At 63.2% G+C, this 55345-nt stretch carries 54 protein-coding genes (2 of these 54 running past the window's edge); 30 read left to right on the top strand and 24 right to left on the bottom strand.

Annotated elements, in window-relative coordinates; all coding sequences use genetic code 11:
* The 3 genes from ACPWR9_RS17870 to ACPWR9_RS17860 form a co-directional block, all read left to right on the top strand.
* A protein-coding gene (locus ACPWR9_RS17870) for a hypothetical protein (RefSeq protein ID WP_426299803.1) crosses the window boundary here: on the top strand, positions 1–177 show its 3' portion. The gene continues 171 nt to the left of window position 1, outside the view; only the last 177 of its 348 coding nucleotides appear in the window; the start codon falls outside the window, past its left edge; the stop codon is at positions 175–177.
* A 134-nt stretch (positions 178–311) separates the two neighbouring features.
* Positions 312–1613 carry an O-antigen ligase family protein gene (locus tag ACPWR9_RS17865; RefSeq protein WP_426312085.1) on the top strand — a complete coding sequence of 434 codons (1302 nt, stop codon included), beginning with the start codon at positions 312–314 and terminating at the stop codon, positions 1611–1613.
* 25 nt (positions 1614–1638) lie between these two features.
* Entirely contained in the window at positions 1639–2538 is a 900-nt protein-coding gene (locus tag ACPWR9_RS17860; protein WP_426299799.1) for a glycosyltransferase family 2 protein, read from the top strand.
* Between the two features lie 151 nt (positions 2539–2689).
* On the opposite strand, the gene ACPWR9_RS17855 is transcribed toward ACPWR9_RS17860, so the two are convergent.
* Positions 2690–2863: a hypothetical protein gene (locus tag ACPWR9_RS17855; RefSeq protein ID WP_174988177.1), complete on the bottom strand. Its 174-nt coding sequence runs from the start codon at positions 2861–2863 to the stop codon at positions 2690–2692.
* A 119-nt stretch (positions 2864–2982) separates the two neighbouring features.
* Positions 2983–4035 (bottom strand): YeiH family protein, encoded by a 1053-nt coding sequence (locus ACPWR9_RS17850; protein WP_426299797.1) that lies wholly within the window; start codon positions 4033–4035, stop codon positions 2983–2985.
* Positions 4036–4286: 251 nt separating this feature from the next.
* Here ACPWR9_RS17850 and ACPWR9_RS17845 point away from each other — a divergent pair, with 251 nt between their 5' ends.
* The gene (locus ACPWR9_RS17845) at positions 4287–4949 is read left to right on the top strand and encodes a 2-hydroxychromene-2-carboxylate isomerase (RefSeq protein ID WP_426299795.1); all 663 of its coding nucleotides are present in this window, start codon (positions 4287–4289) and stop codon (positions 4947–4949) included.
* Between the two features lie 27 nt (positions 4950–4976).
* On the opposite strand, the gene ACPWR9_RS17840 is transcribed toward ACPWR9_RS17845, so the two are convergent.
* The 4 genes from ACPWR9_RS17840 to ACPWR9_RS17825 form a co-directional block, all read right to left on the bottom strand.
* Positions 4977–6224 carry an SGNH/GDSL hydrolase family protein gene (locus ACPWR9_RS17840; RefSeq protein ID WP_426299793.1) on the bottom strand — a complete coding sequence of 416 codons (1248 nt, stop codon included), beginning with the start codon at positions 6222–6224 and terminating at the stop codon, positions 4977–4979.
* Positions 6225–6439: 215 nt separating this feature from the next.
* On the bottom strand, positions 6440–7036 hold the full coding sequence (locus tag ACPWR9_RS17835) for an OmpA family protein (RefSeq protein WP_426299791.1): 597 nt from the start codon (positions 7034–7036) through the stop codon (positions 6440–6442).
* Positions 7037–7166: 130 nt separating this feature from the next.
* Complete coding sequence (locus ACPWR9_RS17830; protein ID WP_426299957.1) at positions 7167–8456, bottom strand: diguanylate cyclase domain-containing protein; 1290 nt, start codon at positions 8454–8456, stop codon at positions 7167–7169.
* A gap of 143 nt (positions 8457–8599) precedes the next feature.
* A complete protein-coding gene (locus ACPWR9_RS17825; RefSeq protein ID WP_426312083.1) occupies positions 8600–9151 on the bottom strand; it encodes a YfiR family protein in 552 nt (183 codons plus the stop codon).
* 539 nt (positions 9152–9690) lie between these two features.
* On the opposite strand from ACPWR9_RS17825, the gene ACPWR9_RS17820 reads away from it, so the two are divergent.
* Together ACPWR9_RS17820 and ACPWR9_RS17815 are read left to right on the top strand one after the other, a co-directional pair.
* Entirely contained in the window at positions 9691–11412 is a 1722-nt protein-coding gene (locus ACPWR9_RS17820) for a putative bifunctional diguanylate cyclase/phosphodiesterase (protein ID WP_426299787.1), read from the top strand.
* Between the two features lie 94 nt (positions 11413–11506).
* Positions 11507–12127, top strand: coding sequence for a cupin domain-containing protein (locus ACPWR9_RS17815; protein ID WP_426299785.1), 621 nt, complete (start codon positions 11507–11509; stop codon positions 12125–12127).
* Positions 12128–12150: 23 nt separating this feature from the next.
* On the opposite strand, the gene ACPWR9_RS17810 is transcribed toward ACPWR9_RS17815, so the two are convergent.
* Complete coding sequence (locus tag ACPWR9_RS17810; protein ID WP_426299783.1) at positions 12151–13311, bottom strand: multidrug effflux MFS transporter; 1161 nt, start codon at positions 13309–13311, stop codon at positions 12151–12153.
* Positions 13312–13423: 112 nt separating this feature from the next.
* Between ACPWR9_RS17810 and ACPWR9_RS17805 the strand changes: the two genes are divergently transcribed.
* The 6 genes from ACPWR9_RS17805 to ACPWR9_RS17780 all read left to right on the top strand — a co-directional run bounded on the left by ACPWR9_RS17805 (position 13424) and on the right by ACPWR9_RS17780 (position 20790).
* Positions 13424–14212, top strand: a complete 789-nt coding sequence (locus tag ACPWR9_RS17805) for an AraC family transcriptional regulator (RefSeq protein WP_426299781.1) — start codon at positions 13424–13426, stop codon at positions 14210–14212.
* A gap of 125 nt (positions 14213–14337) precedes the next feature.
* Positions 14338–15444, top strand: coding sequence for an S-(hydroxymethyl)glutathione dehydrogenase/class III alcohol dehydrogenase (locus ACPWR9_RS17800; RefSeq protein WP_150680855.1), 1107 nt, complete (start codon positions 14338–14340; stop codon positions 15442–15444).
* Positions 15445–15550: 106 nt separating this feature from the next.
* Positions 15551–17185: an inorganic phosphate transporter gene (locus ACPWR9_RS17795; RefSeq protein ID WP_426299955.1), complete on the top strand. Its 1635-nt coding sequence runs from the start codon at positions 15551–15553 to the stop codon at positions 17183–17185.
* A gap of 215 nt (positions 17186–17400) precedes the next feature.
* Entirely contained in the window at positions 17401–18174 is a 774-nt protein-coding gene (locus tag ACPWR9_RS17790) for an SH3 domain-containing protein (RefSeq protein WP_426299779.1), read from the top strand.
* 516 nt (positions 18175–18690) lie between these two features.
* Positions 18691–20103, top strand: coding sequence for an amino acid permease (locus tag ACPWR9_RS17785; RefSeq protein ID WP_426299777.1), 1413 nt, complete (start codon positions 18691–18693; stop codon positions 20101–20103).
* A gap of 219 nt (positions 20104–20322) precedes the next feature.
* Entirely contained in the window at positions 20323–20790 is a 468-nt protein-coding gene (locus ACPWR9_RS17780; protein WP_426299775.1) for a cupin domain-containing protein, read from the top strand.
* A gap of 8 nt (positions 20791–20798) precedes the next feature.
* Here the strand turns inward: ACPWR9_RS17780 and ACPWR9_RS17775 are convergent, their stop codons facing one another.
* Positions 20799–21248: a hypothetical protein gene (locus ACPWR9_RS17775; RefSeq protein ID WP_426299773.1), complete on the bottom strand. Its 450-nt coding sequence runs from the start codon at positions 21246–21248 to the stop codon at positions 20799–20801.
* Between the two features lie 169 nt (positions 21249–21417).
* Here ACPWR9_RS17775 and ACPWR9_RS17770 point away from each other — a divergent pair, with 169 nt between their 5' ends.
* Positions 21418–22203 carry a helix-turn-helix domain-containing protein gene (locus ACPWR9_RS17770; RefSeq protein ID WP_426299771.1) on the top strand — a complete coding sequence of 262 codons (786 nt, stop codon included), beginning with the start codon at positions 21418–21420 and terminating at the stop codon, positions 22201–22203.
* 22 nt (positions 22204–22225) lie between these two features.
* Here the strand turns inward: ACPWR9_RS17770 and ACPWR9_RS17765 are convergent, their stop codons facing one another.
* Entirely contained in the window at positions 22226–22519 is a 294-nt protein-coding gene (locus ACPWR9_RS17765; RefSeq protein ID WP_426299769.1) for a hypothetical protein, read from the bottom strand.
* Between the two features lie 288 nt (positions 22520–22807).
* Between ACPWR9_RS17765 and ACPWR9_RS17760 the strand changes: the two genes are divergently transcribed.
* On the top strand, positions 22808–23563 hold the full coding sequence (locus tag ACPWR9_RS17760) for an NAD(P)H-dependent oxidoreductase (protein WP_426299767.1): 756 nt from the start codon (positions 22808–22810) through the stop codon (positions 23561–23563).
* On the top strand, positions 23563–25461 hold the full coding sequence (gene kefC, locus ACPWR9_RS17755) for a glutathione-regulated potassium-efflux system protein KefC (protein ID WP_426299765.1): 1899 nt from the start codon (positions 23563–23565) through the stop codon (positions 25459–25461). The genes ACPWR9_RS17760 and kefC overlap by 1 nt, the downstream gene beginning before the upstream one ends.
* Positions 25462–25507: 46 nt before the next feature.
* Here kefC and ACPWR9_RS17750 read toward each other — a convergent pair whose 3' ends face one another.
* Positions 25508–25933, bottom strand: coding sequence for a hypothetical protein (locus ACPWR9_RS17750; RefSeq protein ID WP_150680863.1), 426 nt, complete (start codon positions 25931–25933; stop codon positions 25508–25510).
* Positions 25934–26248: 315 nt separating this feature from the next.
* Here ACPWR9_RS17750 and ACPWR9_RS17745 point away from each other — a divergent pair, with 315 nt between their 5' ends.
* Both ACPWR9_RS17745 and ACPWR9_RS17740 read left to right on the top strand, forming a co-directional pair.
* Complete coding sequence (locus tag ACPWR9_RS17745; protein ID WP_426299763.1) at positions 26249–27571, top strand: TIGR00366 family protein; 1323 nt, start codon at positions 26249–26251, stop codon at positions 27569–27571.
* Between the two features lie 124 nt (positions 27572–27695).
* Entirely contained in the window at positions 27696–28598 is a 903-nt protein-coding gene (locus ACPWR9_RS17740) for a ferritin-like domain-containing protein (RefSeq protein WP_426299953.1), read from the top strand.
* Positions 28599–28695: 97 nt separating this feature from the next.
* On the opposite strand, the gene ACPWR9_RS17735 is transcribed toward ACPWR9_RS17740, so the two are convergent.
* The 4 genes from ACPWR9_RS17735 to ACPWR9_RS17720 form a co-directional block, all read right to left on the bottom strand.
* Positions 28696–29103 carry a DUF4148 domain-containing protein gene (locus tag ACPWR9_RS17735; protein WP_426299761.1) on the bottom strand — a complete coding sequence of 136 codons (408 nt, stop codon included), beginning with the start codon at positions 29101–29103 and terminating at the stop codon, positions 28696–28698.
* Positions 29104–29305: 202 nt separating this feature from the next.
* Positions 29306–30256, bottom strand: coding sequence for an SRPBCC family protein (locus ACPWR9_RS17730; protein WP_426299759.1), 951 nt, complete (start codon positions 30254–30256; stop codon positions 29306–29308).
* Positions 30240–30596, bottom strand: coding sequence for an ArsR/SmtB family transcription factor (locus tag ACPWR9_RS17725; protein WP_426299757.1), 357 nt, complete (start codon positions 30594–30596; stop codon positions 30240–30242). The genes ACPWR9_RS17730 and ACPWR9_RS17725 overlap by 17 nt, the downstream gene beginning before the upstream one ends.
* A gap of 83 nt (positions 30597–30679) precedes the next feature.
* Positions 30680–31594, bottom strand: a complete 915-nt coding sequence (locus tag ACPWR9_RS17720) for a bestrophin family protein (RefSeq protein WP_426299755.1) — start codon at positions 31592–31594, stop codon at positions 30680–30682.
* Positions 31595–31839: 245 nt separating this feature from the next.
* On the opposite strand from ACPWR9_RS17720, the gene ACPWR9_RS17715 reads away from it, so the two are divergent.
* Positions 31840–32241, top strand: coding sequence for a hypothetical protein (locus ACPWR9_RS17715; RefSeq protein WP_426299753.1), 402 nt, complete (start codon positions 31840–31842; stop codon positions 32239–32241).
* 88 nt (positions 32242–32329) lie between these two features.
* Here ACPWR9_RS17715 and mmsB read toward each other — a convergent pair whose 3' ends face one another.
* The 3 genes from mmsB to ACPWR9_RS17700 form a co-directional block, all read right to left on the bottom strand.
* On the bottom strand, positions 32330–33262 hold the full coding sequence (gene mmsB / locus ACPWR9_RS17710; RefSeq protein ID WP_426299751.1) for a 3-hydroxyisobutyrate dehydrogenase: 933 nt from the start codon (positions 33260–33262) through the stop codon (positions 32330–32332).
* Between the two features lie 30 nt (positions 33263–33292).
* Positions 33293–34792, bottom strand: a complete 1500-nt coding sequence (locus ACPWR9_RS17705; protein ID WP_426299749.1) for a CoA-acylating methylmalonate-semialdehyde dehydrogenase — start codon at positions 34790–34792, stop codon at positions 33293–33295.
* A gap of 121 nt (positions 34793–34913) precedes the next feature.
* The gene (locus ACPWR9_RS17700; protein WP_426299747.1) at positions 34914–36152 is read right to left on the bottom strand and encodes an ABC transporter substrate-binding protein; all 1239 of its coding nucleotides are present in this window, start codon (positions 36150–36152) and stop codon (positions 34914–34916) included.
* Positions 36153–36289: 137 nt separating this feature from the next.
* Between ACPWR9_RS17700 and ACPWR9_RS17695 the strand changes: the two genes are divergently transcribed.
* Positions 36290–37258 (top strand): LysR family transcriptional regulator, encoded by a 969-nt coding sequence (locus ACPWR9_RS17695; protein ID WP_426299745.1) that lies wholly within the window; start codon positions 36290–36292, stop codon positions 37256–37258.
* 2 nt (positions 37259–37260) lie between these two features.
* Here the strand turns inward: ACPWR9_RS17695 and ACPWR9_RS17690 are convergent, their stop codons facing one another.
* On the bottom strand, positions 37261–38214 hold the full coding sequence (locus ACPWR9_RS17690; RefSeq protein ID WP_426299743.1) for a LysR family transcriptional regulator: 954 nt from the start codon (positions 38212–38214) through the stop codon (positions 37261–37263).
* Between the two features lie 142 nt (positions 38215–38356).
* Here ACPWR9_RS17690 and ACPWR9_RS17685 point away from each other — a divergent pair, with 142 nt between their 5' ends.
* Complete coding sequence (locus tag ACPWR9_RS17685; protein WP_426299741.1) at positions 38357–39586, top strand: MFS transporter; 1230 nt, start codon at positions 38357–38359, stop codon at positions 39584–39586.
* 101 nt (positions 39587–39687) lie between these two features.
* Here the strand turns inward: ACPWR9_RS17685 and ACPWR9_RS17680 are convergent, their stop codons facing one another.
* Positions 39688–40527, bottom strand: a complete 840-nt coding sequence (locus tag ACPWR9_RS17680) for an arylamine N-acetyltransferase family protein (RefSeq protein ID WP_426299951.1) — start codon at positions 40525–40527, stop codon at positions 39688–39690.
* A 239-nt stretch (positions 40528–40766) separates the two neighbouring features.
* Here ACPWR9_RS17680 and ACPWR9_RS17675 point away from each other — a divergent pair, with 239 nt between their 5' ends.
* Positions 40767–41201, top strand: a complete 435-nt coding sequence (locus ACPWR9_RS17675) for a GFA family protein (RefSeq protein ID WP_426299739.1) — start codon at positions 40767–40769, stop codon at positions 41199–41201.
* Positions 41202–41238: 37 nt separating this feature from the next.
* Here ACPWR9_RS17675 and ACPWR9_RS17670 read toward each other — a convergent pair whose 3' ends face one another.
* Entirely contained in the window at positions 41239–41772 is a 534-nt protein-coding gene (locus tag ACPWR9_RS17670; RefSeq protein WP_426299737.1) for a glyoxalase superfamily protein, read from the bottom strand.
* Between the two features lie 334 nt (positions 41773–42106).
* On the opposite strand from ACPWR9_RS17670, the gene zapE reads away from it, so the two are divergent.
* On the top strand, positions 42107–43153 hold the full coding sequence (gene zapE / locus ACPWR9_RS17665; RefSeq protein ID WP_426299735.1) for a cell division protein ZapE: 1047 nt from the start codon (positions 42107–42109) through the stop codon (positions 43151–43153).
* 18 nt (positions 43154–43171) lie between these two features.
* On the opposite strand, the gene ACPWR9_RS17660 is transcribed toward zapE, so the two are convergent.
* A complete protein-coding gene (locus tag ACPWR9_RS17660) occupies positions 43172–44062 on the bottom strand; it encodes a LysR family transcriptional regulator (RefSeq protein ID WP_426299733.1) in 891 nt (296 codons plus the stop codon).
* 104 nt (positions 44063–44166) lie between these two features.
* On the opposite strand from ACPWR9_RS17660, the gene ACPWR9_RS17655 reads away from it, so the two are divergent.
* The 4 genes from ACPWR9_RS17655 to ACPWR9_RS17640 all read left to right on the top strand — a co-directional run bounded on the left by ACPWR9_RS17655 (position 44167) and on the right by ACPWR9_RS17640 (position 47304).
* A complete protein-coding gene (locus ACPWR9_RS17655; protein ID WP_426299731.1) occupies positions 44167–44943 on the top strand; it encodes an NAD(P)H-dependent oxidoreductase in 777 nt (258 codons plus the stop codon).
* Positions 44944–45035: 92 nt separating this feature from the next.
* Positions 45036–45662, top strand: coding sequence for a LysE family translocator (locus ACPWR9_RS17650; RefSeq protein WP_426299729.1), 627 nt, complete (start codon positions 45036–45038; stop codon positions 45660–45662).
* Between the two features lie 203 nt (positions 45663–45865).
* Positions 45866–46510, top strand: a complete 645-nt coding sequence (locus tag ACPWR9_RS17645; protein ID WP_426299727.1) for a hypothetical protein — start codon at positions 45866–45868, stop codon at positions 46508–46510.
* Positions 46511–46548: 38 nt separating this feature from the next.
* Positions 46549–47304 carry a 3D domain-containing protein gene (locus tag ACPWR9_RS17640; RefSeq protein WP_426299725.1) on the top strand — a complete coding sequence of 252 codons (756 nt, stop codon included), beginning with the start codon at positions 46549–46551 and terminating at the stop codon, positions 47302–47304.
* A gap of 43 nt (positions 47305–47347) precedes the next feature.
* On the opposite strand, the gene ACPWR9_RS17635 is transcribed toward ACPWR9_RS17640, so the two are convergent.
* The gene (locus tag ACPWR9_RS17635) at positions 47348–48832 is read right to left on the bottom strand and encodes an MmgE/PrpD family protein (protein ID WP_426299723.1); all 1485 of its coding nucleotides are present in this window, start codon (positions 48830–48832) and stop codon (positions 47348–47350) included.
* Positions 48833–48950: 118 nt separating this feature from the next.
* Here ACPWR9_RS17635 and ACPWR9_RS17630 point away from each other — a divergent pair, with 118 nt between their 5' ends.
* Positions 48951–49856 carry a LysR family transcriptional regulator gene (locus ACPWR9_RS17630; protein ID WP_426299721.1) on the top strand — a complete coding sequence of 302 codons (906 nt, stop codon included), beginning with the start codon at positions 48951–48953 and terminating at the stop codon, positions 49854–49856.
* Here ACPWR9_RS17630 and ACPWR9_RS17625 read toward each other — a convergent pair.
* Together ACPWR9_RS17625 and ACPWR9_RS17620 are read right to left on the bottom strand one after the other, a co-directional pair.
* On the bottom strand, positions 49853–51481 hold the full coding sequence (locus tag ACPWR9_RS17625; RefSeq protein WP_426299719.1) for a metallophosphoesterase: 1629 nt from the start codon (positions 51479–51481) through the stop codon (positions 49853–49855). The genes ACPWR9_RS17630 and ACPWR9_RS17625 overlap by 4 nt on opposite strands.
* 310 nt (positions 51482–51791) lie before the next feature.
* Positions 51792–52241: a cupin domain-containing protein gene (locus ACPWR9_RS17620; protein WP_426299717.1), complete on the bottom strand. Its 450-nt coding sequence runs from the start codon at positions 52239–52241 to the stop codon at positions 51792–51794.
* 273 nt (positions 52242–52514) lie between these two features.
* Here ACPWR9_RS17620 and ACPWR9_RS17615 point away from each other — a divergent pair, with 273 nt between their 5' ends.
* The 3 genes from ACPWR9_RS17615 to ACPWR9_RS17605 all read left to right on the top strand — a co-directional run.
* Positions 52515–53924: a sensor histidine kinase gene (locus ACPWR9_RS17615; protein WP_426299949.1), complete on the top strand. Its 1410-nt coding sequence runs from the start codon at positions 52515–52517 to the stop codon at positions 53922–53924.
* Positions 53921–54613, top strand: a complete 693-nt coding sequence (locus tag ACPWR9_RS17610; protein WP_426299715.1) for a response regulator — start codon at positions 53921–53923, stop codon at positions 54611–54613. Before ACPWR9_RS17615 ends, ACPWR9_RS17610 begins: the two co-directional genes overlap by 4 nt.
* 242 nt (positions 54614–54855) lie before the next feature.
* On the top strand, positions 54856–55345 hold the start of the coding sequence (locus ACPWR9_RS17605) for a porin (protein WP_426299713.1). It continues 638 nt past the right edge of the window; only the first 490 of its 1128 coding nucleotides appear in the window; its start codon is at positions 54856–54858; the stop codon falls past the right edge of the window.

The raw sequence follows: 55345 nt of genomic DNA, 5'->3' as shown, positions 1-55345 counted from the left end.
GAAGCGCTACAACGCCAATACCAACTGGCCGGCGGCACCCCGTCGAGCGCCGCCGCCATGTGGCGCGTGTTTCATGCAGCGCAACGACAAGCACGCGAAGGCGAGGCTTACGACGAAGCCGCATGGACACACGTCGCGTTGCACCTGTGCGCCGTGCTGGGGGCGATGAACCTCTGAGTCAAGGCGCAGCGGGCTCTCGCGCCGCGCACTTGTTGTGCCGCAACACACCGCAGACGTGTAAAGGGCGGTTCCGAACGCTATTTCTGGCATACTTCGTGCAGTTTTAATTGACGAAGTCTGCCAGGTATCCAATGAGCAAGACCCTTGCGCCGACCTGCAATCCCGGCCGGCATCTGTTTGCCACGATTGTAGGCATCCTCATTCTGCTGTTTCCTGCTGCTGCGCTCGTCGTTCCGCGCGGCGGAAACACCGTAATGTTCCTGATTACGGCCTGTGGTGCGATTGCGCTCTTCCGATCGCGAAAGTGTGGCAAGTCGCATACCGGCGTCGGACATACCCCGTATTTCAAACTGTTTATCGCTTCGCTGGCACTCCCAGTGATCGCTGTATTTGTCGTCGAATTGCTGCACGGCAACGTGGTTGCCAATACGCTCGATTCACCGGTCCGGTTTCTGTTGGCCGTGTTGGTATTCGTCGGACTGCGTCATATCGCCAGCGCGATTCCCAAATGGATCGACCTGACCTTCGGGTTGGGTGCCATCTCGGCGGCATTCATGGCGCTCTACTCGACCTCCGAGACGCTTTCTCCGCGGGCGGAAAGCACGTTTCTCAACCCGATTCACTTTGGCGATATCGCGCTTCTGCTCGGCGTGCTCTCGATCATGTCGATTCACTGGCTCAAACGCGACCGGTTCTGGATCGTCGCGTTCAAACTGCTAGGTGGCGCTGCCGGGTGCTATGCATCGTGGGCCAGTCAATCCCGTGGTGGCTGGGTTGCCTTACCTGTTCTGATTGCCGCTTGGTTGCTTTGCAAACCTTACGCGGGGAACATGAAACGCCGAGCGGCAATCGCAGGCGTCGCCGTTGTGCTCGTCGCTAGCACCTTCCTGTCGAGCACCGTCAGAGAACGCTTCGACGCCATCTACTCGGACCTCACGCTGCTGCACGCCGGACAGGCGGACACGTCGGTGGGCATTCGTCTTGAATTGTGGAAAGCGGCCGTGAAGCTCATTCGGGAAAATCCGCTGACGGGGCTAGGCGCGCATGGTTACCGGGATGCTATGCCGACGATGGCGGCATCGGGCGATCTCACACCGCTCGCCGCCGATTACGGCAAGGGTGAAGTTCATAATCAGGTCCTCGCGTATTTCGCCGATTACGGCCTGCTCGGATTGCTTGCCATCCTTGGCGTCTATGTCGGCCCCGCCTACTTCTTCGTTCGCGTCGCCGCAACGCAAACCAACCGGCGAGAACAACGCGCCGCGTTCATGGGCCTGATGACGGCGCTCTCATTCGCGGTATTCGGTTTGACCGTCGAAACGTTCAATCTGAAGGTCACCGTGGCTTTCTATGCGACGCTTCTGGCGCTTTTGGCCGCGCTTGCCTATCCTGACAACCCGACCGACACCGCCGTTGCGGCCGAGCGTTCCTAACTCGTAGCGAGGCCGTAGTCCTGACATGCTAAGCATTCTGATCCCGACGTGGAACAACCTGCCGTTTCTCAAGCTGTGTATCGACAGCGTGCGACGGCACTCGGGCGAAGCGCACGAGATTCTGATTCACGTAAACGACGGCAGCGACGGCACGCTCGACTGGGTGCGTGAGCAAGGGCTGCGCCACACCCACAGCACCGGCAATGTTGGCGTGTGTCTCGCGCTCAACCAACTGGCACCGCTCGCCTCGCACGAACAGTTGTTGTTCCTGAACGACGACATGTTCGTTACCCCCGGATGGGACACCGCCCTCATCGACGCGGCTCGCGCGCTCGACACGCCGGTCTATTACCTGTCTTCGGTGATGATCGAGCCCAATGCGGGCGTGAGCAAACAAGTGGTCTCGCAAGACTTCGGCACCACCACCGAAACGTTCGACGAAGCCGCTCTGCTGGCTTTCGCCAAGTCGCTGGGCCGTGCGGACGTCAACGGCGTGCCGACACAACCGACGCTGGTCAGCCGCAGTCTCTGGCATCTCGTCGGGGGCTACAGCATCGAATTCGGGCCGGGCATGAGCAGCGACGACGACTTCCTGATGAAGCTCTGGCTCGTTGGCTGCCGCACGTTCCGTATCGTCGGCAAGAGCGTGGTTTATCACTTCGGTTGCCGCTCGACGGGGCGCGTGATCAAGAACCGCGGCAGCCGCGAGTTTTTGATGAAGTGGGGCATGACGCAGGCAGAGTTCAAGCGCGATTATCTCGACCATGCCGGTACGCCCGCAGGCGACGCGCTGCCCAACGTGCCGCAGCCCAGCGGCAAGAGCCGCATCAAACGCGCGTTGCACGGCGGCAAGCCCTACCCACTCGAAGATTTGGCGCGCTGGGACAAGAACGTCCCACGCCATTTGAAGTTCGGTCAGTCGTGAAGCCAATTGCCGTCTGACCGGCCACCGACGCCGCCAGACCAGACACACTTGCCCAAGCGGCCGGCCCAAAACGCCGGCCGTTGTCGTTTCTGGCAGCCCGGTCCTGAAGCGCGCGGCCGTTGCGGCGCGGCGCCGGTGCTGCCAGGTGCCGTCAATGGTGCCGTGGATGCCGGATACGGGCCCAGGCATGCTCCATACGTCGCACAGCGGGGCTATCGGGGTGACGCGTCCACCACACCCCAAGCTCCCACACCATGCCCGCGAGCAGCGCAATGATGACCAACGCGCCGATCGTGTACCAGATCTCTCCGAACGAGGTTGCCATGTTCGTCTCCCGAAAATGCATCACGCACAGCCAGCGACTGTGCGTGATTGCATTCTAGGCGAAGCGTTCCGGCTTGCCCGCCGGGTCTGCCCTAGGGTCCGTTCCCCCTGATTCAGGGATTAGAGCTGGCCCATCGCGAGTTGTACGGCCAGACTGCTCACCGACACGGCCGCCCACACACCGAGCCCCAGCAGAATCGGACGCACCCCCGTCGATGCCATGCGGCGCAGGTTCGACGACAAGCCAATGGCGGTCAGTGCCACGATGATCAGGAATTCGGCCGCTTCGTGAATCCACGGTTGCAGCGTCGTCGGCACCAAACCAGCCGTGCGGATGCCCGATGCAATCAGGAAGCCCAGGATGAACCACGGGAAGATGCGGGCGAGGCTGAAGTTACCGGCACCGGATTTTTTGGCGCGATACGCCACGATTGCGGCCAGCGTCAGACAAATCGGGATGATCAGCGTGGCACGGGTCAGCTTGACGATGGTCGCGTAGTCACCGGCTTCCTTGCTGTAGCTGTAACCGGCGGCCACCACCGACGACGTATCGTTGATCGCCGTGCCCGCCCACATGCCGAAGCCCAGATCCGAGAGATGGAGCATGTGGCCGAGCATCGGGAAGAGCACCACGGCGGCGATGTTGAACAGGAAGATGGTCGAGATGGCGAACGCGGTTTCGTGGTCGTCCGGCTTCACGATCGGCGTGACGGCAGCAATGGCCGACCCGCCGCAAATGGCCGTGCCCACGCCGATGAGCAACTTGAGCTTGCCGCCGACGCCCAGCATACGGCCGAGGCCCCACGCCGACAGCCCGGCTGCGGTAATGGTCACGGCCGTCACGGCGAGCGACTCGAGGCCGGTATGTGCCACTTGCGACAGGCTCAGACCGAAGCCCAGCGCGATGATCGACCACTGCAACACGTACTTCGAGGCGAACTTGATCCCGGCTTCGTAGCGAGCGCCGGGGGCAAAGATGTTGCGAACGAGAATGCCGAGCAGAATGCCGAACACCGGACCGCCGACGAGCGGCATCTGACGCCCGAGCAAGAACGCCACAAGCGCAATGACCGTCGAAAGCACCAGGCCAGCCCACGGGTTGTGCTGATCCGGCACCAGCGTGTCGGGGCGGGATGCCGTGGCGGGGCGGGCGTCGTGGGTTTTCGTTGTCATGGCAGGCACTCCTGTTGAATGCTTGCCAGTCTAAGAAAAGCGCTTCAATAATAAAAATCGTTATATCGAATACGATATATAAATATTCCCGATATTTATGGGGTGACGCGCTAAACCACTGAATTCGTTGCGCTTTCTGGCGGCGAACGCGGGCCGACGCGAGAGAAGGTCACACCGAGTGGCCTGAGATACACTCTTTCGAGCCTGCTTTACGTGACAACCAGAACCCTAAAATCCGGAGACCGTTCCTCATGTCGCAAGCTGCCGACACCCGGGCGCACCGCGCCGAGTGGTATTTCGACTTCGCCTCCCCCTTCGCTTATCTCCAGTTCGAGCGCTTCGATTCGCTGCCTGCGTCGCTCGTCGTCGAACTCAAGCCGATCGTGCTCGGGGCGATTCTCGTGCATTTGCAGACGCAGGGCCCGGCCGAGATTCCGGCCAAGCGCATCTTCACGTATCGCATGGCGCACTTCCGCGCGGAGCAAGACGGCATCGCCTTTCGCATGCCCCCGGTGCACCCGTTTCACCCGATTCGCGTCCTGCGTCTGGCCGTCGCGCTCGGGGCCACGCACGACGTGGTGCGCACGATCTTTCGTTTTATCTGGGCAGAAGGACGCGACGTCACCGACGAGGCAGGCTGGCGCGATCTGAGTGCGCGCTTGGGACTGTCGCCAGAGGAAGCGGCAGCACGCACCGAGGCCCCCGAAGTGAAAGCCGGGTTGCGCGAGAACACCGAGGCCGCCATTGCCGCTGGGGTGTTCGGCGTGCCGACGTTCGCTTGCGAGGGAGAGTTGTACTGGGGGGACGATGCGACCGCCCTGCTAAAGCACTGCCTGGCGCATCCGGAATGGCTGCGCTCGCCGGACGTCGAGCGTCTGCAACACATCACCGTCGGCGTTCGGCGCGAACGCTAAGCGCAGGTGCCCGCCCGCGCGGGGAGCTTATCGGCTGGCGCCCAGCACGAGCGGCAGCGGCACGGCGTCGGCCATAGCGGCGTAGCCCGCGTCGCTCGGGTGCGTGCCGTCGCCGCTGTCGAGCCGCGGCAACATGCGTGTCGGTTGGCCCGGGTCGCGCAGCGCGGCGTCGAAATCGATCACGCCATCGAAAGCCCCGGCCGTGCGTACCCATGTGTTCACCGCTTCGCGCACCGCTTCACGCTCGGGTGGCAGTTTGCCCGGAGGGATCGTGGTGCCGATAATTCGAACCCCTTTGGCACGTGCCGCGGCAATCAGCGTCTGATAGCCCGCGATCATCTCGGGAGCGGTCACGATCACGTGCGGTACGTCGCAATCGAGTCCCGAATGCGGCGGCACATAGCCGAAGTTGATGTCGTTGATACCGATCTGCACGACCACCGTGCGCACGCCCGGTTGCTCCAGCGCGTCGCGCCGGAAACGCGCCACGAGCCGCTCGCCGTAACACGCGGAATCGTGCAGCAGGCGATTGCCGCTGATCCCCAGATTGAGCACCGAAATATCGCGCCGCCCCGCCGCTTCCAGACGTTCTGCGAGCCGATCCGGCCAACGACGGTTGGCGTTGATCGAACTGCGCATGCCGTCGGTAATCGAGTCGCCGATCGTGACGATGGCATGTGCGGGTGCCGCCGGGACCACACTCACACCGGCAAGCCACAGCGTGTTGGTGAACTTCGTGCGAAACGGCGTGGGGAGCTCGCTGTCGACAAAATCGCCCGCACCGCTCAAGAACGCGGTTTGCTGGGCGATCTTGTGCCACGTGGTAGGCGTTTGTGCCTCACGGGTGAACAGGCTGATGGCGAGCGGCACGCCCGCACGAGCGGACAGGGCAACCGGGTCGCTTTCCAGCGAAGCCCCCGGGGCGATCTTCGCGACCGGCTGGCCGCCGAACGTCAGCGGGCGCAGCGTCGAGGCGTCGATGGCGGCCCCTCGCACGGCGCTCGCCACACTTGCACGCTCGATCACGAGTGGCTGGGTGCCATAAGCGTTGGTGAAGCGCACACGCACTTCACCGCCCGACAGGCTGGGATAGACGATTTGCCGCACCGTGCGTCCGCCGACCGCCGGGGCGCGATTGAACGACGGGGCGGCAGGATGTTGTGCCACCGCCTGCGGGGCCGTGGCCCACGTGCCCACGCGGGCATTCTGGGCGTTTTGTGCCAGGGCAGACGATCCAAGAAGGATCAGACCGGCAGCGAATAAAAAACGGAGCATCGGCGGTGTTGGGGACATCGGGGGCATCGGGTACAGCGAAGCAACGGCGCTCGAATCTTTGCCGAGGCGGCCCGGCAACAGCCGCCATTGTGCCTGAATGTGGCCGTTGGCAAGGACTTACATTACCTTACGGCCGCGCCGGAGCAAGCCAGCGCGGCCTGAGAGACTTAGCAACCTAGCGACTAAGTTGCTTAGCGGCTAAGCGGACTAGCGGCTTAGCGTGTCGAAATGACGATAGCGACGCGTCGGTTCTGCGCGCGCCCGGCAGCCGTGCTGTTGTCGGCCACCGGATTGCGCTTGCCTGCGCCGACGGTCTGAATGCCGCTACGTTGCATGCCGGCATCGACCAATACACCGGCGACGGCGTCGGCGCGACGGGCCGAGAGTTGCTCGTTGTAGGTGTCGCTACCCACCGAGTCGGTGTAGCCGTACACACGCACCTCCGACAGCCCAACCTTCACGAGCGTCTGACCGATACGAGCGACGGTCTGCCGTGCGGCATCGCGGACCACGAACTTGTCGGTGTCGAAGAGCACGGTGTCGGACAAGCCGAACTCCCAGCCTTCATCGGTCTGCACGAAGCCCTCGGATTTGAGCGCGGCGATCTGTGCCGCGGTGAGGCCATGCACGGGCGCCGTCTGGCAACCGGCGAGGACGCCCACGCCCATCAGACAAGTCAGGATGGCCAAGCGGCGGCTGAGGGTGCTCAGGCGCGAGAGATGGCTCAACACGAGGCTCGTAGCCCGGTGGATAAAGGCATGAACCGGCGAAGTGCCCGGGCGCGATTGTGTGGTGTCAACTGCGAAGTTCAAGGTGATTCCCCATTGCGGTGTGTAATCCGGTCGTCTTTATCTTTATGGTGCTGCTTATGTACTGCTGGTGTGCTGCTTAGGCGCGACTAGTTGAGACTAGTTCTACTCATGTTAGGTGCTGCGTGATCCCCTAACCCTTGGGGGTTTCCGCAACATGCCAGGTGCCGACACCGGCACGCTTGGCTTGATACATCGCCGCGTCGGCCATGCGCAGCAGCGCAGGGGCATCCGGGGCGTGCGTCGGATATAGCGCGACGCCGATACTCATGGACGTGACGATTTCGCCGCCCCCCGGCAGCGCAATCGGCTTTTCCATGGACACGAGCAAGCTCTGCGCGAGCCGCACGGCGTTGGACGTCTGACGCACCCCCGGAAGCATCACGGCAAATTCGTCGCCCCCCAAACGCGCCACCAGATCGCCCTCGCGCAACGGCTGGCGCAAGCGCTCGGCAATCGCGACGAGCACGGCATCGCCCGCGTCATGCCCCAAATGGTCGTTGATGTCTTTGAAGCGATCGCTGTCGAGGTACAGCAGCGCGACGTGCGTGCCCAACTCGTGTGCGTCGGCGAGCGCCTGCGCGAGGCGAGTCTCGAAGTACGCGCGATTGGGCAAACCAGTCAGCGGATCGTGATTCGCCTGATGGGCCAGCGTCGCGTTCTGTGCCCGCAAGTGGTTCTGCCAGCCTTCGAATTCGTCGAGCAACGCGTTGAAGTCGTCACCCAGTTCTTTGAGTTCGGCCAGCGGCGTGGCAGCCACGCGCTGGTGAAACGCACGCTCGCGGCGCACGGCGTGGGCCACTTCAGCCAACGCCCGCAGCGGCTTGACGATATCGCGGTGCATGCGTTTGGCCAGCACGTTCGCCACCGCGAACGTCACGAGCAGGCACGCCAGCACACCGCCCACACCACTCAATAGGAATACGAAGAATTGATGACCCTGCCCCTGCACTTCGATATGACCGACGACATCGCCGTCGTGACGAATCGGCAGCGTGACCGGCCCGGGCAACGCCACGTCGGCCACAGCACGCTCGAGCGTTGCCAGCGCGCCACCGTCGGGCCGCCGCCACAACGCAAACTGGGCACCGTGCGCGTCGAGCACGCGCACTTGCACCACATCTTCTTCATGCGCGATCAGGGCGATCGCTTCCTGCGCCGCCACACGATCGCCGAACACGACGGCCGCCTCGACGGTGTAGGCCAGCGAGCGGCCCAGCAACAGCAGATTGTTCTCCGCGTACACACGCAAGGCGATCCATGCCACCAGCGTCAGCGAAACCGCCGCCAGCACTACAGCGGAGACGGCGAGCCGCAAATGCGTGCGCCGCAACACGCCTTGTAGCGAGGGCCTGCGGCGGCGCCTGACCGGCTCATTGGCGGCACCCGCTAAGGCAACGCCTGCCAACGGTATGTCATGCATGGCGCCGTTGGCGTGAACCGTCTGTGCGCCTTGGGAATCGGCGGACGCGCCGCCGGGCATCTCGACCGGCGCGAGTCCGGCGAGGGGGGCGTGCCCAGACATCGGCGCGCCGGGTGGTGGGGGGATGGGGGGGCGTGGGATCGTCATGGTGTCCCCGGCTTGCGTGCCAGCTTCAGCACGTTGGGGTGAACGCGAACGCCGCTGCGCGCGACGGTATCGAGGTTGATGTCGAAGGTCACACGATCGGCATCGACGTTCAGACAGAACATCGCACCGAGCGTGCACGAGTCGTTACGCTCGCTGATCGTGAGCATCGGATGACCGGCGATATGACTGAGCAATTGCCGGCGTTCGGTATCGCTCACGGCACCGAGATAGAGCGCGTCGCACGATGTGGCAACGGAGGGGTCGCCGACCGCTATGCGCTGCGCTTCGACCGGCACACCCGCGCTCGGCAACGGGCCGGTGAGCAAATCGCGCGCGTAGTCGGTATTGCCGCTCACACACAGCCGCACCTTGGGCGGCGTTGCGGGCCAGCGCGTGAAACTGATGATGCCCAGCACGACCTGCCGCACGTTGGCCTCGCGCGTACCTGTCGTCACGGCACCACCCGCACTTGCGGCGGACGACGGCGCGCCGGCAGGGGCCACGCTGCCGGAGGCTGCGCCCGGCACCTGCGCAGTCGCGTTGCCCATGGCGAGCCACCACAGACAGAGAAAAATAAGGGCGACGCGCACGCGCGCCAACCGAGGTGTCTGGCGCTGATGCCAGGCCCCCGATGCCGTGCTGCCCGTCAACGTCCAGACGCAATACAACGCTGTAGTCCTTAATAATTTGCAGTCGTCACCGAATTTCGACACGGCGGCAAACCGCATGCCCCAATTTGGGTCAGGCCGCATCATACCGAAGCCCCGTGTACGAGGCCATATGAAGACGTGGCCCGGTAATCGGCTCGGCGACCAGACACGCAGGCCCCAACCCCTCCCATTTTCGATAGGCCACCAGCAGCGGCCGACTTCACACAGCATGCACGCGCGAACCGGTTTTCGAAAGCCCTGTCACGTCCGCATTTTCCCTTGCACGCGCGCGCCTTTACCGTGGCAGAATAAAGCGCATAACCTTTTGAAAATCAAGGTAAAACGAGCGACGAAGATCGCTCGAAAATCAAGAGATCCGCGACGCCAGGGAGGTGTTGCATGTTGCTGCTCAGTGCTGCCGTTCGACGCGCGCGACCATGAACGACCTGGTGCCGCGTCCCGTACCCGATATTCAAGCCGAGTTGAGCCGTGCCGCGCTCGACAGCGCCCCGTATGCCATGTTCGTCTGCAACGACGACGGCATGCTAGAGCGCATGAACGCTGCCTTCACCCGGCTCACGGGCTATCTGCCCGAGCATCTCGTCGGCCTGCGCAGCGTGCTGTCGTTGCTCGACCCGTCGGAACTGGCACGCCGCCGTCTACCGGCACTGGCGAGTCTCTCCCCTAACGAAGCGGTGCCTTACGACGACGAGTGGCATCTGCTCACCCACGTGCGCAGTTGGCTGCCCATCCGCCTCGCGCTGTCCTGCGTGGAACACGCCCCCGGCGAGCGCCGCTGGGTCGGCATCGTACTCGATCTGTCGCAGCAGGTTCAGGTGGCGTCCCGGCTCTGGTACGTCACCCATCACGATCCGGTCACCCAACTGCCGAACCAAACCCTGCTCAACGAACGGCTCGAACTCGCCATCCATCGCTGCGCCCGTCAGCAGGTCGGGCTCACCGTGATGCTGGTCGAACTCGATCACCTTCGCAAATTGCGCAGCACCTTTGGGCCACCCACGGCCGAGTTGGCGCTGCGCATCGCCGCCGAGCGGCTGCGCGAAGCGAGCGGGCCCGAAGACGCACTGGCGTGTCTCGGCAGTAGCCAGTTCGTCATCGTGACGAACGACACCGGCGACGCCGCGCGCTTGCTCGCATCGCGACTTCAGGCACGTCTGGCGCAATGGGCCGACGTCGACCAGAACCCGGTCGCGCTCGACGCGAGCATTGGTGCCGTGAGCTATCCCGAGCATGGCAACACGCCCGAGACGCTCCTCAGGCGCGCCCACGTCGCGCTCGCCGAGGCGAGTGCCAGCGGCGGTGGCATGCGTTTTTTCAGCAGCGAAATGGACGCGCAGGCACGCCGGCGTAACGAGCTGGAAGGCCTGCTGCGCGTGGCGGTGAACGAGCAAGCGCATTCGCAGTTGCATCTGGTTTATCAGCCGCAGGTCAGTCTGGCGGATGGCGAAATCCGCAGCGCCGAGACGCTACTGCGCTGGCGTCATCCAGTACGCGGCAACATCGGACCGGCTGAATTCATCCCCATCGCCGAGACCTCGGGGCTAATGCTGACGCTGGGTGAATGGGTCATGCAGACCGCCTGCCGCGAAGCCAGCCGGCTGCTGCGACGCTGTGGCCATTTGCCGCGCATCTCCGTGAACGTCTCCGCGCAGCAATTCGCGCGACAAGATGTCGTGGGCATGGTCGAGCGAGCGCTGCTCGCGCACGCGCTAGAGCCGCGGCATTTGGAGATTGAAATTACGGAGACTGTGTTGCTGGGCGACTCGAGCGCCGCCGTGAGCACGTTGCGATCGCTGCACGATATGGGGGTGGAGATTGCGGTCGACGATTTCGGCACGGGTTACGCGAGTCTCGCGTATCTCACGCGGTTTCCCGTCAATCGGCTGAAGATCGATCAAACCTTCGTGCGCGATATGCTCGCGCACCCGCCAAGTCTGTCCATCGTGAACGCGGTGATCGCCATGGCGCACTCGCTGGGGTTGCGCGTGACGGCCGAGGGGGTCGAGACGCAGGCACAAGCCCAGCGCCTCAAGGAGCTGGGCTGCGACGAAGCCCAAGGCTTTTGGTTTGCACGGCCCATCGATATGCACGGGCTGTATCACATCGTGGCGCCGTTAGGCAGCGGGGCTCGCCGCTAAGTCGCACTCGCATGGCATAGTGCATTCGACGTTTTTTGGCACTTCCTGACAGGACATCGGCTCCCTAATCTGAGTCCTTTCCGGAGGATTCGCCATGGTCGATTTACTGAAGCTCTCGCGTGCGCCGTGGATCGCGCATCGTACTACCGCCGTCGTTGCCGCATTGGGTATCGCCGCCGTCGGACTCGCCTTAACGCCTCCGGCGCAACGCGCCCTTCCCGGCTGGCTCGACGCGTTTTGCACGCTGGCCACGCGGGCCAACGATGCGCTCTCGGCCCACGCGTCACCGGTGCCGTCGGGCGCGGCACAATCACAGGCCATCGCCGCGATGACGGGTGCATCCGCGAACAGTGGCGCCGCTGCACGCCCGTCCACCAAGCTCACACCGCTGTCGTGCGAACCGCTCGCCAACGCGCCCGGTAAATCGGTAACCACGGCCATCGTGGAATTTCCGCCGCTGGCCTTCTCGCCGCCGCATCGGCATCCGGGTGCGGTGACCGCCGTGGTGATCGAAGGCACGATCCGGTCGCAGCTCGATGCCGGCCCACTCATCACCTACAAGACGAATCAAACGTGGTTCGAGCCGCCGGGTACGCTGCACACCCTGTCAGAAAACCCGGACCCGACGCACTCGGCCCGCTTGCTCGCGTTCTTTGTGACCGACGAGAACTGCGGCCCGCTCACGATCTACGAGCCCGCCGCGCAGCCCTCTTGAACTGGCGCGGCCCACCACACAGATCAGCGGCTCGCGCTGCGCTGACGCGGCGCGTCGAGCATGCGTGTCGCGCACAGCATGACCGCAGCGAGACCACACAGGAAGTACGTGCCGCCCAACGTTTGTGCGATGCCCGAGAGCGTGAGCCCAGCGCCGATCAGCAAGTAGTAATACAGCCCGAGTACCGCGCCGCCGGTTCCCAAGCGGTCGCGGTAACGCTCCAGTGCGTTGCTCAGAATGTTGGGAATCGCCAGCCCGAACGCTACGACCAGCAACATGACAGGCACGAGAAACCAGACGGTTTCCGAGAGAAGCAGAACGGCGGCACCGCTGAGTGTCGCCAACACGCTCGCGCTCATCACGATGCGTTGGGGCGACACGTCGCGCGCGAGCAGCCGCTTGTTGAGACTCGCGCCGACGCCCGAGCCGAGCGCTAGCGCGAGCCCCGAGTAGCCGAACATCGCCGTGCTGATCCCTAGCCGCTCGAACATGAACGGCGCGAGACTGTAGTACGAAAAGAGGCAGGTGTTGAATAGCGCGACGAGTGCCGCCGAACGCCAGATATCGAGGTCGCGCAGCATCACCCACAGCGTGGCGAAGAGCGGCACTTTCGTGACATGAAGCGGACGCGTCTCGGGCAAGCGCTTCGCGCTCCAACCGAGCAGCACGACAGCCAGCGCCGCCAGCCCGCCGAAGACGCCGACGTAACCGTGCCAGCTCGCGAGCAACGCACCCGAAAACATGCCGATCGCCGGACTCACGGCGAGCGCCATCCCCACCATCGAGAACACCTGCCCGAGTGCGGCGCCCTGGTACCGGTCGCGCAGCATCGTCTGCGTCGCCACCGATCCGACAGCCGCCCCGAATGCCGAGACCACGCGCGCGACGAGCAACGCGCCGAACGTGTCGACGAACAATGCCGCCACGCACGCGAGCGCATAGATCGTCAGACCGCACAGCATGGTCGGACGGCGGCCGATCACATCGCACATGCGCCCCCAGACCACCACACCCACGGCAAAAGCGAAGAAGTACACGGATAGCGTGCTGGCCGCAGCAGCCGGCCCCACGCCGAAGACCTCGCCGATATCGACCAGCGCCGGGCTGTAGATCGTCTCGGCAATTTGCGGAAACATCAGTAGCGCGATGGGTAGTGCCATCTCACGCCGGTTAAGCACTTGCATTGCAAACTCCTGAAAAGTGAAGGCCGCATCTTCCGGCAACACCCCCTGACGTATTATTGGTATTCCGTCTATTTATCGATCAAATCGGACATTCCATTCCGAGACGCCCGCCATGGCATGGCTTGACGCTCACGCAACGTTCGATCCCGATGCACAGCAACGCAGCGCGATCGGCATTGCCTCCACCCTCGGCAACCACGACTCCGGCGCGCATCGGCACCGCATGGGGCAGTGGCTGTTCACGCAGCACGGTTGCATTCGGATCACGCTGGCGAACCAGTTGTGTTTGTTGCCGCCCACGCGCGCCGCATGGATTCCGCCGGGTGTTTCGCATCGCGCCGTTGCCGGTACGCCGGTGGAGTACCGCTCGATTTTTCTTGGGGAACCGTGGCTCGGCAGCCTGCCCGGACAAATCGAGGTAATCGAAGTCGGTGCGCTGTTGCGCGAAGTGTTCGAACGTATCGCTTTCGCTGCGTGGGAGACCGACTGGTCGACGGGGGTCGCGAGTCATTTGCTCGCGTTGTGTCTGGCGGAGACTGCCGCCGCACAGCGTCAACCGTTGCTGCTGCCGCTGCCCAGCGATCGCCGACTCGCCCCATTGTTCGACCATCCCGAACAATTGCCGCCACCACTCGGCGATTTGGAGCGCACGGTCGGCGCCAGCGCCAGAACCATCGGCCGCATCTTTCAGCGTGAAACCGGCATGAGTTACCAGCAGTGGCGTCAGCAATGGCGCCTGATACGTGCAGTGGAGGGACTGTCGAGCGGCAAACCGCTTGCGTGGGTTGCCGATGCGCTCGGCTTCGCGAGCGAGAGCGCATTCATCGCGTTCTTCAAAGGGATGACCGGCAAGACACCGGGTCAACTGCGCCAGCAAGTTGCACGGCGTGGGCCTTGCTAATTGCGCATCCGGCCCTGCTTTTTTCGCGTCACACGCGTGTCAAGACTCGCGTGCAAGTTTAGAACGCGGTAAGGTACGTCGCGAAGGGAATCACCCCAAACGTCGTTGCAACGAGGAATCTCTCAATGAAAACCAAAGCCGCCATTGCCTGGGAAGCCGGCAAGCCCCTGACCATCGAGGAAGTCGATCTGGAAGGGCCGCGCGCTGGCGAGGTGCTGATCGAGGTCAAGGCCACCGGCATCTGCCATACGGACTACTACACGCTCTCGGGTGCCGACCCGGAAGGCATTTTCCCCGCGATTCTCGGCCATGAAGGCGCGGGCGTCGTGGTCGATGTCGGCCCCGGCGTGACCACGCTCAAGAAAGACGATCACGTCATTCCGCTGTACACGCCCGAGTGCCGCCAGTGCAAGTTCTGCCTCTCGCGCAAGACCAATCTGTGCCAGGCGATCCGTAGCACGCAAGGTCGCGGCCTGATGCCCGACGCCACGTCGCGCTTCTCGCTCGACGGCAAGCCCATCTTCCACTACATGGGCACGTCCACCTTCTCGAACTACATCGTCGTGCCGGAAATCGCCGTGGCGAAAGTGCGCTCCGACGCGCCGTTCGACAAGGTCTGCTACATCGGCTGCGGTGTGACCACCGGCGTGGGCGCCGTGGTGTATTCGGCCAAGGTTGAAGCCGGTGCGAACGTCGTCGTGTTCGGCTTGGGCGGTATCGGCCTGAACGTGATCCAGGGCGCGAAGATGGTCGGCGCCGACAAGATCATCGGCGTCGACATCAACCCGGGCCGTGTGGAACTGGCGAAGAAGTTCGGCATGACGCACTTCATCAACCCGAACGAAGTCGAGAACGTCGTCGACCACATCGTGCAACTGACCGACGGCGGCGCCGACTACTCGTTCGAGTGCATCGGCAACGTGACGACGATGCGTCAGGCGCTGGAGTGCTGCCACAAGGGCTGGGGCCAATCGTTCATCATCGGCGTGGCTGCGGCCGGTCAGGAAATCAGCACGCGTCCGTTCCAACTGGTCACCGGACGCGAGTGGAAAGGCTCGGCATTCGGCGGCGCCCGCGGACGCACCGACGTGCCGAAGATCGTCGATTGGTACATGGAAGGGAAGATCAACATCGACGATCTCATCACGCACACCCTGCGCCTCGACCAGATCAACGAAGGCTTCGACCTGATGAAGCGCGGCGAGTCGATTCGTTCGGTCGTACTTTACTGATCGAAGCGGCAATCGCGCGACCGTGACCCGCCCCGGCGAGGCAAGCGCCGAGTCACCCGATCCGGCGCTTGCGGCGGCCCACCCGCTTGCGCCGCCCGACGCGGGCGTGTCCACCGGACCGCTCGCCCGGGCACGGCGGCGGCGTCATCGCATTCGCCTCGCCATCTTCTTCACGCTGCTCGTCGCAGGTCTCGTCTTCACCACTTACAGCCTCGTGCGCGATGTCGGCCGTGCCGGCGAGCACTCGATGGCGTTGCTGCCGTTTGCGCTGCTGGTCATCGCGCTCGTGATCGCGCTCGGCTTCGAGTTCGTCAACGGTTTTCACGACACAGCCAATGCCGTGGCCACCGTCATCTACACCAACTCGCTGCCGCCCAGTGTGGCGGTGATGTGGTCGGGTCTGTTCAATTTCCTTGGGGTATTGCTCTCCAGCGGCGCCGTGGCGTTCGCCGTCGTGTCGTTGTTGCCGGTCGAACTGATTCTGCAAGTGGGATCGTCGGCGGGCTTTGCGATGGTGTTCGCACTGCTGATCGCCGCCATTGTGTGGAACATGGCGACGTGGTGGCTGGGGCTGCCCGCATCGTCGTCGCACACGCTCATCGGGTCGATCGTCGGCGTAGGGATTGCCAACGCGCTCATGCGAGGGCGCGACGTGACGAGCAGCACGGGCGGTATCGACTGGAGTCAGGTCGCCACCGTCGGCTACTCGCTGTTGCTCTCGCCGATCATCGGCTTCGGGTGCGCAGCCGCACTGTTCATCGCGCTGAAATGCTTCGTGCGCAATCCAGCACTCTACGAATCGCCCAAGCCGCGCACACCGCCGCCGTGGTGGATTCGCGGCTTATTGATCCTCACGTGCACCGGGGTGTCGTTCGCGCATGGCTCCAACGACGGTCAGAAGGGCATGGGGCTCATCATGCTGATTCTGGTCGGCACCGTGCCCATGGCCTACGCGCTCAATCACGCCATGCCGGATGCGCAAGTTGCGCAGTTCGTCGCGTCGGCACAGACGGCACAGCGCGCGCTAGCGGCGCAACCGCCACTGTTACCGTCGAGCGCGAACGCGGCAACAACTGCACAGTCCGGCACCGTGGCAACGTCGGCCCCGCGCGCCGTGCTGACCGCCTTCGTTCGCACCGAAACGCTGACGCCCGAAGTCGTGCCCGCACTGTCGGTACTCACCGGTGAGATCGCTCGGGAAGTCGCAAATCACGGCTCGTTTGCCCGTATGCCCGCCGAGTCGGTCGCCAATGTGCGCAACGACATGTACGTCGCTGCGGAGTCGATTCGTCTACTGGAGCGGCACCACGAGGTCCCGGTCGCACCAGACACTGCCCGCGCGCTCAAGGCGTTCCGGTCGCAACTCGACGAAGCCACCAAATACATTCCGTTCTGGGTGAAGGTGGCGGTCGCGATTGCGCTGGGGCTCGGCACGATGGTCGGATGGCGGCGCATCGTGGTGACCGTGGGCGAGCGTATCGGCAAGAAACACCTGACCTATGCGCAGGGTGCCTCGGCCGAACTGGTCGCGATGGCGACGATCGGCGCGGCCGACTTATACGGCTTGCCGGTATCGACGACCCACGTGCTGTCGTCGGGCGTGGCCGGCACGATGACCATCAACGGCTCGGGCTTGCAGTGGGACACCATCCGGAATTTGTTACTGGCGTGGGCGCTGACCCTGCCCGCCGCCATCGTGCTCGCAGGCGGCCTGTACTGGGCGTTCAGTCAGGTGCTGTGAGGCTCACAGCCGCGATACCTTGCCCAGACTGCGTGTCGGCGCGACCTTCCCATTTTGTAAGCCCCGTAATGCGCACAAATATTGCGACCCGGTTTCGATACGCGTGACAGCAAACCAAGTGGGAACATGACGAGTCGAACCGAATACGAAGCGTGTCGTCCGCTGGTGCCTCTTGCATGTCGCCCGGGCGCGCTGTTACGACAGGGAGACTGCAAATGAAGAAAAACCTCTTGCCACTCGTCATGACGGGGGCAGTGACGCTCGTCACCCTCGCCGCACTGCCTGAAGTGGCGTCGGCGCAGGCGAGTCAGGCCGTCATCAACTCACCGGCCAATGTGCGGGCAGGCCCCGCCAGCGACTATCCGATCGTCTCGCAGGCCGGGCCCGGCATGCCGGTCACCGTCTACGGCTGTTTGTCCGATTACACGTGGTGCGACATCGGCTTGCCCGGCTCGCGCGGCTGGATTTACGCGGCGCTGCTGAGCTATCCGTATCAGGGCAGCCCGGTGCCGGTGCTCAACTACGGCACGATGATCGGGCTGCCGATCATCACCTTCTCCATCGGCGCGTACTGGGGCAACTATTACCGTGGTCGCCCGTGGTACCACGATCAGCGCTACTGGAACCGCCCGCCGCCGCGCCCACGTCCGCCGCATTGGGGTGGCGGACCGGGACCGCGCCCGCCGGGCGGTCATTACCCGGGCCCGGGACCCCGTCCGCCAGGACATGGCGCAGGCCCCGGCCCTCGCCCGCCGGGTCACGGTGCAGGCCCAGGTCCGCGTCCTCCCGGTCACGGCGCGGGTCCGGGGCCGGGTCGTCCGCCCGGACATGGCGCAGGCCCCGGCCCGCGTCCCCCGAGTGGCGGTGGCGGACACGGTCCGCGCCCGCCGGGTGGCGGCAGTGGTGGACACGGCGGCGGCGGTGGGCACGGTGGTGGTAACGGTGGTGGCCATGGCGGAGGCGGTGGACGCCCGGGTGGCGACCGCTAATCCCGATGCCTGTCGAGGGGGCACGCTGGCACTCGGAGTACGTGACCCCAATTCAGCAGACGCTGCACGCGTTTTGGGAAAAACGCTTAAAATGTGGGCATTGTCGGCCAGGCGGAGGCGCCAATCAGGCGCCCATGGCCGACCCGCAGGACAGCGAGCCCTCGCCCGTTCGACGCCCCGGCGTCGAAGTGCGCAGCCAGCGCATCGGGCATCCGTCACATTGCAGACCACTTAGCAGATCTCTCTCAGACGTGCCGTCGCGACCTCGTATCGCGACGCTCACGTCAGTCCGGCAAGATCCTCCGTAAGTCTCGATCGTGTTCCCCCCGCCCCCACGGGCGTGCATCGGCGTTGCTCGCGTCTCCTGCGGCCAGTCCGTCAGGCATGGGAACGAGCGGCCACAAGCCCAGGGTGCCCTTGCAGCCAGGTCGCGGGACAACGTTGCCCGCGGGAATTCTCCATGGCGCGCGTCAGGCGTGCGCCAGAGACACACGTTGCAGGAACCTTTTGCAGGTCATGAGTCTTTTTCGAACCAAAAACATCGAGAACATGCTGGCGGCTAGCCGCACCGGCAGTCTCCGCAAGGTGCTCGGCCCCGTCGATCTCGTCCTGATGGGCATCGGTGCCATCATCGGCACCGGCATCTTCGTGCTCACGGGCACCGGCGCACTCACGGCCGGCCCCGCCCTCACCCTCTCGTTCGTCATCGCGGCCACGGCCTGCGGCTTTGCCGCGCTTTGCTACGCCGAGTTCGCCTCCACGATTCCCGTTTCCGGCTCGATCTACACGTACAGTTACGCCACGCTCGGCGAAATCGTCGCGTGGATCATCGGCTGGGACTTGATGCTGGAGTACGGTCTGGCGTCGTCGGCTGTGTCGGTCGGCTGGTCGGGCTACTTCCAGTCGCTGGCCGCAGGCTTCGGCTTGCATCTGCCCGCCGTCATCACTGCCGCCCCAGGCAGCGTGCCGGGCGTGACCACGTTCATCAACCTGCCCGCCGTCGTGATCATGCTGCTCATTACGTGGGTGCTGTCGTACGGCGTGCGCGAATCGGCACGCATCAACAACCTGATGGTTGCGATCAAGATCGGCGTGGTGCTGCTCTTCATCGCCGTGGGCGTGTGGCACGTCAAGCCGGCCAACTGGACGCCGTTCATGCCGTTCGGCACCAGCGGCATGTTCAATGCCGCCGCGCTCGTGTTCTTCGCCTTCATCGGTTTCGACGCGGTGACTTCGGCTGCGGAAGAAGTGCGTAACCCGGGCCGCGACTTGCCGATCGGCATCATCGGCTCGCTGATCGTGTGCACGCTGCTGTATGTGGCCGTCGCCGCGATCATGACCGGCATCGTGCCGTTCGCGCAGTTCGCCGGCGTCGATCACCCGGTGTCGCTGGCACTGCAATACGCCGGTCAGAACTGGGTTGCGGGCTTCGTCGATCTGGGCGCGATTCTCGGTATGACGACCGTGATTCTGGTGATGACCTACGGCCAGACCCGCATCACCTACGCGATGTCGCGCGACGGCCTGCTGCCGCCGATGCTCTCGCGCATTCACCCCACCCACAAGACGCCGTTCGCGGGCACCTGGATCATCGGTGTGGTGTTTGCCGTGATTGCCGGTTTCGTGCCGCTGGGCGTGCTGGCCGAGTTGATCAATATCGGCACGCTGTCGGCATTCGCGCTCGTCTCGGTGGCTGTGCTCGTGCTGCGCCGCACGCATCCGGATCTGCCGCGTGCGTTCCGTGTGCCGGGTGCGCCGGTGGTGCCGCTGATCTCGGCAGGCTTGTGCCTGTTCCTGATGGCGCACCTGCAAGCGGCGACGTGGATTGCTTTCGTCGTGTGGCTCGCCATCGGCATGGTGATCTACTTCACCTACGCGCGCCGCAACGCCCTGCTGCACAAGCACGGCGACAAGCCTGCCCAGCCGTAACTGCGATAACAGCCGCAATTGTCGGCCCTGTTGTAACGCCCTCTCTACCGACTTCCCCGTCTCCCGCCGTTGCGCGGGAGCGCGTATAGTCCGGCACAGGCCCTGCCGCACACACCATCGTGCAGCGGGGCCGTCCGCCCTTACGGCGGTTCTGCAAGTCGCTCGCTCGTGTTTTCCGTTGTCCGCTAACTACAAAGCACCCACAAAAGGATCAAGAACATGCGTCGTTACGTCCTGCTCGCGGCCGTGCCTGCCGCTTTCGCTGCCGGTTTCCTCTCGTCCCACCTGATGCCGAACGCCTCGGCACAAGCCGCGGCCCCCGCCCCGCTGACGGCGCAGATCATCGACGTCGGTGCCATGACCGACGAACAGATCGGCAAGCTCGTACCCAATGTCGGCACGCTGCGCTCGCGCACACTCGTGGCCACAACCAACGGTACCGTCGCCGTGCAAAGCGGCAACGTGCCGCGCCACACGCATCAGGAAGCCGACGAGATTCAATACGTCATCGCCGGCAGCGGCACGTTCTGGCTGGGCGACCAGCAGCGCGAAGTGCACCCGGGCGATCTCATCATCATTCCGCGCGGTACCGTCCACGCCGGGTCGCAAAACACCAGCGGCGAGTTCAAAGTGCTCGCAATCAAGCTGCCGCCGCAGGCACCGAACGACATTCAGTTCGTGAAGTGATTTAGACCCTAGGCTAGCGCCGCTTGGCGGCGGCGCAGCCCGATCAACGTCAGCTCGGCGAACACCAGCACGGTGACGATCTGCACCCCGATGAACGCCACGCCTAGCACGTTCGGCGCGATCCAGTCCGACGCCAGCAACACGCCGCAATCGAACGCCCAAATCACATTGATGGCGATAACCGTCCACGCCGCCCCGGCGGGCAACGTGGTACGCCGCACCAGCCAAACAAGGGCAGCACCGTAGACAAGTAGTACAAGCCCGGTCAAGCGCAGGCCGTCGGCGGGCAGATCCAGCAGGGCCGCCAGCGGGGCTGCCGCGAGCACTTGCAACAGCCCGACGGCACCGCTGACGAACGCGTCTGCAAGCATCACACGGGCAAGAAATGCGGAACGAGAAGAAGTAAGTGCCGAGTCGTGGCGCGAAGCCTCGAGCGAAGACTGACGGGATGACATCATGATGACCTCCATCGAAGTGGGACCGATCCGGACGACGCGCCTTGGGCGGCGTTGTTCAGGATGACGAGACATCGGGTCTCGCTGACTGCCATCTTCGTGATTGCCCGACGTGCCGTCGATTACCTGCGAGGTAATGGCGACCCACCATCCAGCCGCTATCATCCGCTTCATGACAACACCTGCTATCGGAACCCTGCTGCGCGACTGGCGTCAGCGCCGGCGCATGAGCCAGCTCGATCTCGCGCTAGAAGCCGAGATATCGACGCGCCATCTGAGCTTTGTGGAGACAGGCCGCGCACAACCCAGCCGCGACATGCTCCTGCATCTTGCGCAAGCGCTCGACATTCCCCTGCGCGAGCGCAACGCCCTACTCGTAGCGGCGGGCTTCGCCCCCCGCTTCGAGGCGCGCGCCTTCGACGCGCCCGACATGGCCGTCGCTCGCGAAGCGGTACAACGGGTACTCGATGCTCACGAGCCGTATCCGGCGCTGGCGGTCGACCGGCATTGGACGCTGCTCGCGGCAAATCGAGCGGTCATGCCGCTGCTCGCCGGTGTCGACCCCTCGCTACTGAGCGGCGCCGTCAACGTGCTGCGCTTGTCGCTGCACCCGGACGGCCTCGCACCCCGCATTGCCAATCTGCCCGAATGGCGCGCGCACCTGCTGCACCGCCTGCGTCAGCAAATTCACGCGAGCGGCGACGCCACGCTGGGCGAGTTGTATGAGGAATTGAAGGCCTACCCTGTGGAGGAGCGCGGACCGGCACCTGCGGTGCCGCCAACGGCGAGCATCTTCGTGCCGATGCAATTGCGCACGAACGATGGCCTACTGTCGTTCTTCAGCACGACGACAGTGTTCGGCACGCCCGTAGACGTGACGCTCGCCGAGTTGGCCCTAGAAGCGTTCTACCCCGCCGACGAAGCGACGGGCCGACACATGCGCGCGATGGTGTTGTGACGCCGAAGCCTGGCGGCGAAAGTCAGCCGAAGTTGCGGTTGAACCACACGATGCCGTACCCAATGGCGAACATCGTGAGCAGCAACGGTACCGAGATGCGCAGGACCTGAATGGCGAGCGGGCGCGGCGGCAAATCCTCGTCCTCGGGCATACGGTCCGCCTCGCGCAGCGCGCCGGTACACAGCGCCGCCGCAACTGCACTCGCGAACACCCAGAAGGTCTGGTTATAGAGCAGCGCGACAAGCAACAACGTCAACGCGACGTTGCGGCCGTGGTAGATCAGATTGACGGTATTGCGAAAGGCTTGCGGCGACATGTCGGTGTGGCGTGGGGGCCGCCAAGCGGCCCCTGCGCAAAAGTTCTAGTTATGTGACGTCATCCCGTGCTGCCGTGCACGCGGCACCGGGCAAAACAGAGCCCTCGAAAGCTCAGCGAAGCATAACGAGACTTAACGGCCAGTGCTACCGCAGTCTTTAACATCTGCCCGAATTACCCGCTTCATCGGCCCCTGTCGATGGCCTCATCGATCGTGCTCGCTTCGCGTGTCATCGGCTTGCGCAAAGCGCCATGTCCGCTGCCATATGAATGCGGTATTCTCCCTCGCATGACCGATCGCGCCCCCGCCCCCAACGACTCCCCCGCCCCGTCTGGCACCGCCGAGCGCCAGCCCGAGCGCGCCGTCTATGTCATCGTGGCGCATCCACGATGGCGCGACTCCCGCGTGAACCGCCGGCTGCTCGACGCCGCGCGCAGCATCGCGGGCGTCGACGTCAACGACCTTTATTCGACCTACCCCGACTTCAGCATCGACGTGGCCGCCGAGCAGCGGCGCGTTGCCCGCGCCGACATGATCGTGCTGGTGCACCCGATCTACTGGTACAGCATGCCGCCGTTGCAAAAGCTCTGGTTCGACGAGGTGCTTACGTGGGGCTGGGCCTATGGACACGACGGTCACGCGCTCGCGCAAAAAGACCTGTGGCTCGTACCGAGCACCGGCGGCCCGCAGGCGAGCTACCGCGTCGAGGGTTATAACCAGCACGAATTTGCCGACTTTCTACCGGCCTACGAGCAGACGGCGCGTCTTTGCGGCATGCGCTTCCTGCCGCCGCACGTGTTCTTCGGCGCACGGCGCAGCGACGACGCGGCGCTCGACGCGCACGTGAGCGAATTCGCTGGCCGGCTGGCCACCTACCCGCAATGGCCCGAACTCATCACGATGGACGCCGCCCCCGAGTGCAGCGACATTCCCGACAGCGACCGCCCGCGTTGCCCGCCGGACGCCTTACCGGGCCCGGCATCGGCCACCGATCCCGAACCACCCGCCAATGACGCGAGCGCTCGCCCCGGGAGGGCCGTCTGATGGAACACGTCCCGTCGTGGCTGCTCGCCAGCCTCATCTATCTCTCCGCCGCCGTTATCGTCGTGCCGCTTTCCCGTGCACTGGGTCTGGGCGCGATCATCGGCTACCTCGCTGCGGGCATTGCCATCGGTCCGTGGGGGCTGGGGCTCGTCTCGCGTGTGGAAGATGTGCTGCACTTCGCCGAGTTCGGCGTCGTGCTCATGCTGTTTCTCGTCGGTCTCGAATTGGAGCCGAAGCGGCTGTGGAACCTGCGACGCCCCATCTTCGGCTGGGGATCGGCGCAAGTCATCGGCTGCGCGGTACTGCTCTTCGGCGTGGGTGTCGCCCTCGGCGCGCCATGGCGCATTGCACTCGTTGCCGCCCTCGGTCTTGCGTTGTCGTCGACCGCCATTGCCTTGCAGGTGATGGCCGAGCGCAACCTGCTAGGCACCCCCAGCGGACAAGCCGGGTTCTCGATTTTGCTGTTTCAGGACGTGGCAGCTATCCCGATTCTAGCGCTGCTGCCGCTGCTCGCCAACTCGGTCGATAGCCATGCACTGACCGGCACCGAGCGCGCCCTTGAGGCGCTGAAGATCGTCGGCGTGATTGCCGCCATCATCCTTGGTGGACGACTGGCGTTGCGCCCGTTGCTGCGCTGGATCGCCAACAGCAAGACGCCGGAGATCTTCACCGCGGCCGCGCTTTTGCTCGTCGTCGCCATTGCCGCGCTGATGCAGTGGGTGGGACTGTCGATGGCATTGGGCGCGTTCCTCGCCGGGGTGCTGCTCGCAGAAAGCGAATATCGCCGCGAGCTCGAAACCGACATCGAACCGTTCAAGGGCTTGCTGCTCGGGCTGTTCTTCATTGCCGTGGGCATGAGCATCGACTTCGGCGTGCTGTTCGCGCAACCGTTGCGCATGCTCGCCGTCGTGGTCGGCTTCATGGCGGTGAAGGGCTTTGCGATCTATGGGCTGTCGCGCCTGATGAAGCTGCCGTATCAGGAGCGGCCGATCTTCACGCTGCTGCTCGCGCAAGGCGGCGAATTCGCCTTCGTGGTGTTCCAGTCGGCGGGGCCGCAAGTCTTGCCGCCTGCCGTGTCGTCGTTCCTGATTGGTGCGGTCGCCCTCTCGATGCTGATCTCGCCGCTGCTGCTCGTGGCGATCGATAAATGGCTGTTGCCGCGCTATAGCCTCAAGGGCTCGCCGCGCATGGAAGAGATTGCCGAGCCGCAGACGGCCAGCGTGGTGATTTGCGGCTTTGGCCGCTACGGTCAGATCGTGGGCCGCGCGCTCGTGCCGCAGGGGGTCTCGGTGACCGTGCTCGATCATGATCCGGACACCATCGAGAGCCTTCGGCAAATTGGCTTCCGGGTCTTCTACGGCGACGCCACACGGCTCGATCTGTTGCGCATCGCTGGCGTCGCGAATGCGCGCGCGGTCGTGGTCGCGGTCGACGATGTCGATCAGTCGCTCGAGATCGTGGATCTGCTGCGTGAGCACTTCCCGGACGTGCCAATCGTCGCGCGGGCGCGCAACGTGGGGCATCTGTTCCAGTTACGCGATCGTGGCGTGAAGCACATCGAGCGGGAAGTGTTCGAGTCGTCGTTGCGCAGCGCACGTTCGGTACTGGAAGAACTGGGCTGGCCGGCGGCGGAAGCCCGCGAGGCGACGATGGCATTCCGGCGCGGCAACATCAAGCTGACCGACGAGATGTATCCCTTCTATCAGGACCGCAACAAGATGATTGCCAAGTCCAAGGAAGGTCGCCGCCAGTTCGAAGAACAGATGACGCGCGAGCGCGAACAGCGCAAAGCGCAGCGTCAGGTCACGTTCGGATGGGATGGCGATAAGGCGCCCGACATCACCCCTACGCCGGTGCAAACGCAGACACCTACGCAAGAAAAAACAACCGGGCAGTAGCGCCTCATGGCGCACCGCCCGGTGCGTCTTCGTGCAGTCGAACCGCTTAGTCGAACGGCTTGAAATGCCCGTCTGCCGGCACCTTCGCGTCGGTGCGCAGACGCTCTTCCGCGTCGCTGCCAGCCAACCCGCGATAGTAGAGATGCACAGCGATCGCCGCCGAATAGCGGCGAATTTCCACCAGCGTGAGGAAGGCGTGCGTGGCCGACGTGAACATCAGATACGGCGACTCCTCTTCGATGAGGCCCGCGACCTGATGCAAGCCGTGGCGGTGCAGTACGTCGGCGAGTTCATCGCGGCTGCGGTGCGTGACGGCGTCGGTGGCCGGGTACATCATGCGCAGCAGTACGAGCGGATGTTCAGCACACGCCAGCGACAGCGCCTGCACAACGGCGTGGCTATCGAGTGCCGTGGCGACGGCTTCACCTTCGGGACGATGCTGCGGGAAGAGCTGCTCAAGGGTCAACGTCATGATGAGTCCAGTGCAAAGAAGCTGAAAAACAGCGACAGCGGGCTCACCAGTCTAGTGAGCCCTTGACTCAGGATAAACGCTGTCGAGCGATAACGCGCGTTGCGTCAAACGAAACAATTACAGCATATTTCAAGCGCTCCTCCCGCTCGGTTTTGTCCCACTTCAGTCCCTCTTTCGTCTCCCCCGCGCCTAATTCCAGTACACCTGCAACTTCCTTCGGCACTTCGCAATTACGTAGTTTTACGTTATGTCTGCGCCCAGAGACGCGTGCGACAATGCGCCGATTAACATGTTAACTATAAGGAAGAGGCAACTGTGGTTAAGCGTATTTCCCGTTTCTTTACGCAGGTCGTGCATCGTTTTTTGCCTGATCCGCTCATCTTCGCCATCTTTCTTACCATCATCACTTTCGCGCTCGCGTTGGGTTTCACGCCCAAGACGCCGGGCGATCTGGTCCTGCTGTGGGGGTCCGGTTTCTGGAATCTGCTCGCGTTCTCGATGCAGATGGCGATGATTCTCGTCACTGGCCACGCACTCGCCAGCTCTGCCCCGATGAAGCGCGCGATGGCCGCCCTCGCCAGTTCGGCGCGATCGCCCGCACAAGCCACCATGATGGTGGCGCTGCTCGCGGGCATTGCCTGCGCGATCAACTGGGGTTTCGGTCTAGTGCTGGGTGCGATGTTTGCGCGTGAAGTTGCGCGTCGCGTGAAAGGCACCGACTACCGTTTGCTCGTCGCTTGCGCCTACATGGGCTTCCTGACGTGGCACGGCGGGTTGTCCGGCTCGGTACCGTTGGTGGCCGCCACGCATGGCAATCCGATGGAGAAAGTGGTTGGCCTGATTCCCGTCTCGCAAACCCTCTTCACGGGCTACAACGCGTTCATCACGATCGGTTTGATCGTGATGCTGCCGCTGCTTGCGCGGGCGATGATGCCGCGCCCGAACGAAGTCGTGTCCGTCGATCCGAAGCTGCTGATCGATGAACCCACGCACGAGCGCGTGCTCGGGCCTGATGCCACGTTGGCCGAGAAGCTGGAAGAAAGCCGTCTGCTCTCGCTGCTCGTCTTTGCGTTGATCGCGGCTTATCTGATCGTTCGCTCGGTCACGAAGGGCTTTACGCTCGACATCGACACCGTGAACATCGCGTTCCTCGGCATCGGTATCTTGCTGCACAAGACGCCGATGGCGTATGCACGCGCGGTCGCCAATGCGGCGCGTGGAGCGTCGGGCATCATGATTCAGTTTCCGTTCTACGCGGGCATTCAAGCCACGATGGATCACTCGGGGTTGGCAGGTGTCATCACGAATTGGTTCATTGAAATCGCCAACGTGCACACGTTCCCGTTGCTCGCCTTCCTGAGCTCGGCGGTCATCAACTTCGCCGTGCCGTCGGGCGGTGGTCACTGGGTGGTGCAAGGCCCGTTCGTCATGCCGGCCGCGCAAGCGCTCGGTGCCGACATGGGCAAGGCCGCTATGGCCATTGCGTACGGCGAGGCTTGGACGAACATGGCGCAGCCGTTCTGGGCATTGCCCGCATTGGCCATTGCGGGCCTGGGCGTGCGCGACATCATGGGTTATTGCGTGACGGCGCTGCTGTTTTCCGGCGTAATCTTCATCGCCGGAATGTACTTGTTTTAAAGGGGTTTAGCGCAGCATTCGCGCGCCGCGAACCCACCATTCTGGGCGGCGCGCGCCTATCGCTTGATGGTATGATTTTTGCGAACGCAGATATGACCGATACCTCATGCGATATCCCGAGCAGATGTCCGACACGCAGGCGGCGGCCGTAGCCGCTGCCGACCATGTCATGCGCCATTGGCAATACGATGTCGATGGCGCAATGGCAATTGGTTCGGACTCCCACAAGCAGATGTTCTGCCGCATGCTGCTTGAGTCTCACAACCCCTACAAACCCGCCGTCATCGACTGGCCTCAGCTTCCGCCCGACGCCCTCAAACGGCTCACCGCACTGCCCATCTGGGACATCGCTGTGCAAACCGAGGGGCGTGCCTCCATTCGCGTGGCGACCTACGCCGCGACCGTTCAAGACCTGCTGTTACGCGAAGCGATCGCGATGGACGGCGACGAAGAAGCGCGCCACAAAGTCGTGCTATCGAAGCTGGTGAAAGCCCATGGCATCACGCTTGCCCCCGAGCCTGCCTACCCGCCGCCCAACGATCCCGAATGGGCATGGATGAAAACGGGCTTCAGCGAGTGCATCGACAGCTTTATCGCGTTCGGTCTATTCCGTTCGGCGCAGCGCTCCGGCTACTTCCCCAGCGCCCTGGTCGAAACGTTCGAACCTGTCATTCAGGAAGAAGCGCGTCATATCCTGTTCTTTGCCAACTGGCTGGCTTGGCATCGCCACAACCTACCGTTCTGGAAACGCCCATGGTTTTACACGCGCGTCGCCGCCATATGGGTCGTGTTGATTTGGGAGCGCGTGGCCATGGCGCGCGGCATCGACACCGATGGCGTGGCACACGATGCGAACTTCCTTGCCACAGGCACCGCCGAGATCGGCGAGTCGCTCAAGCCGCGCGATCTGATTGCGCTGTGTCTCGAGGAAGACGCGCGCCGCATGGATGGCTACGACAAGCGCCTGCTGCGCCCGACGTTCGTGCCGAAGCTTGCGCGGCTGGCGCTGCGATTTATGAAGGCATGAGTTCAGCGCAGCGCTTCGCCAACCCGGTTGTCACAACGAAAAAAGCCGTTCCCTCGGGAACGGCTTTTTCTTACCTGCTGCGAGCCCTACCGGCAGATCAGCTGCCTTCGCTCACATTCAGTTCGCCGGCAGCGCGAGCGCGGGCGAGTTCTTGCTTGACGTCAGCGCGCGAAACGCTCGGGCCTTGCGACACGACGATCGGGTAGTCCACGTCGTTTTGTGCCATCAGACCTTCAGCGCGGGCTTGCGCCAGTTCGCTCTTCACTTCGACGCGGCTCTTGGCCGGACCCGAAGCGACATACACCGGATAGTCGGCGTCGCCTTGCGGGATCAGACCGTTAGCACGGGCTTGTGCCAGATCGGCGATCACAGCAGCGCGCGTCAGCGGGGCACCTTGCGAAGCAACATCCGGGTAGTTGTTACCGTTTTCGACAGCGTAGCTGGAAGCGGCACCGAACGAAGCGGCAGCGGCGATAAGGGCGATTGCGATGTTCTTGCGGTTCATGTTTGAAAACTCCTGTCAGTTGCGACGGCTTTGTTTTGTTAAAGCGCCGTCGATGGAAGGAAGTCTAGAACTCGCAAATGCAATGAAAAACGCGATATTTGTCCACGAACTATTGCGTGTTTCGATGAGAATCGCATGCCCGATATTGGTGCAAACCCTGAGAAACCGCACCCAGCAACGATCGCCGGGCACGGTGACTCGCTCAGTCGGCCAACGACGCCCCCAAGGCATCCAGCAAAAATTGCGTACCGCGCTCACGCGAACCGGCATCGTCGTACCCGTCGAGAAACGCGCCTTGCTCGGTCATCACCAATTGCGTGCCGCCGTCATGGGCGCGTAGCTCGATGGTCGCGAGCGACGCCGAAATCTTGCGGGTATCGAGGTGCATCTCATAGGCGTAGACCAGACGCGTGTCGGGGATCACGTCGTAGTAGAGCGCATCGAACGTCGAGACCATGCCACTCCCCCAGCGCCCTTTCGAATGCTCGCGGCCGCCCGGGCGCACATCCATCGAACGCTCCACTTGGGTAAAGCCCGGGCCGCCGCCAAACCATTTGTCCTTGGCTTCGCGCACCGTCAGGGCACGGAACACCCGTGCGGGCGAGGCCGCGTATTGGCGTTCGAGGCGAAACGTGGCGTGCACCACCGAGCGGTTCGACGGCGCGGCGGCGTCGACATCGAAGCGCGTGACTTCGCGGCCGAGCTTGTCGAGGGTTTGCGCCCAACCTTGGCTGGCGCCCGCAGGCATCCACGCGAAGGCCGGATCGAGCACGGTGTAGCGCTGCTCGACTTCCAGTCGCGTGCCGTCGCTCACGTTGGCAAAACCCGCCGTCGTGTGCGCGCGAAACAGCGCGTGCCCGGCAGCATCGGTCACATCCATCTCGATCACCAACCGCACCGGCGCGTCGACTTCGGTGAAATGCCCGCGAATCCAATGCGACTCGCCTTCCGGCGACTGCATCCGCAGTTCGAAAACGCCGCCGACTCGCGCATCGACGCGCGCCTCGGGCACCGTGTACCCCGTCGGACAGAACCACCGCTTGACCGCGTCCGTCGTCGTCCAGGCCCGAAACACCGCGTCACAGGTGGCCGGATAAGTGCGGCCAATTGTCAGCGGGCGTGGTTGTTCTGCTGCATCACTTGCCGTGTTCATCAATGCCTCCTTCGGGCGGCAGGCTGGCCAGATACTCGCCCAACCGGTCGAGATGGCCCTCCCACTCATGTCGGCGCTGATTGATCCATCGCTCCGCAAGACTCAGCGCCTGAGGTTCGATCCGGCACGTTCGCACGCGACCGGCCTTTTCCGTTCGCACCAGCCCTGCGCTCTCGAGCACAGCAAGGTGCTGCATGACCGCCTGTAGCGACATCGCTAGCGGCTGCGCCAACGCACTCACCGACGCCGGCCCCTGCGCCAGGCGTACGAGCATCGCGCGCCGGGAAGTGTCGGCCAGCGCCTGAAACGTCAAATCGAGGGTGTTGTCATGGTCAAGCATGTGCTTGAGTATAGTGGCGAAAAATAGTTAAGCAAGAACTTTAGTATCAAGTCCTTGCTTAACGATGGATCGGGTGGATCGGGTCAGGTGATGATGTGATGCTCGCCGCGCTCACGCAGCTTGGCGGTGTGCTGGCGGTGCAGAATTTCGCGCAGCGACTGCTCGGTGGTATCGGACATGGCGTCGAGCGCCAAATCGTTAGGCTCCAGCCCGAACGGCTCTTCGATCTCGGCACTGACCGCTTCGAGGGCGAAGAAGGTGTACGAGATGAACGCCACGATGACGGGCGTCATCGCTCCGATGGAGTCGACCAGACCGAACGGCAGCAGCACGCTGTAGAGATACGTCACGCGGTGCAGGATCACGCCGTAGGTGAACGGAATCGGCGTCGAGGCAATGCGCTCGCAGCCGCCGATGGCTTCACCCAGCCGGTCGAGGTGCATTTCCATGACCTGCGCGAGTGGCGCCTCGATTTGCCCCTTGAGTCGGCGCTCACGCAGCCACTCCCCGGCCATCAGCAGGATGGTGATCGGCTTGAATTGCTTGCGCATCAGGCATTTCACGTCTTCCGGGCTGAGCAGCCGTTCGAAGTCGGCGCGCGGGTCGGTGCCGCGCAGTTGATGGCGCATGCCGTGCACGAACGCAATCAGGTAGGCCACGAAGCGCGGCGAATCCGACGTGTCGGAGACGAGCGTCATCGATTGACGAGCCAGCGCACGCGTCTCGTTGAGCACACTGCCCCAAAGCACGCGGGCTTCCCAATAACGGGCATAGCTCGTGGTATTGCGAAAACCGAGAAAAATGGCGAGCGTGATACCGATCAGCGAGAACGGCACGAAGGTCAGCGGAATCTTCCACTCGAACACGCGACCATGCGCCAGCGTGACGACGATCGAAATGATGGTCGTGAAGATGAGCTGCGTGGCGATCTTGGGCACGATCGAACCGCGCACGACGAATAGCATGCGCAGCCAATGCAGATTGGGACGGACGATCATGGCGAAATTAACGCTCGCAAGCGCTCAGAACAGGCGGTGGGGGAGCCGATTCGCGGGCATCATACGCCGCTGCCCCGCCTCCGGCAACGATTTCCGGCAATTTCTGTGCCCCCCGGGAAACCGCGGCCCCACATTGCTACGGCTGAAATGGTTGCAACCGTTTGCAACAACGCTACCCGCCGCAGAATCGGCTCGCGAGAATGCAACTGCGCCGTCTTGGCGTGTACAAGTGCTCAATAACGATCATGAATCCACATCGCACTCAGGGTAAGTCTCGCGGCCTGGCCGCTCTCGCACTGGTCGCCGGTCTTGCCGGCGTGGTAGGCAGTCTGTCGGGCTGCGTTGTCGAGCCGCCCCGCCCCGCGCCCGCTACGCGCGTGGTGGTTGAGCAAGACCCGCACACCGTCGCCGTACAGCGCCGCGAGCAGATCGACCGTCGCATCTCAAACGAGTCGCACGACATCGACAACCACGTGAACCAAGGCTATTACCCGCCGCCGCGTGGCTACGAGCTGCATCGCCGACTTGACGCCATTGCGCAAGAAGCGCGCGATATGGGCGCACAGCATGGCGGTGGCTTGTCGGCAGACGAGCAGCGCGCCCTCAATCAAGAACTCGATCAACTGCATCGCATGATCGCTGGCTGAGCGGCAACGCCTGCACGCCGCTAAAAAAACGCCCGGTGGCCGTGAAGCCATCGGGCGTTTTGTTGTTCGTATCACCGTTCGAACGCGCTTACTTCACATCCAGCGCCTGCGCCAACGTCACCGGGTCTTGGAAGATACTCGAGAAATCGAGCGCTCCATGACCATTGGCGCGATGCACTTCGAAGATGCGCCGTGCCAGATCGCCCAGCGGCGTCGCCACGTCACTGGTAGCAGCCGCCCCGTGCGCAAGGCGCAGGTCTTTTGCCATCAGATCCGTCGCAAACCCGCCGGTGTAGCCGCGCGACGACGCCGCGTTCTCCATTACGCCCGGACACGGGTTATAGACTTCCAGCGTCCAGTTACGCCCGGAACTTGCCTGCATCACCGCCGAGAGCACCTTCGGATCGAGCCCGTTGGCAATCCCTAAGCGCAACGCTTCGCTAGTCCCTGCCATCAAGATGCCGAGCAGCATGTTGTTGCACAGCTTGAGCGTCTGCCCTGCCCCGAGTGCACCGCCGTGATGAATGGCGCGCCCCATGTTGGAGAGCAAGGGCCGCATGCGCTCGACCAACGCCGCATCGCCGCCGACCATAAACGTTAGCGTGCCCGCCGCCGCGCCCGCCGTTCCGCCCGAAACCGGCGCGTCGAGCAACGCCGTGCCGGGACGTGCGAGCTTCGCGAGTTGGCGCGGAATCTCCGGCGGCACGGTGCTGCTGTCGATCAGCACCGCATCGGGTGCTGCGTTCGCCAGCACACCATCCGGGCCATCGTAGGCCGCCAGCACATGCTCGCCAGCGGGCAGCATGGTGATGACCACCTGTGCGTCGCGCACCGCATCGGCAATCGACTTGGCCGCCTGACCGCCTCCGGCGGCGAGCCGGTCCACGGCTGCACCGGAGAGGTCGAAGCCGCGCACGGTATGTCCGGCTTTGACCAGATTTGCCGCCATCGGGCCGCCCATATTGCCCAGACCGATGAACGCGACGCGCCATGTGGGCTGAGATGTCGTTTCCGTAGCCATCGTCATATCTCCCGAGAGTGGGTGCGCGCCTTACTTCAGCGTGATCGTCGTGTTCACACCGGCGGGGCCGGTACCGCGGGCTTGCCAACGTGCGGTGACCGTCTTCGTTTGCGTCCAGAAGAGCACCGCCTGCTTGCCGTTCGGCCCCAGATCGCCGAGCTTCGATCCGCGCGAACCGGTGAAGCTAAACCACGCCACAGGCACCGGAATCGGCAGATTGATACCCACTTGCCCGACGTCGATCTCGTTCTGGAACTGACGTGCCGCGCCGCCATCCTGCGTGAACAGCGCCACGCCGTTGCCGTTCGGATTCGCATTGACGAAGGTGATGGCTTCATCGAGCGTGTCGACACCGGTCATGCACAGCACCGGCCCGAAGATTTCGTCGCGATAGATCGACATATCGGCGTTCACGCCGTCGAAGATGGTCGGGCCGACGAAGTTGCCTTCCGGCGCTTCCTTCACCGTGTGACCGCGCCCGTCGAGCAGCAATTTCGCGCCCTCTTCCACACCGGCGCCAATCAATTTCTCGATACGCGCGCGGGCTTGCTTCGAGACCACCGGGCCGAGGTCGGCACGGCGATCGGTGCCCGGACCGACCTTGAGCGCACGTGCGCGTTCGACCAGTTCCGGCACCCATTCGCGGGCCTCGCCCACGAGCACCGCCACCGACGTGGCCATGCAGCGTTGACCTGCCGCGCCGAAGGCCGCGCCGAGCAGATGGTTGATCGCTTGTTCGCGATCGGCATCCGGCAGGATCACGCAGTGGTTCTTCGCGCCCATCATCGCCTGACAACGCTTGCCGGCTTCCGATGCGCGACGGTAGATATGCGTGCCGACATGCGTGGAACCGATGAACGACACCGCCTTGATGTCCGGGTGATCGCAAATCGCATTGGCGATATCCGGACCACCGTGCACGACGTTGAGCACGCCCGGGGGCAGACCGGCTTCGAGCGCCAACTCGGCCAGACGCAGCGACGCGCTCGGGTCTTGTTCCGACGGCTTGAGGACGAACGTATTACCGGTGGCCACTGCCAACGGGAACATGAAACACGGCAGCATCACGGGGAAGTTGAACGCGGTGATACCGGCGCACACGCCCAGCGGCTCGATCAGCGTGTAGACGTCGACGCCACCCGCTGCGTTTTGCGCGTATTCGCCCAGTTGCAGCGAGGCAATCGAACACGCGTGCTCGACGACTTCCAGACCACGCCCCACTTCGCCTTCGGCGTCGGGCAGCGTCTTGCCATGCTCACGCGTAATCAGTTCGGCGAGTTCGCCCGTGTGATCACGCAGCAGTTGTTGAAAGCGCAGCATCACGCGCATGCGCGACGCCTGCGACGTGGCACGCCACGTTTTGTAAGCGGCCTTCGACGATGCGACGGCAGCGTTGAGTTCCTCGGTCGTGGCAAACGGCACGCGTGCAATCACTTCCTGCGTGGCAGGGTTCACGACGTCGCGCCACTGCGACGACTTCGATTCAACGCGCTTGCCGTCGATGAGCAGCGGAATAGTAGGCAGGGACATGACACGCTCTCCAGTTCGAAACGAATGCAAAGTTCAGGAAGGACGGGCTACGAGCGAGAACGCCCACAGCGCCGCCGATAACTCAAAGATAGGCAATCGGCGCGAGGCCGTTGCCACGCATTTATCGTGCCGCCGCCGTCGTCTTCACGAGCGGGCAGGTCGACTTCGACAACGGTTGGAACGCTTCGGTGGCGGGCACCGTGGCGACCGTGGTGTAGTAGTCCCACGGGCCTTTCGACTCGGCGGGCGACTTCACGCGGAACAGATACATGTCGTGAATCACGCGACCGTCCGGGCGGATCGATGCGTTGTGCATGATCGGATCGCGAATCGGCAGTTCACGCATCTTTTGCGCAACCACCTTGGCATCGACGCTCTTGGTCGCCGCCACGGCGCGCAGGTAATGCAGCACGCTCGAATACACGCCCGCTTGCACCATCGTCGGCTTCAGATCCTTGTACTTCTTCTGGAAGCGCGCCGACCATGTGCGCGACGCATCGTCGAAGTCCCAGTAGAAGCCGTCGGTAAACATCAGCCCTTGCGCGGTATTCAGTCCCAGCGCATGCACATCCGAGAGGAACACCAGCAGTGCGGCGAGCTTCTGCCCGCGTTGCACGATGCCGAATTCGCGGGCCTGTTTGAGCACATTGACGGTGTCTTGCCCGCCATTGGCGAGCGCGACCACTTCCGCCTTCGAGCTTTGCGCCGAGAGCAGGAACGATGCGTAATCCGAGGCATTGAGCGGGTGACGCGACTGGCCCACCACCGTGCCGCCCAGTGCCTTCACGTTGTCGGCGGCGTCTTTCTCGAGCGAGTGACCGAAGGCGTAGTCGACGGTGATGAAGTACCACGTCTTGCCGCCGTTCTTGACCATCGCGCGGGCCGTTGCGGCCGATTGCGAATACGTGTCGAACATCCAGTGGAAACCGGTCGGCGAGCAGTCTTCGTTCGTCAGACGGGTGGTGGCCGGACCGGAGAACAGCGCGATGCGCTGCTTGTCCATGGCGATCTTCTGCACGGCGAGCGCCGCCGCAGAGTTGGTCAGGTCGGCAATGGCGTCGACGTTATCGCGGTCGAACCATTCGCGCGCCTTGTTGGCGGCAACATCCGCCTTGTTTTGATTGTCGGCCGAGACCAGATCGATCTTCATGCCCTTGCATTCGGCGGCCAGACAGTCGTCGATGGCCATTTGCGCGGCCACCACCGACCCTGCCCCGCCCATCGCCGAATACGTGCCCGACATGTCGGTGAGCACGCCCACCTTCACCGGACGGTCCGGCAACTGCGCCATGCTGCCCACCGACGCCATCCCCAAGCCCGCACCGAATCCCAGCGCGAGCAGCCACGGCTTGATCTTCATTGCTTTGTCTCCTGGTTTTTATCTTGCGTCGCTGTCGTCTATGCGCAGCGCTCATGAATTGTATTTGTGCGAATTTGCTTTACATAGCACATAGCTGCATCTACTTTGTGCATAAATGCACATAGGAGACGGCGCCCATGGTGACCCGCAAGCACGCAACCGCCGCGTCCATCGCAGGCGTGGAGCCGCGCCCCGACTGGGACGATCTTCGATATTTTCTTGAGGTAGCGCGCACCCAGCGCGTGAGTGCTGCGGCGCTGCGGCTGGGCGTCGATCACACGACGGTCTCGCGCCGCGTGCGGGCGCTGGAGCAATCGCTCGGCACCTTGTTGTTCGACAAATCGCGCAATGCGGGCTTTGCCCTCACACCGGAAGGCCAGCAATTGCTCGTGCATGCCGAGCAGATGGAAACCACGCTGCAATCGGCATGCGAACAGGTGGCAGGTCTGGGGCAAACGCTCTCGGGTCACGTGCGCATCGGTTCGACGGAAGCCTTCGGCACCTACTTCGTCACGCCCGTGCTAGCGCACTTTCAGCGCGAGTACCCGGCGATTCAACTCGACGTGCTGCCCGTGCCGCGCTTCGTGAGTTTGTCCAAACGCGAAGCCGACATCGCCATCACCATCGAGCGGCCGCAGCGCGGACCGTATGTGTGCAGCAAGCTGTGCGACTACCGGTTGCAGTTGTACGCGACGCCCAGTTATCTCGCGCAATACGGCGATGTGGAAGCGTTCGCGGATTTGCGCGGCCGTCGCTTCATCAGCTATGTCGACGAACTGTCGTTCAGTAATGAACTGCGCTATCTGGAAGACGTGGTGCCGGGCTGCGACGTGGTGATGCGCAGCACCAGCGTCATTGCACAGTATCAGGCGGCGTTACAGGGCGAGGCGCTCGCGATCCTGCCTTGCTTCATGGCCGCGCAGGACACGCGGCTCGTGCCGTTGCTCGCGGGCGAGGTGGTCGTCACGCGCAGCTTCTGGATCTATTGCCATGAGGAATTGCGCACGCTCAAGCGCATCACCACGTTGTGGGACTACCTGCGTGATGCGGCGCAGCGCAATGAAGCGCTATTGCAAGGTACTGCGGGGAAGCTCGTGCAGGCTTGACCTTATAAATCGCGAATCTTGCGCTGCTCGTTGTTGATCACCACTGGCACGGCGGCGCGCATCGCTTCGACGAAACGCAGTAAGCGCGCCGGATAGTGCTTCGCGTAGGGATAGATGAGATTCATCGGCAACGCCGTCGAGCGCCATTGCGGCACCAGTTGAATCAAGCGGCCTTGCGCCACGTCTTCCGCCATCACCCACGCCGAACTCACCCCCACACCCAGCCCGCGCAATGCGGCACTGCGCAATACGTACAAGCTGTCGGTACTCATGCGCGCGTCGAATGTCACCTTCGTGCGCTCGCCGGTCGTCTTGTGCGTGAGCGTGATGTCGTTGCGATAGAACGTGGTGAGCGCCAGCCACGGCATCTGCGCCAGATCTTGCGGATGCGCGGGCATGGGCCGGTCTTGCAGCAATTCGGGCGAGGCGACGACGATGCGCGGGACATCGGTCAAGGTGATCGCCACGTTCGACGGATCGCGCAGCTCGCCCACGTGAATCGCGCAATCGATGCCTTCCGCGATGAAATCCGGTTCGCGGTCAGACAAGAACCAATGCACCTTGATGCCCGCGTAGCGTTCGAGAAAGCTGACAAGCGGCGCCACGAGCAATTCCTGACCAAACGCATGGGGTGCCAATACGCGCAGTGTGCCTTCGGGTTCTTCGCCCGTGCCACGCAAGTCGGCTTCGAACGCCTCCCAACTCGCCACAAGCTCCTTTGCACGGGCGAAGCACCGCTCCCCGTCTTCGGTGAGCTTCATCTGGTGGGTGGAGCGTTGCAGCAGTCGCAGCCCGAGCGATCGCTCGAGCATTTGCAGACGGCGGCTGACGGTCGGCTGTGTGGTCCCCATTAGGGTCGCGGCCGCTGACAGGCTGCCCGCTTCGACAATGCGCACGAAGGTCTGCATGAGCTCGACGCGGTCGGCCCCGCTGCCCTTCGGGGCCGGGGTATCCATAGGGACGCTGGGCAAATTTGCCGATTCCGTAGCTTTGGTCATACGTCACACGTATAAAGGTTCTACGGATTATAGGTCTACCGTTGCACCGCACCAAGCGAGACACTACGCCCCGTACTGTGTCCTCACTGGAGCAACACACATGAGTTCCGCCCAACTTTCGAATGCCACCCCGTCAGACGTCCGGCCTCAACCGGAACTGTCGGCGAGGTTGATCCTGTTACTTGCCGCCGGCGCCGGTTTGACGGTGGCCTCGCTGTACTACGCCCAGCCGATGCTCGGCATCATGACCGACGACATCCACGCGGCCAACACGACCGTAGGCTGGGTGCCGACGCTCACACAACTGGGCTACGCGCTCGGCATCTTGCTGCTGGTGCCGCTGGGCGACCGCTTCGACCGTCGCCGTATCGTGCTGATCAAGGGTGCCGCTCTGGCGTTGGCGCTGCTCGTTACCGCCGTGGCACCGGGCATCGGCACGCTGCTGGTCGCGAGCCTCGCCATCGGGCTGACGGCCACCATGGCGCAGGACATCGTGCCCGCTGCCGCCGCCCTCGCCCCCGAGTCGATTCGCGGACGCGTGGTCGGCACCGTGATGACCGGTCTGCTGATGGGCATCTTGCTCTCGCGGGTGATTTCGGGGTTTGTCGCGCAGAACTTCGGCTGGCGTGCGATGTACGTCGTCGCGGCGATCAGCGTGGCCGGGTTCGGTGTGGTGGCATGGCGCGGCCTGCCGACGTTCCATCCGACCACGCAGATGACCTATCGCCAACTGCTCGGCTCGGTGATCGGTCTTTGGCGTAAGCATTCGGCACTGCGCCGTGCCGCGCTCGCACAGGGCTTGCTCTCGGTGGCATTCAGCGCGTTCTGGTCGACGCTGGCCGTCATGCTTCACGAAGCGCCGTTCCATCTGGGTGCGGCGGCAGCGGGGGCGTTCGGTCTGGCCGGTGCCGCAGGGGCACTCGGTGCGCCGCTGGCCGGGCGTATTGCCGACAAGAAGGGGCCGCAGGTGGTCACGCGTCTCGGTGCGGCGCTGGTGGCGGTATCGTTCGCGGCGATGCTGTTTGTGCCGCTGCTTAGTGCCCATGCGCAGTTGTGGCTGATCGGGCTGGCCGCCGTTGGCTTCGATTTGGGTGTGCAGGTGGCGCTGGTCTCGCATCAGACCATCGTATACGGCATCGAGCCGCCCGCGCGCAGCCGTCTCAATGCGGTGCTCTTCGTCGGCGTGTTCATCGGTATGTCGGTCGGTGCAGCGCTCGGCGCCCAAGCATTGGCGCATTGGGGCTGGACCGGTGTCTCGTCGCTGGCAACGCTCGCCGCCCTTGGCGCGCTGGCAGTGCGTATGTGGCCGGGTACAACTGTGGCCGATTGAGTTGGTCCACGAGCGCCGGTTTGCTTAGACAGTTAAGCGGCGACGGCAATAAAACAATGGCCGCCTCACATGAGGCGGCCATGTCGTTTTATGCAGCAAGTTCAGGCGGCAGCTTTCTCGGCACAAGCCCGCACGCGCTGGTACAGATCGTCGATATCGATTTGCGAGATGTTCAGGCCAAAGCGATCGCGCAACACCTGTTCAAGTTGCGCCGCCGAAACGATGTCGGATTCGCCAACCGCTTCGCCATGCGCGTTTCGCTCGGTCAGCCGCGTGTTCAATATGGCAATGCGGCCTTGCGGCAACGCACGCGTGAGGATCAGGTTATTGCGGAAGACCGAATCGGGTGCAGTGGACGTGTACCAGTTGCCCAACTTGTAATCGACCCATTCCGCCGGACGCGACACGAAGCGGTACACCGGCAGCCATTTCTCGGCCGATTGCACGCTCAGGTGAAACTCACCGTCGGCAGCTGTGGCGAGCCGGTAGGTTTCCAGCGGTGTCTCTTGCGGTTGCGTCGAATGCAGGCGCAGCGGTGCCGTGAGCGTGACCGAACCGAAACCCACGTCGGCGAGCCACGTCTCGCCGTCCAATGCCACGCGCAGCAGCATGTGTGTCTGTCCAGCCTCGGCGTCGAACGAACGCCCCCAAACCACACGGCCGATCATCGGCGTGACGTCGAAACCGATGTGCTTGAGTGCCGTCGCGAAGATCAGGTTCTGTTCGAAACAGTAACCGCCACGCCCGCCGTCGATCAGCTTGGCCACAACAGACGGCAAATCCACGTGGACCGCAAGCTCACGAATCGGATTCAGGTTTTCAAAGGGAATGGCGAGCGGATGTAAGGCGTGTATGCGACGGAAAACATCCAGCGTGGCTTCGCGCGGGCCGGTATAGCCGATGCGCTGAAAGTAGCGCGCCAGATCGAAAGCATCGGACATTTCAAGCACTTCCAGTGACGAGAGATGCCCGTACGTTACCGCATCAACCACGCGCGCGGGCAATGCCCCGATGCGGCGAGGGCCATTCATGCCACGCATGAGCGGCGAGGCCTGCGATTTTAGGGAGGCTCCACAACGCGCCGACTGCCGTATCCTGACGCCTTCGCGCACCCCATGCGCTCACCGTAGACACGGCGTCTTGGCAACTTACGACGCATCGTCGAGTCGGGAAATTTTCGATGACATCCGCTACCCCCACGTTGTCCGTGACCTGCCAATGCGGCGGCGTCACGATGCATCTGCATGGCGACCCTGCCGCGCGCGCCAATTGCCACTGCAATGCGTGCCGCGACTTTTACGGCGCCCCAGTACTCGCCGCGACGGCGTGGCAGCCCGAGCAAGTCCGTGTCGATGGCTTGACGCAAGTTTTCGCCCATCCGTCGCGCAGCCTTTCCCGCCGCTTCTGCCCGCAATGCGGCGAGACGATGCACGGCACCAACCGGCTCGATATGTGTGTTGTGCCGAATGCGCTGCTCGCGCGCGCACATGGCGGCGAACTGCCTGCCGCCCTACGCCCGACGATGCATTTGTTCTATCGCCACCGTGTGCTCGACATACGCGACGCCCTGCCGAAGTATCTCGACGGCTGGGATGGTCCCTTGCACGAAGAATGACCGCTACGGCAGAACCGGCGCGGTCATTCGCGTTGGCTTATTTGGATTCGCAGAACCGTATACGGTTATTGAACGGATCGGTAACCGTCATCTGATTACCCCAATCGAGTTCTTCGATGCCGGGGTTCATGTTCGGGTACCGCTTGCCGGAGAGTTCTTGCTGATAGGCCATGACACCGTGCATGAACACGAAGGTCGTGGCCCCGGGACTCGCGTCGCCGAAGTGCCCGGACAGATGCAGCGTCATGCCCGCGCGCGAGACCTGACAGTAGAGCGGCATGCCGTCGGCGAAACGGTGTTCCCAGTCGAGCCGGAAGCCGAGAAAGTCGAGATAAAACTCGCGCGCTTTCGCTTCGTCGAAGATCCGATGAATCGGCGCAACGGTGTCGAAGACGATGCCGTCAGCGCCCGAAGCCGACGCCAGTTTCGCGGCGAGCACGTTCCAGTCCGCAAAGCCGAATTGGGCGGCGACGGACTCTAGTGCCTGAGCGTGGGAGATATCGATGCCCTCGCGTGAAAGACGTTCGCGCAGGGACTTCGCCATGATCTTGGCGTCGAGATAGGTTCGCATGTTAGCCATCCTTGATAGCGTTCTACGGCGACGGATGCGTTCAGTGCTCGCGTTGCTGATGCGTGTCGCCAAAGGAACGGGACGGACATGCGAAGTACGATGCTTTCACCGTGCCCGGGTTGCGGGTGCGAGCGGCAGGCAACATCGGCCTTGCCGGCGATTCTAGCAGCATTCTCCGCCATGTCGGAAGGCCCCGGGCGATGCCGAAATGCGATGGCTGCGTCATGAATTCCATATTGGCCGACTGCGCACTGCGCCGGTATAGTGGCGCTCGTTGTCACCGCCGCCCGTCGCCCCTGATGGACCGGTTGCTGTATTGCGGAGCCCCATTCTCATGATCGACGCCGCGCGCGTAAAGCAAGCGCTGGCCGAGCGCCACGTTTCTCCCGATGTCCGTCAACGCGAAGCCATCGCCGCGCTCACGGCGCTGGGCACATCCATCGCCAGTCATACCGGCAATACTTTCGACGGTGTGTATTGCTACGGTTTGCCCGGGCGCGGCAAGAGTCTTGTCGTCGATATGGCGTTTAGTGTGGCCGCCTGCGAGAAGCGCCGCGTGCATTTCCATGAGTTCCTGCGCGACATTCATCGCCAACTCGTGCGCGAACCGAAGTGCGACGACCGGCTGGCTGCGGTGGCCAATCGATGGCTCGACGGCGTCGAGTTGCTCTGTTTCGATGAATTCCATGTGCACGACATTGCCGACGCATTCTTGATCGGCCGCTTTCTCGACATCGCGCTCGCCCGTGGGGTGAAGTTGGTGCTGACGTCGAACTATGCGCCGCAGGACCTATTGCCCGACCCCGAATATCACGCACGTTTCGAGCCGACGATTTCGCTCATCGTCGAGCGCTTTGCCATCGTGCATTTCGATGGGGCGACCGACTACCGGATGGGCGGCGAAGCGGCAACGATCTCACGTTGGATTGCACCGCTCGAAGTGGCAGCAACGATCTTGCCGCAACGCTTTGCGACGCTAGAAGGCGCACCAGCGGGCGCGCCGACCGAAGTGTCGCTCGCCGGACGGCCGTTGCCCGCGCACAGCGCGGGCGAGCGAGTGCTGTGGGCGAATTTCGATGACCTATGCGTCGCGCATCGCTCACACCTCGACTATTTGGCGCTGGCAGAGCATTGGCAATCGTTGATCGTCGACGCGCTGCACGTCGAACAACTGCGACGCCCCGACACATTGCAGCGCTTTCTCTGGCTGGTGGATATTTGCTACGACCGGCAGCGCACGCTTGTTATCGCGTCGGATGCCCCGTTGATCCCTTCACTCGACGCCATGCGCGACTGGCGCGATCTTTCGCGCACAATCAGCCGCCTGGCCGAGATGGGCTCGCTCGATTACGAGCAGCGCACGCTGACCCGCCCTCGCTGAAGTCTCGCGCCGAGCGCGCTACACCGCGTTCGCAATGCGCTCTCGCAGCCATTGATGTGCTGGGTCGCGATGCACGCGCTCGTGCCAAAGCATCGATATTTCGAAACCCGGCACGTCGATGGGTGCCGTCACGATTTGCAGTGCCGGGTCATCTCGCACCAATCGCTCGGGCGCCATCGCCACCAGATCGGACGTCGCCACCACTGCACGCGCAATCAGGAAGTGCGGCACCGACAGCACGACCCGGCGTTTATGCCCCAGTCCGGCCAGTACCTCGTCGGTACCCGCTTGAAACCCGCCACTCTGCGACACCATCACGTGATCCAGTTCGCAAAACTGGTTGAGCGTCGGGCGGCGGCGCAGCTTCGGATGGTCGCGACGCCCCACCAGCACATATCGCTCGGTGAACAACGTTCGGCGGCGCAGCCCTTCCGGCGAGCCATCTGTCGTGTGAAACGCCAGATCGATATCGCCTTGCTCCGCTTGCTTCGCCATCAGCGCAGGCGTCATTTCGACCAAGGCCAATCGCGTGTTCGGTGCCACCGCGCGCAAGTCGCCAAGCATCGGGAGTACCACCGTCGACTCGGTGTAATCGGTAGCAGCGATGCGCCAAGTCTGATCGGCGTTCGCGGGATCGAACGGCTCAGCGGGCGCGACGGCTTTCGAGAGCGCCGCCAACGCCTCGCGAAGCGGCGCTCGCAGCGCTTCGGCGCGCGCTGTCGGACGCATCCCGCGCGGCCCGGGCAGCAGCAACGGGTCGCCCAGCAGGTCGCGCAACTTCGCCAGATGCACGCTCACCGCCGGTTGTGAGAAGTGCAGCCGCTGCGCCGCGCGCGTCACGTTTTGCTCCGCGAGCAGGACATCGAGCGTAACGAGCAGATTCAGATCGAGGCTTCTCAAATTATCCATGGTTATACCTGCAATATTGGCAATTCATTTCCAATATACCTGCTACCCACCTAAGCTGCCTTCATTCCCTGAACGAATTGATGAATTGGTAACGGAGGTTGGTCATGAATGTCCTGATCGTCTATGCGCACCCTGAACCGCGCTCGCTGAACGGCGCGCTGCGCGACTTTGCCGTGCAGCGACTCGAAGCGGCTGGGCACCACGTGCAGGTTTCGGATTTGTACGCCATGCAATGGAAGGCCGCCGTCGATGCAGACGACTCGCTCGTGCACGATGCGAACACGCCGTTCAATCCGTCGCTCGACTCGAAGCACGCCTTCGAGAGCGGTCAGCAGAGCGCCGACATTGCGCGTGAACAGGAGAAGCTGCGTTGGGCCGACACGGTGATTCTGCAATTCCCGCTGTGGTGGTTTTCGATGCCCGCCATCATGAAGGGCTGGATCGACCGCGTTTATGCCTATGGCTTCGCCTACGGCGTGGGCGAGCACTCGGATGCGCGCTGGGGCCTGCGTTACGGTGAAGGTTCGATGGCAGGCAAGCGGGCGATGCTCGTAGTGACGACCGGTGGCTGGGATACGCATTACAGCCCACGCGGCATCAACGGTCCGATCGACGACATCCTCTTCCCGATTCAACACGGCATGCTGTTCTACCCTGGCTTCGACGTGTTGCCGCCGCACGTGATGTATCGCACCGGGCGTATGGACGAAGCCCGGTACGACCAGATCACCCACGAACTCGGCGAGCGTCTGGATACGTTGGCAACGACCGCGCCGATTCCGTTCCGTCGCCAGAACTACGGGCAGTACGAGATTCCAGCACTCACACTCAAGGACGATGTGGCCCCGGGCAAGCGCGGTTTCGCCGCGCATATTGGCTGAAATCTCAGGACTGGCGAGCGGTCCGGCGGCCGCTTGCCGCGGCGGGGGTTATCTGCAAGACTGGCACTCGATCCCAATTTCGGTGCCTCGCCATGCAACTCTCCACGCTTGCGATTTACGCCACCGCCGCGCTGATCGGCGGCCTGATTCCCGGCCCGACCACGCTGCTAGCTTTGGCCAACGGCGTTTCCGGTAACTGGCGAGTGGTTCTGGTGGGGATGGCCGGGGCAGCACTTTCCGATCTTGCAATCGTTGCGGCCGTGGGCGCGGGTCTTGGCGCGTTGTTGATGGCGTCGGCGACGCTGTTCGCGACGGTCAAATGGGTCGGGGTGCTCTATCTCGTGTGGCTGGCCGTGCAGTTGTGGCGCAGTCACCCGAAGGACTTGAGTCAGGTGCGCATCAAAGCGGATCTCAGCGCGCGCCGGGTCTTCCTGCGCAGCTTCGGCGTGACGCTCACCAACCCGAAGATTCTGCTGTTTCTGTCGGCGTTTCTGCCGCAGTTCGTCAATACGTCGCAGCCGCTGGTACCGCAATACGCCACGCTCGCGGTGGTCTTTGCGCTGGTCGATATCGTCGTGATGACGCTTTACGCGACCGGTGGTGTACAAGCCGCGCGCCTGATGACGGCACGCGGCCTGAAACGCCTGAACCGCGTGTGCGCCGTGGTGATGTTCTCGTTGGCGGGTGGACTGGCGTTGTACCGAAAAACGGGGAATTGATATCCCGGCATCACGCGCACCAGGCTCCCCCACCGCCATCGTCCATTTGAAGGATTCCCAACCGTTTTCGTTTCCCCTATTTTCTGACGCAGCCGTTCGTTCTCGAAAATCAAGCCCCAGCCTGACACCGCCGAGCGGTAGCGGGCATGGGTCAAAAATAATGACGATGCTGTACCGGCGCCCAGCGCCGCAGGGGAAACGTTATGAACCGGTATTCGGCCATCACCGCCATCGGTGCGGTGGCCATCGCTTTGCTGCCCACGCAAGTCTTCGCGGCGAACAACAGTTGCACTTCCGAAGCATCGCTGTTGAACACTGGGGTGAACACCGTCCAACTGAAGCCGATGTTCGCGCCGACCAAGCCCGATACGGCAACCGTCGGCGAACTTCAGATCAAGGCAGAACAACTGAACGAGCTCGAAACCACGCTTACGACATATCAGGTCACGGCGGACGGAAAGCTTGAGGCCGTGGTCGGACAGGCCAGCGGCAGCAGCAACCAATTCCTGACGATCTACTCGTTCAAACAGTACCGTTCGACCGGAGGACAGAAATACGGCGTGTCGATCGAAATGCGTATTCGGTATGTGTCAAAGTCCGGTTCGATCTCGCTGTCCAACCTATTCGGTTTCCTCTCCACATCCGGCAATGCCAGCAAGTTCGACGGCAGCATTAGTTTGTCGGTCCATGGCATCGGCAACGCAAAGACTGCTGCCCTATTACCCATGCCATCGAAACTCGACGAAAGCGCGGCAGCCACGTATTTCGCTTACATGGGCACGTTGAAAAGCCTGATCACGGATCAAGGCACGCAGATCATTCCGGTCATTCTCTCCGAGTGCACCTAAACAGCGGCGCCAATCGAATTGCATAAGGACGAACGATAATGCTTCGCTATCTGGCGGCTATCGCCCTACTCACATCGCCCGCGCTGACGTTGGCGGACACCGCACAACAATCCGACTTCGACTTGCCCGCACCGGCGGCAGTCGCGTCGCCTAAGAAGCTTTGGGCAACGCATTACTACGTTCTCGTCGCGGCAAGCGCACCGACGGGTATTCCTTTTCGCGATGCCGCTGGCAATGCCTTGTCTGACAATATTTCCCCGAGGGACTGGTGTCTGGCCGCCATTGAAGGGACCGTGCAGGTGAATCTGGGGACGAAGAAGCGAACACTGAATTACGACCGCATGGGCGCCCAACAGGTCGATTGCAAGAAAATCCTCAAGGCCAACGCCCGGAAAAAGCCGTGGATCACCAGCACGGGCAAGAGCTATTTCAAACTCGCGAAGGGGCCGTTTGGCGACGGCGTGAACGACTATCGATTGGTGCCGCTTCGCACCATCGCGGTGGATAACAGCGTCATTCCGTATGGGTCGGTGATCTATGTACCTGCGGCGCGAGGTACGACGGTCGAGATCGATGGCCAGAAGCTCCAGCACGACGGCTACTTCTTTGCTGGGGACACGGGCGGTGCCATCAAGGGCAATCACGTCGATGTGTTCTGCGGCGCCACCACCGCCAACTGCCTGCCGGGAATCATCACCAGCAACGACAAGCGCACGTTCGATGCCATCGTCATCACAGACGCCAGCATTGTGGACCGCCTGCGTGCTCAACACGAAGGCAAGAGCACGCCTTAGCGACTTCGGCTAGCCCGGTGATATGCCGGGCTAGCCGCCTGCATCACGCCTGAATCGCCCCTAGCGACGCAATCTCAGCGGCGTTACCCAACTTCTCGACCTGCCAGCACGCATCGATCAAACGATGCGCCTGTGCGTCGGGCAGGATCCCGTTCACCAGATCGAGGAATTTGGTCTCCAGTTGCTTGTCGGTCATCGGCACTTCCAGACTGCCGATGGCGTGCTCGATGAACTTGTGCAGCTTGCGGCCGTCCTTGAGCGTGATGGTCATGTCGACCTGTTCCGGCTTGATCGACGGCACGATGGTCGCCGTCACGCGATCGCGCAAGGCGATCACAGCCGGGTCTTGCACCGCACGGTCGCTGTACTGACGCTCACCCGCCGCGCCTTCGATGATCGCGACCGCCACCGAGTGATACACGCTGAACTTGCCCTCCAGCCCGATGCGCGGCGCCTTCTTGCCCGTCAGTTCGATCACCAACGGATTGACCTTCAACTCGATGCCCGCGATTTGATCCGCCGTCAGCTTGTACTCGTTGCGCAACTGGATCGCCGCATCGATCGCCGGGTGAATCACGATGCCGCACGCGAACGGCTTGTACGTGTTGAGCGCCGCCTCGTAACGCTGCCCCAGTCCTTCCGTGATTTCGCGATAGTCCTGCTTCGTGCTGATCGCGTTGGCCCAGCCGCGCTTCGCTTCGATCATGCCGTCGGAGCTGGTGAAGTCCTTCGCCGCCAGCAACGCCGCAAATAGCCCATTGCTCGCCGCGCGCCCCGGGTTGAAGCTCTTGTTCATCGAGCCGAACGACTCGCGCAAGCCCACCGGCTGCGACGCCGCCAAACCCAGCGCCCAGACCATCTGCTGCTCGCTCAGGCCCAGCACCTTGCCCGCCGCGGCCGCGGCGCCAAACACGCCAGCCGTGCCCGTAATGTGCCAGCCCACGTCGTAGTGATTCGGATAGACAGCGTTGCCGATCCGGCACTCGGTTTCCACGCCAAGCACCAGCGCGTTCAGAAACTCACGCCCGGAGATCGGGTGGTATTCGGACAACGCGAGCAATGCCGACGTGACCGGACCAGCCGGGTGAATGATGGTCTTCAGATGGGTGTCGTCGTAATCGAAGATATGGCTGGCGACGCCATTAAGGAACGCGGCATTCATGATGTCGAAGCGCTCGGTCCGGCCAAGCAGATGCGCTTGCGCGGGCCCGGAGAACGGCTTGAGTGCGGCGACCGCGCGGTCCACCGTCTCGTGACGCGAGCCGCCGACGGCAACGCCGATCCAGTTCAACAGCGTGCGCGTACCTTCCTTGCGCACCTTCGCGGGCAGGTCTTCATAGCGCGCGGTGACGATGTAGCGCGCCAGCGTACGCGTGACGCCCTGCCCTGCGGTGCCCGCATCGCTGCTAGCGGCCGACGCTGCTGCCGGCGCCGGCGCTGCCATGCTGCGCTGAACCAGCCCTTGGGCCGCAGCGAGGGAAACCACGGCACCCGCCTTCAGGGCAGCGCGGCGATTGATCGTATTCATGTGTCCTTCCTCCATGTGTGTTTTGTTGGCGCGCCCTGCGATGGGGCGGTCTTCGATCATGCGCGATATCGCAACGCATTAGAATCGCAAAAATCACAACCATTAGTGCACCGTACGCATGAATCTGGAATTGAGCGATCTGCGCGCCTTCGTGGCGATTGCCGAGCGGGGAAGCTTCCGTGCGGCGGCCGAGGAAATTCATTTGTCGCAATCGGCGCTCTCGAGACGTATCGCCAAGATGGAGAGCGCGCTTGGTGTCCGCCTGCTTGAGCGCACGACACGTCGGGTCGACTTGACGGTGTTCGGGCGCGACTTCGCCCGCAAGGCGCGCGACTTACTGAACGAGTTCGAAGACAGCTTGCGCGGCCTGACCGATGGCGCGACGCGCATGGGGGGTGAAGTCACGCTGGCCTGCGTGCCGTCTGCGGTGCGCCATTTCCTGCCGGAAGTGCTGCGCCGATATCACGAGACTTACCCGCGCGTGCTGATTCGCGTGACCGACACCGGGGCGAGCGACGTGCTGTCGAGCGTGGCGCGTGCTGAGGCGGACTTCGGTTTGAATTATCTGGGAGCGCAGGAGGAGAACATCGAGTTTCAGCCGATCCTCAAGGAACCGTTCGTGCTGGCGTGCCGACACGATCATCCGCTCGCGGCGCGCAAGCGCGTGAAGTGGTCGGAGCTAAAGGAACACGAGTATTTGGCGGTAGCGAAGGCTAGCGGCAATCGGTTTGTGCTCGATCTGGCGCTCGCGGAGACGCCTGACCTGCCGCGCTCGTTTTGCGAGGTCCGGCATGTCATGAGCGTCGTGAGTCTGGTGGAAGCGGGGCTGGGCATCGCGGCGGTGCCGCGTCTGGCGATGCCGCCCGGCGACCACCCCACGCTCAGAAGCGTGCCACTGGTCGATCCCCCGGTGACGCGCACCATGGGGCTGATTCGCCGCCGGGGGTTGGTGCTATCGAGCGCCGCGCAGCATCTTTACGACACGATTCTGGCGTTCGCCGAAAAGCCGGGCAAGACGCGTTAGGCGCGACCGGTGCCGTCTCGCCGGGGGCGGCGCAGTGTGAAGTGTTCGAACGGTGCAATCTGGCCGTCGATCCCCACCACGTCGTAATAGGTCACGCGAATCTCGGTCATGTCGCCGGGGCGGCGGCCCGGGTCGACATCGAACGAGGCGAACCCATAGGCGCGTGCGGCGTTGCGCACGGCTGACCACGGGGCGTCTTCCTTCACGTAAATCGGCGGACGTTTGCCGGTCTTGGCGTCGCGCTCGCCCACGCCCGTGATGACGCGGCAGCACGGCGGGTTGAACAACAACTGGTTGGACGGCGCAGACGTGCCCCCGCCGCCGATCACCATGTGGACGGTGCCTTGCGTGGTGTCGATGACTTCGGTGCCCGTCGCAACCGGAATCGGCGTGAGTGTGCCGTTGGCTTGCTGGCCGCGGATGGGGTGCGAGCGCTCGTAATGGTGCTCGTGGCCGCAGACGACGAGATCGACGCCGTATTTATCGAAGAGCGGCAGCCATTCCTCTCGGATCCCCAGATCGGCGCCGTTGAATTTGTCGGCCGTCGAGATCGCGACCTGATGCATGCAGACGATCAGCCAGTCGATCGAGCGGTCGGCGCGTGCGGCTGCCAGTTCTTTTTCCAACCATGCCTTTTGCGCGCCGTTGGAATAGCCGCGCACGTAGGTGTCACCCGCATCCTGATAGCAGACGTCGTCGTTGGCGATGGCGATCACGCGGACCGCGCCTGCCGTGAAGGCGTACCAGAGACCGCGTGTCACGTCGGTCTGGCCTTCGGCGGGGGGCAGTGAGAAATACGTTTGGTAAGCCTGATAGCCGATCGGCCCGTTGCCGAGTTCGTTCTCGTGATTGCCGGGTGACGGCATCCACGGACGATTGCGCGCGCTACGGGTGTTGTTGTTCCAGAAGTCCCACCACGTGCGCACGCGATCTTGCGAGAGGTTGGCGTAGCAGAGGTCGCCGTTGAACAGGTGGAACAGCGGACGCAGGCGCTCGACGCCGAGCACGGTATCGCCAGCCACGGGCGAGCCGAGGTTGTCGTTCACGTAGGTGGGCGGGAGCGTGACGCCTTCGGGCGGCGTGAAGAGCTTGCCAAGCGTGGGCGTGCCTTGGTCGCCGAAGCTGGTGAAGCGTAACGGCTGGCGCCCGCGCGGCGCGGTGCGGAACGTGCCGAATTGCGGTTCTGCACCGTCGTGCAGTGCGGCGTAGAGATACGCGGAGTCGGAGGCGAGTCCGGTGATCTTGGCGTGATAGGCGTAGACGGTCTGCTTCGACTTGCCGTCGACATAGCGGACTTCGTCGGCGGGAACCGTTTTCTCGAGCCTGCCGTCCGGGCGGCCGAGGAGCGCACGCGGGTGCTTGACGGGTTGGAGCGCATGCCACGAGACCACGATATCGCGCGAAGCATCGGCACCAAACTGGAGGTGCAGGCCTGCGACTGGGGGCGTTGCGATGGGGTCGAGCGGGGTGTCGGCATGTGCCGACGTCAGCGGCTTGGTGGCGCCCTGGCCTGCTGCCTCGGCACCCAGCGGCGCCATCATTCCCACGGCGCCGATGCCCGCTGCGGCCAACAGCCGACGGCGTGCGAGATCGGGATTGACGTCGTTTTTGTCCAGAGCAGTCATCTCGGAGACCCGGCAGCTTTGAAGGGACTCCTACTGTAGGGGCGTTGTGTGACAGTCGATGGCTCGCGCAGCGGAAATACGGCCAACTGTGATTTGTCTCAGTTTCGCGGAATCGGGGCGACAGGTATCTTTGAATCAACTCGCGGAATCAACCAACCCGCGAAACCGATGAAACCCAAGACTGGAGGTGTGACATGCCCTGGATGGCAATTCTCGACGGAATGGTAACGGTGGGTACGTGGGCTAGCCGGGCCGCACCGGTGGCAAAGTTCTTCTCGGATGTGGCGAGCCTGTTCATGTGAGGCTTGCCTCACCCCGGCGGCGCCGCGGGCACCAGCCCAAAGCGCTGCATGGTGGCCATCAACTTGGCCCGATCAAGCGGGGGGCCTGCGTTCACGATAGCCGCCACTTCACGGAAATACTCCGGTCCGATGTCTGGCGTGTTGATGACGAGCGCTCGCGCGTCGACGGCGTGCGGATTACTAAACGCATGGACAACACCGCGTGGCGTGGCCATGAATTCGCCAGGCTGTAGATCACGCGTTTCGCCGCCGACCGTGTAGCGCAGCGTCCCGTCAAGCACGTAGACGAGCTCTTCATTGGCAGAGTGACTGTGCGGGGGCGGCACAAGGGAGCCCGACGGCACTCGCATTTCGAAAACCCCCATCTCGCAACCGTTGCCCGCCTTCTGAAGATATCGGATCTCCAGGGCACCCAGCCGGATGAGCTCCGGTGCTGCTGAGGCATCGAACGCTGTCATGGCACGCCCCTTCTGTGGAAAACAGATTTCAATCTAGGAGGTCTTGACCGTCATATCAACGGAAAATTGCCTTGAAACGACCCATCGTCCGGCAAAGGCGGTAGTAAGACGCAAATGCGCAACAAGAAGGGAAACCCCTTAGTCCCTTTCCCACCCGGATGAAAGCTGGTCGAAGGGTTGCGCTCCGTAAAATCGCCGCAAAGATAACGCTGCCCCCCGTCGGGGAGCGCGGCGGCACACTCGGAGACAATCATGCGACCCGGCATTCCTTTGATGCGGTGGCCCCTGCGCGCCGTGCCCCCGCGTGACCTAAGCCTGCGACATCGACTGCTGTGGTGGTTGCTACTGCCCTTGGCCGTGTTTACCGTGATCTCGGGCGCCATGTCATACGATGCTGCCCGCCAGACCGCCGCGTTGGTTGAAGACGGGGCGTTGCTCGCCTCGGTGCGCACCATCGGCGAGGACATCGATTGGGACGACGGTGTCGTGAACGCGACGGTACCGCCAGCAGCGCTCGAAATCTTCGAATCTCCCGAGCAAGACCACGTCTTCTACAAGGTGACGGATCAACGTGATCGGCTTCTGGCCGGTAATCCGGACCTCGCGCCGCCCCCGGTGCGGCCAGCGCATCCGCTTTACTACGACACCACGCTCGCCGGCCAGCGAATTCGCGCGGTCGCCTATGAGCGACAACTCTACGACGCTGGTGCCACCGCTGTCGTGACGGTCATCGTCGGCAAGACGCGAGCCTCGCGAGACGCGATGGTCTGGCGCCTATGGCAGCCGCAGTTGGTCCGGCAGGTCATCATGCTCCTGCTCGCCGCGCTGTTCGTTTATCTGGGGCTCACCTTCGAATTGCGGCCGCTCATGACACTCAAGGACGAAGTGGCGAACCGCGAGCCGACGCATCTCGCCCCGATTCGCGTGGATCGCCTGCACGCCGAACTCCGGCCAATCGTCGATGCCATCAATCAATGCATCGCTCAGTTGAATTTGTACGCCGCAACACAACGGCAATTCATCGCCGACGCCGCGCACCAACTACGCACGCCGCTGGCGGTACTCGATGCCCAAATTCAGTTCGCCCGCCGCTGCGAGAGTCCCGACCCCAAACTGGCCGACACGCTCGGTTGCATGCAACGCAGCAGTCACCGCATGGCCGCGCTCACCAGCAAATTGCTGTTGCTCGCTCAAGCCGAATCCACGGCGTCCGGAAGCCTGCAAGACAAAGTCGATGTCGCCAGCGTCGTCTCCGATACGCTCGGTGACATGCTGCTGCTCGCAGAACAACGCGACATCGACCTCGGTGTAGATTTGGCCCCCGACACGCATGTGGCCGGCAACGCGAGTTTGCTCTCGGCGCTGGTAGCGAATCTCGTCGACAACGCGATCCGCTATACACAAGGCGGCGGACGGGTGACGGCCAGTTGCCGACGCGAGCACAACGATGTCGTCGTGCAAGTCGCCGACAGCGGCCCCGGCATTCCGGCCGAAGCCCGTGCGCGCATTTTTCAGCGCTTCTATCGCGGCGTCACGCAAGCCGAAGGCACCGGGCTTGGCATGGCGATCGTGCGCGAAATTGCGCAGTCCCACGGCGGCACTGTAGAACTTGGGCAGGGTGCGCAAGGCATCGGGTTACTGGTGACAGTCAGACTACGCGCTTGGCCGGGAGGTGTCGCATGAAACTGCTGCTAGTCGAAGACAACGCAGAGCTTGCCCACTGGGTGCTCTCGCTACTACGCGACGAACACTTTGCCGTCGATTGCGCCGAACACGGTGAAGCGGCGGAAGTGATGCTCACCACCCAGCTCTACGACGCGGTACTGCTCGACATGCGCTTGCCCGGCATCAGTGGCAAGGAGGTATTGGCACGTCTGCGACGGCGATGCGACAACGTGCCCGTACTAATGCTGACCGCGCACGGATCGACCGACGACAAGGTCAGTTGCTTCAACGCCGGCGCTGACGACTACGTGGTCAAACCCTTTGACGCCCGGGAATTGGTGGCGCGTATCCGGGCGTTGATACGACGGCAATCGAGTAACCGGTCGGGTGAAATGCGCTGCGGCGACCTGCAATACCTGTTCGGCGCGCGTGAATTCCGCCATAACGGCACACCGATCCCACTTCGGCGCCGTGAGCATGCCTTGCTTGAAGCCTTGATGTTCCGGCAAGACAAGGCCGTCTCGAAAGTCCTGTTGATGGAAAGTGTCTTCTCGCACGACGACGAACCGAGTGTCGACGCGATCGATCTTTACGTCCATCGTCTGCGCAAGCATCTCGCGCCCTCAACGGCACGCATCCTGACCCTGCGCGGCTTCGGCTACGTGCTGCGCGAGCACGTCACGACCGACGCCATCCTCGCTCCCTGAGAACCCATCGGCCGACGCGTTACGGCGCATCGGCCGCAACAGGCCTGCTCGGCCGTGAATCCGCATTTCCCCTGAGTTGTCTTCACCGGCCGTGAAAGGATGGTGAAGGATTGCCCTCACTACGATGGACATCGATGGTTTCGCCCTGGATTCGAGTGACTTCGCGAGAGGCACCGGTCGGCAAACCGTCGACATGGCGACACATAAAACCCATCCATTGAGAGAGGTACGAGGAGATGCGCTTGAAGAACCCCACCCTGGCACTGGCTGCCGCGGCTGTTTCCCTGTGCGCGGGCCACGCCCAAGCCCAGTCGAACGTGACGCTTTATGGCTTGATCGACATGAGCGTGCCGACCTATCAAAGCAATGCAGGCCCCAACGGCGCGAAATCGTTCGGCATGGGGTTTGGCGGTGAACCCTGGTTCAGCGGCTCGCGCTGGGGCCTGAAAGGCGCCGAGGACATTGGTGGCGGCAACCACATCATCTTCCGGTTGGAGAGCGAGTTTGTGGCCGCCAACGGCGAGATGGAAGATCCGGGCCAGATTTTCGATCGCGACGCTTGGGTCGGGATCGAGAACGACACCTTCGGCAAGCTGACCATCGGCTTCCAGAACACCATCGCTCGCGACGCGTCCACCATCTATGGCGATCCGTATGGCAGCGCCAAGCTAACCACTGAAGAGGGCGGCTGGACGAATGCCAACAACTTCAAGCAATTGATCTTCTATGCGG

Origin of the sequence: Pandoraea pneumonica (assembly GCF_049918595.1) — a bacterium.
GTDB classification, from domain to species: domain Bacteria; phylum Pseudomonadota; class Gammaproteobacteria; order Burkholderiales; family Burkholderiaceae; genus Pandoraea; species Pandoraea pneumonica_A.
This window is presented reverse-complemented; position numbering and strand designations above follow the sequence as displayed.

Coding starts and splice junctions, on each gene's coding strand:
- kefC (WP_426299765.1), top strand. CDS start 23,563: ATGGAACACGTCCCGTCGTGGCTGCTCGCCAGCCTCATCTATCTCTCC.
- ACPWR9_RS17750 (WP_150680863.1), bottom strand. CDS start 25,933: ATGACGTTGACCCTTGAGCAGCTCTTCCCGCAGCATCGTCCCGAAGGT.
- ACPWR9_RS17695 (WP_426299745.1), top strand. CDS start 36,290: ATGGTGACCCGCAAGCACGCAACCGCCGCGTCCATCGCAGGCGTGGAG.
- ACPWR9_RS17615 (WP_426299949.1), top strand. CDS start 52,515: ATGCGGTGGCCCCTGCGCGCCGTGCCCCCGCGTGACCTAAGCCTGCGA.
- ACPWR9_RS17660 (WP_426299733.1), bottom strand. CDS start 44,062: ATGGATAATTTGAGAAGCCTCGATCTGAATCTGCTCGTTACGCTCGAT.
- ACPWR9_RS17670 (WP_426299737.1), bottom strand. CDS start 41,772: ATGCGAACCTATCTCGACGCCAAGATCATGGCGAAGTCCCTGCGCGAA.
- ACPWR9_RS17845 (WP_426299795.1), top strand. CDS start 4,287: ATGTCGCAAGCTGCCGACACCCGGGCGCACCGCGCCGAGTGGTATTTC.
- ACPWR9_RS17680 (WP_426299951.1), bottom strand. CDS start 40,527: ATGTCCGATGCTTTCGATCTGGCGCGCTACTTTCAGCGCATCGGCTAT.
- ACPWR9_RS17725 (WP_426299757.1), bottom strand. CDS start 30,596: ATGCTTGACCATGACAACACCCTCGATTTGACGTTTCAGGCGCTGGCC.
- ACPWR9_RS17690 (WP_426299743.1), bottom strand. CDS start 38,214: ATGGATACCCCGGCCCCGAAGGGCAGCGGGGCCGACCGCGTCGAGCTC.
- ACPWR9_RS17785 (WP_426299777.1), top strand. CDS start 18,691: ATGAGTCTTTTTCGAACCAAAAACATCGAGAACATGCTGGCGGCTAGC.
- ACPWR9_RS17640 (WP_426299725.1), top strand. CDS start 46,549: ATGCTTCGCTATCTGGCGGCTATCGCCCTACTCACATCGCCCGCGCTG.
- ACPWR9_RS17775 (WP_426299773.1), bottom strand. CDS start 21,248: ATGATGTCATCCCGTCAGTCTTCGCTCGAGGCTTCGCGCCACGACTCG.
- ACPWR9_RS17635 (WP_426299723.1), bottom strand. CDS start 48,832: ATGAATACGATCAATCGCCGCGCTGCCCTGAAGGCGGGTGCCGTGGTT.
- ACPWR9_RS17730 (WP_426299759.1), bottom strand. CDS start 30,256: ATGAACACGGCAAGTGATGCAGCAGAACAACCACGCCCGCTGACAATT.
- ACPWR9_RS17790 (WP_426299779.1), top strand. CDS start 17,401: ATGAAGAAAAACCTCTTGCCACTCGTCATGACGGGGGCAGTGACGCTC.
- ACPWR9_RS17820 (WP_426299787.1), top strand. CDS start 9,691: ATGAACGACCTGGTGCCGCGTCCCGTACCCGATATTCAAGCCGAGTTG.
- ACPWR9_RS17700 (WP_426299747.1), bottom strand. CDS start 36,152: ATGAAGATCAAGCCGTGGCTGCTCGCGCTGGGATTCGGTGCGGGCTTG.
- ACPWR9_RS17650 (WP_426299729.1), top strand. CDS start 45,036: ATGCAACTCTCCACGCTTGCGATTTACGCCACCGCCGCGCTGATCGGC.
- mmsB (WP_426299751.1), bottom strand. CDS start 33,262: ATGGCTACGGAAACGACATCTCAGCCCACATGGCGCGTCGCGTTCATC.
- ACPWR9_RS17805 (WP_426299781.1), top strand. CDS start 13,424: ATGGCATGGCTTGACGCTCACGCAACGTTCGATCCCGATGCACAGCAA.
- ACPWR9_RS17760 (WP_426299767.1), top strand. CDS start 22,808: ATGACCGATCGCGCCCCCGCCCCCAACGACTCCCCCGCCCCGTCTGGC.
- ACPWR9_RS17620 (WP_426299717.1), bottom strand. CDS start 52,241: ATGACAGCGTTCGATGCCTCAGCAGCACCGGAGCTCATCCGGCTGGGT.
- ACPWR9_RS17815 (WP_426299785.1), top strand. CDS start 11,507: ATGGTCGATTTACTGAAGCTCTCGCGTGCGCCGTGGATCGCGCATCGT.
- zapE (WP_426299735.1), top strand. CDS start 42,107: ATGATCGACGCCGCGCGCGTAAAGCAAGCGCTGGCCGAGCGCCACGTT.
- ACPWR9_RS17860 (WP_426299799.1), top strand. CDS start 1,639: ATGCTAAGCATTCTGATCCCGACGTGGAACAACCTGCCGTTTCTCAAG.
- ACPWR9_RS17850 (WP_426299797.1), bottom strand. CDS start 4,035: ATGACAACGAAAACCCACGACGCCCGCCCCGCCACGGCATCCCGCCCC.
- ACPWR9_RS17865 (WP_426312085.1), top strand. CDS start 312: ATGAGCAAGACCCTTGCGCCGACCTGCAATCCCGGCCGGCATCTGTTT.
- ACPWR9_RS17675 (WP_426299739.1), top strand. CDS start 40,767: ATGACATCCGCTACCCCCACGTTGTCCGTGACCTGCCAATGCGGCGGC.
- ACPWR9_RS17855 (WP_174988177.1), bottom strand. CDS start 2,863: ATGGCAACCTCGTTCGGAGAGATCTGGTACACGATCGGCGCGTTGGTC.
- ACPWR9_RS17645 (WP_426299727.1), top strand. CDS start 45,866: ATGAACCGGTATTCGGCCATCACCGCCATCGGTGCGGTGGCCATCGCT.
- ACPWR9_RS17735 (WP_426299761.1), bottom strand. CDS start 29,103: ATGAACCGCAAGAACATCGCAATCGCCCTTATCGCCGCTGCCGCTTCG.
- ACPWR9_RS17705 (WP_426299749.1), bottom strand. CDS start 34,792: ATGTCCCTGCCTACTATTCCGCTGCTCATCGACGGCAAGCGCGTTGAA.
- ACPWR9_RS17630 (WP_426299721.1), top strand. CDS start 48,951: ATGAATCTGGAATTGAGCGATCTGCGCGCCTTCGTGGCGATTGCCGAG.
- ACPWR9_RS17825 (WP_426312083.1), bottom strand. CDS start 9,151: ATGGGCAACGCGACTGCGCAGGTGCCGGGCGCAGCCTCCGGCAGCGTG.
- ACPWR9_RS17685 (WP_426299741.1), top strand. CDS start 38,357: ATGAGTTCCGCCCAACTTTCGAATGCCACCCCGTCAGACGTCCGGCCT.
- ACPWR9_RS17715 (WP_426299753.1), top strand. CDS start 31,840: ATGAATCCACATCGCACTCAGGGTAAGTCTCGCGGCCTGGCCGCTCTC.
- ACPWR9_RS17810 (WP_426299783.1), bottom strand. CDS start 13,311: ATGCAAGTGCTTAACCGGCGTGAGATGGCACTACCCATCGCGCTACTG.
- ACPWR9_RS17610 (WP_426299715.1), top strand. CDS start 53,921: ATGAAACTGCTGCTAGTCGAAGACAACGCAGAGCTTGCCCACTGGGTG.
- ACPWR9_RS17830 (WP_426299957.1), bottom strand. CDS start 8,456: ATGCATGACATACCGTTGGCAGGCGTTGCCTTAGCGGGTGCCGCCAAT.
- ACPWR9_RS17655 (WP_426299731.1), top strand. CDS start 44,167: ATGAATGTCCTGATCGTCTATGCGCACCCTGAACCGCGCTCGCTGAAC.
- ACPWR9_RS17740 (WP_426299953.1), top strand. CDS start 27,696: ATGTCCGACACGCAGGCGGCGGCCGTAGCCGCTGCCGACCATGTCATG.
- ACPWR9_RS17765 (WP_426299769.1), bottom strand. CDS start 22,519: ATGTCGCCGCAAGCCTTTCGCAATACCGTCAATCTGATCTACCACGGC.
- ACPWR9_RS17770 (WP_426299771.1), top strand. CDS start 21,418: ATGACAACACCTGCTATCGGAACCCTGCTGCGCGACTGGCGTCAGCGC.
- ACPWR9_RS17780 (WP_426299775.1), top strand. CDS start 20,323: ATGCGTCGTTACGTCCTGCTCGCGGCCGTGCCTGCCGCTTTCGCTGCC.
- ACPWR9_RS17800 (WP_150680855.1), top strand. CDS start 14,338: ATGAAAACCAAAGCCGCCATTGCCTGGGAAGCCGGCAAGCCCCTGACC.
- ACPWR9_RS17720 (WP_426299755.1), bottom strand. CDS start 31,594: ATGATCGTCCGTCCCAATCTGCATTGGCTGCGCATGCTATTCGTCGTG.
- ACPWR9_RS17840 (WP_426299793.1), bottom strand. CDS start 6,224: ATGCTCCGTTTTTTATTCGCTGCCGGTCTGATCCTTCTTGGATCGTCT.
- ACPWR9_RS17625 (WP_426299719.1), bottom strand. CDS start 51,481: ATGACTGCTCTGGACAAAAACGACGTCAATCCCGATCTCGCACGCCGT.